Genomic DNA, 42,836 nt, shown 5'->3' on the forward strand with positions numbered 1-42,836 from the left:
AACGCCAGGCCGTGCAGCAGATCGGGCGGCAGCGCCGCGGCGTGCGGGAGGTGGCTCATGCCGCGGCCCCGCCCTGCCCGCCATGCGGCCCGGCGAACGATGCCGCTTCGGCGGCCTTCAGTTCCACGGCCCGCAATGCGGCCTGCATGATTTCCACATGCGTGCCGCAACGGCACAGGTTGTGATGCAGCTCGCTGCGCAATTCCTGTTCTGTCGGGCTGGGATTGCGGCGCAACAGGGCTTCCACCGTCATGATCATGCCGTTCAGGCAATAGCCGCACTGCGCCGCCTGGCACTCGATGAAGGCCTGCTGCGTGGGGCCGGGCCGCTGGCGCGTGCCCAGGCCTTCAAGCGTCGTCACGCGCCGCCCTTGCGCCGCCCGGACCGGAATGACACAGGAACGCGCCGCCACGCCATCGATCAGCACCGTGCACGCGCCGCACTCGCCCAGCCCGCAGCCATACTTCGGGCCGTTCAATTCCAGATCGTTGCGCAGCACGTGCAGCAACGCCGTCCCGGGCGCCGCCTGCACCTCGCAGGCGTGGCCGTTGACCCGCAAGCGGATCGGCGGCGGGACGGCGGGGTCGGAATTGGCGGAAGTTCCCATGGCGTGGCAAGTGTTCCAGAGGTCGGCAGGCGGCGGCTGCGGGCCGCGGGAAAGGACCATCCTGTTCCCGAGCCCATAAAAGTATCAGGCCACGGCCTTGGCCGCCGGGTCAATCAGCGGAACCGAGAACACGTCGTAGCCAAAGCACCACGACGGATCCTCATTGGTCCGCAGCCACGTATTGTCGTGCGAGATCCGCTGCACCTTGCTGGCACGCTCGGCGCGGTTGGCCTCGTACAGCGCGAACGCCAGCTCATGGTTGTGCACACCCACTTCCTTGAAGCAACGCGCCAGCATCGCCCCATCTTCGATGGCCATCGCGGCGCCCTGCGCCATGTGCGGCTTCATCGGATGGCAGGCATCGCCCAGCAGCACCAGCCGGCCCCGGCTCCAGAGCGGCAGCGGATCGCGCTCCAGCAGCGACCACTTGGTCACTTCGACCGTCGCGTCGATCAGCGCCTGGACGGTCGGATGCCACCCCTGGAAGGCCTCGCGCATTTCTTCCTTGCTGCTGGCCAGCCAGCGGTCGTTCAGGTCCCAGTGCTCGACCGGCACGCCGGTCACGTAATAGAGCTCGTCGCGCTTGCTGGTCACAAAGTACGTCATCATGTGGCGATCGTCGCTCCACCACTTCACGCAGTCGTCAAACGGCAGCATGCCGGCCTTGACCTGCGGCGTGGGAAATACCGCGCGATGCGCCAGGTAGCCGGCGTACTTGGGCAGTTCAGGGCCGAGCAATTCCTCGCGGATGCAGGAATTGACGCCATCGGCGCCGATCACGATGTCGGCCTCTTCCGTCGTGCCGTCGGCAAAGTGCAGCACCACCAGATCACCGCGGTCCTCGACCCGGGTCAACTGCTTGCCGTAGGCCATCGCGCTGGACGGCAGCGCATCGATCAGCAAGGCGTGAAAATCGCCGCGATGCACCGTCAGGTAGGAGGCGCCATAGTGCTTGACGGCGTAGTCGCCCAAGGGAATCTGCGCCAGCACGTCGCCCGTTTCCCAATGGCGGCTGTACCAGTAATCCGGATGAGAGCCCTGGGCGTTGAGCGCATCCTCGACGCCGATGCGGCGCAGGATCTTCATGACATTGGGGCCCACGTGAATGCCGGCGCCCAGGCGCGAAAAGCCGGGCGCCTGTTCATAGACGCGCACGTTCAGGCCTTGCTGGAGCAGCAGCGACGCGGTCGCGGCGCCGCCCAGGCCTGCGCCGACGACGGCGATTCGGGGGGATTTGGACACGGATATCTCCTTGTAGCGTTTTGAAAATTAGCCCGTACACACTTTAATTTCTGCATTTCGCAGAGAACCTGCCCAGCCATGACTACATAGCGTTTACCCTTTATTTTCTGCACCAATACAGGGCAAATTAGGTGAAAACCATGATAAATATCATGTTGGCGATTCAACTCGATGCCTGCAAGAATAGAGCGTATACGCTGTTTTTCAATTAATCGAAAACCCTAGCCCGCTTACCGAGGCCCCATGAATCCGCCCACCAGCACCTATCTCTACGGCGCCCACGTCCACGCCAACGGCATCCGCCAGCACTACCTGCGCTATGGCGGCGAACGCGCCGGCCGCGACGCGGTCATCGTCATCCCCGGCATCACCAGCCCGGCCGCCACCTGGGGCTTCGTGGCCGAACGCCTGGGCCGCCAGTTCGACACCTATGTGCTGGACGTGCGCGGACGCGGCCTGTCCGCATCCGGCCCCGGCCTGGATTACGGTCTGGACGCGCAGGCCGCCGACGTCACCGCCCTGGCCCAGGCCCTGGGGCTGACGCGCTACGCGCTGCTTGGCCATTCCATGGGCGGCCGCATCGCCGTGCGCGCCGCGCGCAGCGGGCCGTCCGGGCTGACCCGCCTGGTCATCGTCGACCCGCCGGTGTCCGGCCCCGGCCGCCGGCCCTATCCGGCCAACTTGGCTTGGTACGTGGACTCCATCCGCCAGGCCACCCATGGCATGAGCGCCGAGGACATGCGGGCGTTCTGCCCCACCTGGACCGACGAACAGCGCACGCTGCGGGCCCAGTGGCTGCACACCTGCTTTGAACCGGCCATCGTCCAGAGCTTCGAGGACTTCGGCCGCGACGACATCCATGCCGACCTGCCCCGCGTCACCACGCCGCTGCTGCTCATGACCGCCGAACGCGGCGGCGTCGTCGGCGACGACGACGTGACCGAATGGCACAAGCTGGCGCCGCAGACGCAGCACGTGCGCGTCCCCGACGCCGGCCACATGATTCCCTGGGACAACGAAGCAGGCTTTCATGCCGCCCTGGGCGACTTCCTGGGTGCCAAGGTGGCCTGATGCCACGCCCCCCCTACCTTCGCGACCCTAGGAGCAAGCCATGTCCGTCAGCGATACCGACCTGATCCATGCCTGGAAGCAGGTGCTGTCACTCTCCCGGCTCGAACCCGGCCAGATCGTCACCGTGCTCACCGGCGCCGATACGCACCCGCAGACCCTGCGCTGCGCCATCGCCGCCGCCAGCGACATGCAGGCCCGCGTCAACCGGCTGGACCTGCCGCCGGTCAACGCCGAGAAGTCCCTCAGCCGCGATTCCCTGGCCTATCTGGGCACCACGCCGCTCACCGGCAATCCGGCCGCCATCGCCGCGCTCAAGGCCAGCGATCTGGTGCTGGACCTGATGACGCTGCTGTTCTCGCCCGAGCAGCACGAGATCCTGCAAACCGGCACCAAGATCCTGCTGGCCATCGAACCGCCCGAAGTGCTGTGCCGCCTGGTTCCCACGGATGCCGATCGCATCCGCGTGCAGGCGGCCGCCAGGCAGATCGAGGCTGCCGGCCAGATGCACATCACGTCCAGGGCGGGCACGGACCTGCGCTGCCAGCTGGGCAGCTTTCCGGCGATCAGCGAGTACGGCTTCGTCGACCAGCCGGGGCGCTGGGACCACTGGCCCAGCGGCTTCGTGCTGACCTGGCCCGACGAAGGCGAAAGCCACGGCCGCGTAGTGCTTGACCGCGGCGACATCCTGCTGCCCATGAAGGACTACGTCACCGACCCCATCACGCTCACCATCGAAAGCGGCTACGTGGTGCGCATCGACGGCGGCCTGCAGGCCGACCTGCTCAAGGAATACATGGCGTCGTACGAAGACCCCGAGGCCTATGCCGTCTCGCATATCGGCTGGGGCCTGCAACCCCGCGCCCACTGGTCCATGCTGGCGCACTACAACAAGGAAACCCACATCGGCATGGACGCGCGCGCCTTCGAGGGCAACTTCCTCTGGTCGATGGGGCCGAACAACGAAGCCGGCGGCAACCGCACGACCGCCTGCCATATCGACATCCCGATGCGCCGTTGCAGCGTGGCATTGGACGGCCAGCCGGTCGTCATCGACGGCGTGGTCCAGGACGAGGAAGGCCTGGCCCGCGCCAGCCGCCGCAAGGAAACCCTATGACGCCCCCATCCCAGACGATTCCCGCCGGCGTGGCCGGCGACATCTCGGCCTATGCCCGCCAGGGCTTCGGCACGCCGTTGCCGCTGAAAGCGCCCTTCGGCCTGTTGATCATCGACTTCGTCAACGGCTTTGCCGACCCGGCGGTGTTCGGCGGCGGCAACATCGCGCCGGCCATCGCTCAGACCCGTCATCTGCTGGCCCATGCGCGTCAGCAGGGCTGGCCCGTCGCGCACAGCCGCATCGTGTTCTCGGACGACGACGCCGACAGCAACATCTTCTGCCTGAAGGTGCCGGGCATGCTTACGCTGAAAGAGGACAGCCCCAACAGCGCCATCGTGCCTGAACTCGCGCCCGCCGCCGGCGAATACGTGGTGCGCAAGAGCACGCCGTCCGCGTTCTTCGGCACCATGCTCGCGCCCTGGCTGGCCCAGCGCGGCGTGCAGACGCTGCTGGTCGCCGGCTGCGTCACCAGCGGCTGCGTGCGCGCAAGCGTCGTCGACGCCATGCAGTCGGGCTTTCGTCCGCTGGTCGTATCCGACTGCTGCGGCGACCGCGCCCTGGGGCCGCACGAAAGCAACCTGTTCGACATGGCGCAGAAATACGCCGCTGTCATGCCGCTGGCGCAGGCCCTGGCCGACACCCGGGCCATGGCGGGTTGACCCGGATTCTGGCGCCGTGAATTGTCGGCATAATCAGCCCCTGGCCCGGATTGTCGCCATCCCATGAACCTGCCCCAGCCCCATGCGCAGTACGACGCGCTGCTCGCTCACCCCGACGCATTGCTGGTCGTGCGCAAGCCGTCCGCCCCGCCCCGGCCCTCGCCGGGGCAACCGGGGACGGCCTCTGATTACGTCCAGGCGACGCCGGAAATCTTCGTCGCCCTCTGCGCCCAGCCAGACGCACCCGGCTGGCGGGCGGTCGCCTTCAATGGCCACGTCGATCTGGGGACAGGCATTCGCACCTCGCTGGCGCAGATCGTCGCCGAAGAGCTCGACGTTCCACTGGCGCAGCTGGACATGGTGCTGGGACACACCAATGCGGCGCCCAACCAGGGACCGACGATCGCCAGCGCCAGCATCCAGATATCAGCGGTGCCCTTGCGCCGCGCTGCGGCCCAGGCGCGCGAGCATCTGCTGATGCTCGCGGCCGCGCACTGGAACGTTGCGCGCGACGCGCTGCGCGTGCGCGATGGCGTGATCGGTTTCATACAGGACGCCGACCCGCGCACGCTGCACTACGGCGACTTGCTGCGGGGCCGGCACGCACGCCTGGACCTGGCCGCCCCCGACCAGGACGTCAGGCTCAAACCCGCCCAGGACTACCGCATCGTCGGCCAAGGCGTGGCGCGCGTGGACATTCCCGCCAAGGCCACCGGCGAACTGAGCTTCGTGCACGACGTGCGGATGCCAGGCATGCGCCATGGCCGCGTCATCCGCCCGCCGCACCCGGGGCGCGACGCCGGCGATTTCATCGGCCAGTGCCTGATCGATGTGGACCGCGACTCGGTCGCCCACCTGCCCGGCCAGGTCCAGGTCGTGGTGCAGGGCGACTTCGTCGGCGTGGTGGCCGATCGCGAAGAACAAGCCATCGCCGCGATGCGTGCGCTGAAAGTCCGCTGGAAACCCGTGCCGCCCGCGCCCGACCTGCGCGACCTGGCCCGCGCCATCCGCACCCAACCGGCGCGAGCCCGTACCCTGATCGACGACGACGGCTTCGAAGCGGCCTGTGCGGGCGCGGCGCAGCGGCTTGAGCGCACCTACGTCTGGCCGTACCAGATGCACGCGTCCATCGGCCCGTCGTGCGCGGTCGCCGATTTCCGCGACGGCCGGCTGACGGTCTGGGCCGGCACCCAGAACCCCCACATGCTGCGCACCGACCTGGACCGGCTGGTGAAGCTGGGTGAAGACCGCATCGATATCGTGCGGCTCGAGGCCGCCGGCTGCTACGGCCGCAACTGCGCCGACGACGTCTGCGCGGACGCCGCCTTGCTGTCCATGGCGGTGGCCGCGCCGGTTCGCGTCCAGCTGACGCGCGAACAGGAACATCAATGGGAGCCCAAGGGGACGGGCCAGTTGATGGACGTCACCGCCGCCCTCGATGCGCAAGGCGGGCTGCTGGCCTACGACTTCGGCGTGCGCTATCCGTCCAACGACGCACCGTTGCTGGCGCTTTTGCTGACCGGCGGCGTGTCCGGCGAACCCCGCACCCTGGAAATGGGCGACCGCACCGCCGCGCCGCCCTATCGTTATCCGCACCGGCGCATCGTCTGCCACGACATGCCGCCCATCATGCGGGCATCCTGGCTGCGCGGCGTCTCGGCCCTGCCCAACTCGTTCGCGCACGACTGCATGATCGACGAGCTGGCCCACGCCGCGGGCGCGGACCCCGTCGACTACCGCACCCGGCACCTGGACGACCGCCGTGCCATCGAGCTGATCGAAGCCACCGCCGCGCGCGCCGGCTGGCGCCGGTCGACCCCCGGCACGCGTGGCCAGCCCGCCGCCGACGGTCTGCTGCATGGCCGCGGCGTCGCCTATGCCCGCTACGTGCACAGCAAGTTCCCGGGCTTTGGCGCCGCCTGGGCGGCCTGGGTCATCGACCTGTGCGTGCATCCGGACAGCGGCCGCATCCGTATCGATCGCGTCGTCGTGGGCCAGGACACCGGCATGGTGGTCAACCCCGCCGGCGTGCGCCACCAGATCCACGGCAACGTCAACCAGACGCTCAGCCGCAGCCTGCTCGAAAAAGTCAGCTTCAATGACGCGGGCGTGGCCAGCCGCGAATGGGGCGGCTACCCCATCATCGGTTTCAAGGACCTGCCGCCCATCGACGTGCTGCTGATCCCACGCCAGGACGAACCGCCCATGGGCGCCGGCGAATCCGCCTCCGTGCCGGGGCCCGCCGCCATCGCCAATGCGCTCTTCGACGCCACCGGCCGGCGCTTCTACGAAGCGCCCTTCACGCCCGACGCCGTGCGCGCGGTGCTCAACGCATGAGACCCCCATGACCGACATCAACACCCTGGTGCTCGAAAGCGCCGTCGCCTGGCACGATGCCGGGCTGCCTGTCTGGCTGGTCACCGTAGCGCGGACCTGGGGCTCGTCTCCGCGGCCGCCCGGTTCGATCATGGCCATCAACGGCCTGGGCCAGGTGGCCGGCTCCGTATCCGGCGGCTGCATCGAAGACGATCTGCTGGACCGCGTCCGTGCCGGCCGGCTGCAAGCGCGGCCCGGCGGCGCGCCCACCGAAGTGCTGCGCTATGGCGTGCTGGCCGACGACGCGCACCGCTTCGGCCTGCCCTGCGGCGGCACCATCGAACTGGTGCTGGAATCCGTCGGCCCCCACAGCCAATTGCCCGCGCTGCTGGACGGCTGCCGCCGGCGGCGCTGCCTGGAACGTTCGCTGGACCTGGAAACCGGGCAGGCCACCCTGACCGACGGACCGCCCGACCGCATGCCCCAGCTGACCCGGTCCACGCTAACCGCCTGCTTCGGCCCCACCGCCCGCCTCATCGTGATCGGCGCGGGTGACACGACGCGCTTCCTGTGCCAGATCGCGCTGACGATGGGCTTCGAGATCATCGTCTGCGACCCGCGCGACGCGCACGACGACGCCTGGCGCCCCGACGGCGTCGCCTTCACACGGGAAATGCCCGACGACCTGATCCTGCGGCTGCAGCCCGACCGGCGTACCGCCGTCGTGGCCCTGACGCATGACCCCAAGCTCGATGACCTGGCGCTGATCGACGCCGTCCAGTCCGACGCGTTCTACATCGGCGCCATCGGCTCGCGCAGGAACAGCCAGCAGCGCCGCGCGCGCCTGCGCGAACACTTCGGCATGACCGACGGCGACCTCGCCCGGCTGCGCGGCCCGGCCGGCATTTTCATCGGCAGCAAGACGCCCGCCGAGATCGCGCTGTCCATCATGGCCGAAGTGGTGGCCGCCAAGAACGGCGCCCACCATGGCGGCCTGGAAAGCGTGGCCGACGGCAAGGCGCGCACCTCGCGCAGCGCCGAGGCGCCGCACAGCAGCGTCTGCGGGCTATAGGCCGCCGCTCATGCATCCCCCCATCGCCGCCATCATCCTGGCCGCGGGCCAGGGCTCCCGGATGGGCGGCCGCCCCAAGGCGGCGCTGCACGTGGATGGCGTCAGCCTGCTGGAACGCCTGGCGGCGGCCTTGCGCGCCAACGGCGTGGACGCCATCAGCGCCGTCATCGGGCCGTATGCCGCCACCCTGCTGCCGCTGGCCGCGCGCGGCGCCATCCAGCCGCTGCGACCTCCGCAGGAAGCCGGCAGCTTGATCGACTCGCAACGCCTGGGCCTGGCCGCGCACGCCGCCGGCCGCCCCGGCCATGACCTGATGCTGGTGCTGGGCGACCTGCCACTGCTGGATGACGATGCCGTTGGGACCTTGATCCGCCACTGGCAAGCCCGCCCGCCTGACGCCGGCATCATGCAGCCCATCGTCGACGGCGTGCGCGGGCACCCAGTAATTCTCTCGGCCCGCAGCGCCGCGGCGGCCAACGACTTGCCGCCCGGCCTGGGCATACGGGACTGGATGACGCAACAGCCCGGCAGCGTCGCGCCGTTTTACAGCGAACAGCGGGCGTACGTGACGGACCTTGATACGCCTGAAGACATAGAAGCCCTGCGCAAGACATGGCGCGGGTCGAGCGTGCAATGGCCGACGTCATCCGCCTCGATCTAGCCCACCACCGTCGAAGTCATCGGCCCGGCAGCCCTGGCGCGCGGACGCCGTCAACGTCAATGCCCGGTCGCCGCATCAATGAACGCGGCCAGATCACGGTTGAAGCGTTGCGCTTCTTCCACGAAAGGCGCATGACCCGAATCGGTATACACCTTGCTGCGAACGCGCGGATTCAAGCGTTTGGCGCGGTCCATGGACGGCTCCGCCTGCACCAGCGCATCGTGTGCGCCGTAGATCAGCAGCAACGGCTTGCGCACCCCGCCCAGGCCAGCCGGGGCCGCGATCGTCATTGACGGCACAGCGGCCTGCATCTGCGGCGCGGCCAGGGCCGCGTTGGCGAGCAGGCGTTGGAACATGACCGGATCGGGCTGCGTCTGAAAGCACAGCGCCAGGAAGGCGCGTTCGGCATCCAGACGCGTCTTCAGATCGGCCGACACCAAGTCGCGATAGACATCGGGATGGGCCGTGATCTGTGCCGCATTCAACTCGATCACGCCGCCGACATAGACAGCGCCCGCGATGCGGCCGTCGCCGTAACCGGCCAGGTAATTCGTCGCGACCGCCGCGCCCAACGACCAGCCCACCAGCACCGGATCGCGCGCGCCGGAAGCGGCGATCACCGCCGCCAGGTCGTCCGCCCAGCGGCGGCCGTCGGTATAAGCCTGCGGCGCCGCCGGCTTGTCCGACAAGCCGTGGCCACGCAGGTCATAGGTAATCAGGCGGTAGCGCTGCAGCAACGGGCTGGACACCTGGGCGTCCCAACTCAGGTGGCTGCCCAGCAAGCCATGGACGAAAACGACCGCCGGGCCTGCCGGGTCGCCCGACTCCTGAACCGCCAGCGTGACGCCGTCGGGCGCGGTCACGCGGTACTGCCTGGTCTCTGCAAACGCATTGGCCATCGCAGCCACCAGGGCAACGGCGGCCAGCACTAGGCGAAAACGGCAAAAAAGGGTGGGGTGCAGCATCACGGCTGGCTCCTGGATTCCATAGGGATTTCCAGTCTCGACCCTCACACTGATGGTAGAGTCAAGCACTCCGCGACACCTCAGGCGCCACCCGCCTGCCCCAGACATGAAGATCTCGCCCTCCGCCGGTCCGGCGGCAAGCACCATGCCAGCCCCCATGCCGATCGGCGCGCTCGCGCGGGCAACCGGCGCAAGCATCCGGTCGATCCGTCACTACGATGAACATGGCCTGCTCGCTTCGGCGCGCGCCGACAACGGCTACCGCCTGTTTTCGGCCCAGGCGATCGTGCAGGTGCGCCAGATCCAGCGCCTGATCGCGACCGGCTTCAGCCTGGCCGAGATCCGCGGATTTCCCGACTGCATGCGCATGATCGAAGGCGCGACGGCCTGCTCGGAGACGTCCTTGGTCCAGCGACAGCGGCTGGCTTCGGTCGAGCGGCAGATCGCCGATCTCGAACGCCGCCGTACGCGCCTGCGCCAGATGCTGGCCGAAGGCGCTGCCGCGTCACCGAAGTAGACGCCAGGCCCGCCGGCTATCGGCTGCGCCTTTTCAAGGCTGCAGGTGAGGCTCCTGCCGCACGCACGCCACCAGGAAATCCATGGCGGCCTTGACCGACGGCGACCGGCGCAAATCCGGATAGACCGTCAGCCAGATGTCCCGCACCGGCGCGGCGCTGTCCACCGGCAGGCGTTGCAACGCGCTGTCGTTGTCGCCCACCAGCGTCGGCAATACCACCGCCCCCACCCCGGCGCGCGCCGCCATCTGCTGCGCGGTCAGGTCGCTGGCGCAGAACACCACGGGCCGGTGCCGCCGGATCTGATGCAGCCAGGCCTGCTGCGGCAGATGATCGGCGCTGTCGTCGTAGGCGATGAAGCGCCATTGCTCGGCGGGCGTCTCGCAGAACACCGGACTCGCATAAAGCGCGAAGCGCACCATGCCGATCCGCCTGCGCATCAAGGCCTCTTCTTCGGGCCGCACCGTACGCAGCGCGATATCGGCCTGGCCCCGGTCCAGCGCCACCAGCGACAGCGACGGCAGCAGCACCACGTTGAGCTTCGGATATTGCTCGCGCAGCGCGGCCATGCCCGGCGCGATGCAATGGCTGGCCAATGACGGCGGCGCGCTGACCTTGACCGTGCCCGCCACCTCGATGGAGGCGATGCGCGACAGCTGCGCCACGGCCGTGCTGACGTCCTGCATGCCGGCGGCCAGCCGGGCCAACGCCAGACCGTCTTCGGTCAAGGGGCGGCTGCGCGGCAGGCGATCCACCAGCCGTAAACCGAGTGATTTTTCCAGCGCATCGATCCGCCGCCCCACGGTGGCGTGCTCGACCTGCAACTCGCGCGCCGCCGCTGACAGCGAGCCGGTGCGCGCCAGGACGGTGAAGCAATACAGGTCTTGCCAATCGAACATCGGGTTATTTCCTCACGGATAGGGTGAATTATTGGGGAATTTTCTATCCATTCTGCTGCTTTTACCATGGGGCAAGCCCATCACCGCAGGAACTCCCTCGCCATGAAAGCCATTCTCATCGAAAGCTACGGCGGCCCCGGCGTGCTGCAAATCCGCACGGATCACCCCAAGCCCGTCGCCCCGCCCGGCCACGTCCTGGTCAAGGTCGCCTACGCCGGCATCAACTTCATGGACGTGCACACCCGCCAGGGCAAATACGCCACGTCCAGCACCTATCCCGTCCGGCTGCCCTGCACCCTGGGCATGGAAGGCGCCGGAGAAATCGTGGAGGTGGGCGCAGGCGTCGCGCACCTCGCCCCCGGCGACCGCGTGGCCTGGTGCATCGCGTGGGGCAGCTACGCCGAATACGCCAGTATCCCGGCCGCCAGGATTGCCAAGATCCCGGACCCGATCCCGTTCGACCTGGCCGCCGCGGCAATCTTCCAGGGTGCCACTGCCCACTACCTGGTCGAAGACATCGCCCGCCTGCAACCCGGCAGCACCTGCCTGGTCCACGCCGCCTCGGGCAGCATTGGCCAATTGCTGGTGCAGATGGCCAAGCGCCGCGGCGCCACGGTCTTCGCCACAGCCAGCACCGCCCAGAAGTGCGACATCGCCGTGCAGCGCGGCGCGGACCACGCGCTGCCCTACGACGACGGCGGCTTTGCCGACCGCATCCGGCAAGCCACCCAGGGCCAGGGCGTCGACGTGGTGTTCGACTCGGTCGGCAAGACCACCCTGCGCCACAGCTTCCGGGCCTGCCGCACACGCGGCCTGGTCATCAACTATGGCAATGTGTCGGGCTCGGTCACCGACCTGGACCCCATCGAGCTTGGCGAAGCCGGTTCGCTGTTCCTGACCCGCCCGCGGCTGGCCGACCACATGCAGGACGGCGCCACCGTCCAGCGCCGCGCCGACGCCGTCTTCGGCGCCATTCTCGAAGGCTCGCTGCGCATCGACATCGAAGGCCGCTACGCGATGGATGACGTGCAACAGGTGCATGCGCGGATCGAGGCGCGGGAACAGATCGGCAAGTCGGTCATGCGGATCGGCGGGGATTAGGCTACAACTGGGCGAGCAAAGCGCCGGGACCCATTCAGACGCCGTAACCCTGTTCACAGTGAATCATGCAGTTCTCACGCCACCTTCTCGCCGTCGCCCTCGGCGTCATGGCTGCTTCAGCCACGGCCGAATCCCCCACTCCTGGCAGTGCGCAAGCGCCCATCCGGATTCTTGCCCCTTCCCCGCTCTGCCACGTCACCACGGACAGGCCCGGCGGCAAGGTCGAGGAAATCTACTGGACCAACGGCCCCGACCACGCACGCGTCACGACCGACGAGGTCGATCACTACGTCAACTTGAACCTGGTCATCAAAACCTCCGGCTACCACGCCGGCGACTGCATCGAAGCCACCATCCAGGCCGACGACGGCGCTGACGTCGCAATGGGCGCCCGAGAGATCGTGCTGGGCGGCCGGGTCAACGAAATCGGCTATGTCTTTTTCGAGGCACCGATGCGCCGCTACACGGTGATCTTGAGATAGCGCGCGCATCCCGGGCCCGGTGACCCTCCCCGTGCGATTCAGGCTTCTGGCTACGTTGTGCTTTCGTACACCAGCGCCGCCGCGGCCAGATCCTCCAGCGCGGTACCGACCGCCTTGAAGACCGTGCGGCCCGCTGAATCCCCGCGGCCGGGAACTCTCCCGTTCACCAGGTCCGCCAGGTCTGCGGCAACATCGCCCGCAGCAAACACGCCACGCGACATCGGGCCAAGCAACTCACCACTCTTTTGCAAGGCCTCTTGCGTATCGATAAACAGGCGGGCATTGCTGAAGCACGCGTCATCGGCTTCGCGCATTTGCGGCGTGAAGCTGCCGATCAGGTCAAGATGGCTGCATGCACGCAGCGCGGAACCCGGGATGAGCGGTTCGGTGGCAAGCGTCGCGCAACTGACAATATCAGCCTCGCTGACCGCGCCGACCAGGTCTGCCGCTACGCCGGCGTCAAATCCTTGCGTGCGCAGCGTCTCGGCCAGGGACGTCGACGCCCGGGCATCCCGATCCCACACGATGACCCTTTCGATCGACCGGACCGTCCGATACGCTTCGGGGATAAGGCTGCCCACGCGTCCGCAGCCCACCACCAGCAAACTGCGCGCGGCCGCAGGGGCCAGGTACGAGGCCGCGAGCGCGGAAGCCGCGGCGGTGCGGCGCGATGTGATTTCGTTGCCGTCGATCAGGGCCAGCGGCTCTCCCGTCTTGGCGTCGTAGAGAAGATAGGTGGAGTACAGGCCAGGCAGGCCACGGGCGGCATTGCCGGGATAGATGTTGACGGTCTTGATGCCCAAATACCGGTCACGCTGCCACGCCGGCATGATAAGCACGGTCATGGGCGACTCCTGCGGCGTCTCGTGCAGGGCGTGCGTATGCCGCAACGGCACCTCGCAGCCGGAAATGAACATCTGCTCTAGCGCCGGAATCAGGCGATCGAACGGCAACGCCCGCCGCGTATCCGCGGTATTGATGATTTTCATGGTTTGTCCTTTTTAGCCAGGAAGGAAACTTGCGTCTGCTCATGCATCAAGCACGACGTCCTCGATCGGAATGGCCTGACAGGCCAAGCACACGCTGGGATCGTCGGGCTCGCTGCCATGCAGATGGCGCACCTTGCCGGACACCAGCCGCACCGCGCAGCTCTCGCATTGCCCGACCCGGCAGCCGCTGGCCATCTGCAAGCCCAGGGATTCAGCAAACGTCAGCAACGTGCCTTGCTGGGAGGTCCATTTCACTGACTCCCGCCCTGAACGGGAGAAGGTCACGTTGAACTGCTCATTGCCCGAAGGTGGCGTGGACGGAGAGCGGAATAGCTCACTGAAAATGTCGAAGCGCGGCACGCCACGCGCCACGAGTCCGGCGGTCACGGCATCCATCATCGCGGGCGGGCCGCACAGGTAAACGCGTACACGTTGTTCGATCAACGTATCGTCCACGACACTGGCATCGATGTAACCCTTCGCCGAGAAATCAACGCCCTCCCGGTCGCCTTGAAGGGGCGCTGCGTAATAGTCGTAAACGTGCAGTCGAGGCAATCGCGCGCGGTGGTAGGCGATACGCTCGCGGAACGCGTGTGTACCGCTGTTCTGATTCGCGTAGTAAAGCCAGATTTCCGGCCCGTCCGCGCCATCCGGCAGCGACTCGAGCAGGCAGATGAACGGCGTGATGCCAATACCGCCCGCGATCAGGCAAATCGGTTGCGGCGATTGACGCGGAAGGACCCAGCCGCCACTGGGAGAACGTAGCGACACGACATCGCCCATGCGCAGCCTGCGGTGCAGGAAGCCGGACATCCGCCCTTCAAATGGCGTGCCATCGGACGACTGACCTTTCTGGTGGCGCACAGCGATGCGATAGCTGCGCCGATGTGGCACGTCGGCGGGCCCGGTAAGTGAATAGGCACGCGAGATCTCGACGCCCTCGCCACCATCCAGCTTTATCTCGATATGCTGCCCCGGACGGTAGTCCGGCAATTCAATGCCGTCCACGGGTTCAAAATGAATCCCCAGCACGCCCTCGGCCTCCCGGCGCAGTTCGCTGACCCGGAAGTCGCGATAGCCGGGCCACTTGCGCTGGCGCGCCTCGACGGACGGGTCCAACTCGACATCACAGAGAAACGAGCGTAGCGGCGAGGAGCCACTCACGGGGTCGTGGTGGTCCGCCGAAATCAAGTTATTGAAATTGCTGTTGACCGCGCCCTCTATGGGCAGGCCATCGCGATCGAGTTCCGGGCAACCTTGCCACCATCCGAACTCCGCCACGACGACGCCGTCGGCCAGTTGCGGGGTAATCCGGGCGACGAACCGGGCCTGGCCCACGCGTGTGCGTATGCGTATCCAATCCCCATCCAGGATGCCTTTTGCGTTGGCCAGCGCGGGGCAGAGCTCCGCTATCGGCTCCGGCGCCCTCTTGCGCAGCGATACCAGGCTGCGATGCTGGCTGTGGCAATAGAAGCCGTTCTTGGCGGAGCTCAGCACGTACGGAAAGCGGCCTTGCCGCGTCGCGTTCGCTTCACGCGGCGTGTCGGCAGGCTCGACAAATGCGGCCAATGGCGGCTGGCGATGTCGAAGCAGGTTTTCCGAATACAGCTCGACACGCCGCGTCGGCGTTGCAAAGCCGTGCACGCCCGCCGCAGCCGGGCGCGCATACTTTCTTTCGCCGGCATCGACCGGGCAGGCGATGCCCTCTGGGCGTTTTCGCAACTGCTCCACCGAGATCCCCAGCGGTTCCAGAATGTGATTCCACCCGGCCTCCAGACTGCCGCCGAAGAAGTCGCCGCCCAGGCCGAGCCGGCACGCGAGCTCGAACACGATATCGTTGTCAGAGCGCGACTCTCCACGCGGCGACACCATCCGCTGGCGCAGCTGGCCCCATCCGGCGGCACGGTCGCTGATCTCGAAGCCGACGCGCAACCCCTCGCGCTCCCAGGGCGTGTTCACGGGCAAGAAAATATCCGCGTACTTGGCCGCCGGCGTCTCGAACAGATCGCAGTGCACATGGAACTCAAGCTCGGAAAGCGCCCGGCTCGCCTGCGCCGTATCCGCCTGAGAAACCGGCAAGTTGGTGCCGAACGCCATCATGGCGCGCACCTTGTACGGCTGTCCTTCCAGAATCGCCCGGTAGGTGTCGCGTGCCGTCACCCAGCCATGAGCGGGCGGGCCGATAGGCCGTTCATCAATACCGAGCGCCTTCATCCGCTGGGCCTCATCCAGCAGGGACAGCGCGTTTACGGCGTTGACCGGCGGCCCGATGCGCACCCGGTTGCCGCCAATGCGATCAAAGCTCCCAGTCAACGCGTACAACGTGGCGACCGCGCGCTCCGATTGGGTGGCATTGGCGTGTTGGCCGATGCCTGTCCAGGCGTGGTAGGCAATGCGGCCCAGCGAACCAAAAAGCGCCGCCGCGGCCTGAAGCGAAGCCACCGGCACGCCGGTAATGCGTTCGACTTCCCGCGGCTCGTAGTGGGCGCTGGCCTGGGCGAGCAATTCAAACGCAGGATGGCAAACCAGCCCTGCCGTTCCCGGCACATCGACAAGCACAGCGCCACGCAAGCGAAAATCCGCGCTGTGCTGTCCCTGCGCCGCCTGTTCGGTGTCATAGGGACAGGCGCCTTGATGTTCATCGTTCCACACCATGTAGCGGTTATGCACCGCCTCGGGCCGGACATCCTGCTCGCGCAGAAATTGCCCGTTGTCGCCTCGCACCAGCAGTGGGCCATTCGTCCAATCTCGCACAAACGCCTTGTCGAACCGCTCCTGCGAAATCAGCAGGTGGATCAATCCCAATGCCACGGCCGCATCCGTGCCCGGACGTACCGGCAGCCAGACGTCGGCCTGGCGGGCGAGCGCCGTCGGTCGCGGATCGACCACGATCATCCTTGCACCGCGCATGCGGCCCTTGCCTATGGCGGATGCCTGCGCCAGCCAGGTATTCGCGGGGTTATGCCCCCACAGGACAATCAAGTCGGCCTCGGCGTAATCGGCTGGCGGCATGCCGCAGCCGAAGGTGAACGCATGCGCGTAGTCCTTGTGCCAGTTGCAGACCTCGGTGGCGTAACAGATATTGGGACTGCCGAACAGGCGCACGAACCGCTCGATCCAGTCAATGCTGTCGCTCAGCGGCGTGCCGCTAGGCGTCGTGACGGAGAACACGACGGACTCCGCGCCGCTTTCAGCCCGAATGGCACCAAGCCGCTGCGCTGTCTCCGCCAGGGCCTCCTCCCAACTGATACGCACCCAGCCCGGGTCCGGACTGCCTTTCGGCGTGGTGCGTCGCAAAGGGTATTGCAGGCGGTTGGGGCTGTGCACCAGCTCGGGCGCTGATTTGCCCTTCATGCACATCGCTTCGCCGGTCGGATGCGACGGATCCGGGCGGACAGCAATCAGCATGTCGCCGCGCACCTCGTTGACCGTGCCGCATCGCGAGCGGCAAAGCGTGCAATATCCCTGCTTGAATTCTGTCGACATCACGATGGCGCGTGCTCGTCGCACATCAGGGCATGACGGGAGGGGCGTAATCCAGCGTGCGTCCCAGGAACCAGAGCATGAAGAGCACCAGCGGCGCATGCACCAGCAGTTGCAGGAAGGTAAAGCCCACGATGTCGCGCGCCTTCAGCGCAAGGACGCCAAGCAGCGGCAGCATCCAGAAAGGATTGATCAGGTTGGGCAGCGCTTCCGCGGCGTTGTAGACCTGGACAGCCCAACCCAAGTGCACCTTCAGCTCGTTGGCCGCCTGCATGACGTACGGCGCCTCGATGATCCACTTGCCGCCGCCAGACGGAATGAAGAAGCCCAGGACAGCGGAATACGCGCCCATCATCACCGCGAAGGTATCCGTGTTGGAGATGCTGACGAACAGGTGCGCGATGCGGTCCGACAACGCGACGCCATCGTGGCCCTTCGCAGCCGTCAGCATTGCCGCGATAGCACCGTACAAGGGGAATTGAATGATGACGCCCGCGGTGGACGGGACCGCGCGCGTGACGGCGTCCAGGAAATTCCGAGGACGCCAATGCAGCAACAGGCCGAGCAGCAGAAACAGCAGGTTGTACGTATTGAGTCCGGAAATGGCCACCAGCGGACTCTTTGCAATGAACTCCTGCGCGAGCCAGCCAAATCCAAGCGCACAGAGCAGAATCGTCAACAAGGGGCTACGCTCGAACCATTCACCGGGGCGGCGCTTGGCCGGATCCGGAGCCGCCGGCTTGAACTCGGCAAGATCCACCCCAAGATCCTGGGCCGTCACGGCATTTGCACCCGTAGGCGCCGAGAAAAAAGAGATCGCCACCGACACGGCGATCAGCACGGCGGCCATGACCATGGACTGCCAAAGAAAGATGGTCTGGCTAAACGGGATCACCCCGGTGATATCCAGAATGCTCTTGGGCAGACTGCCCGGGTTGGCCTGCAACTGGGCCGCTGACGAACTCAACCCCAACGCCCAAGTTGCGCCCAGCCCCAGGTACGCCGCGGCGCCCGCGGCCCGGTAGTCCACACGCAGGTCCGTACGGCGAGCCAGGGCGCGCGCATACAGCGCGCTGAAGATCAGCGAGACGCCCCAGTTAAAGAGCGACAGGCTCATGCTGATCAGCGCCACATAGGCAATCCCCTGCCTGCCCGACCGTGGCACCGCCGCCAGCCGTTCGATAAGGCGAGCGGCTGGCGCAGACGTCGCCACCACGTAGCCGCCAATGGCGACGACCGCCATTTGCATCGTAAAGACAATCAAGCTCCAGAATCCATCGCCAAAGGCCTTGACCACGGCTTGGGGCGTTGAACCGTTGGCCAATGCTGCGCCGGCGACGACGATCACGGCGATCGCCGCGAACACAAAGGCATCGGGAAACCAGCGTTCCGCCCACGCCGTGAAACGCAGGCCGAGTCGGCTGAGCAGGCCCGTGCCCTGTTCGATGTCAGGCGGCGTGTCGGGAGGAACGTCGCCTTGCGCCGGATGATGGGCAGGAATGCTCGATGACGATTGCATGGGAGTCTCCATTTCTCGGAAATGTTGGCGTTCCTCGAGACACATCCGACGACGCGCGAATGTGCATGCTATTGATCGTCACGCAATATTCATAATTCTTTTATTGAATGCAGCAATATATAATTTATCTATGAAGGTCACGATCAAACAGTTGGAGCATTTCGTGGCGGTCGCCATGACCGGCCAGGTGTCCCGTGCTGCCCAGCGCTGCTACGTCAGCCAGCCGTCGCTGACGACCTCATTGAAGAATCTCGAGGCGCTCCTGGGCGTTCAACTCTTTGTCCGGCACGCCGCAGGCTTGCGACTGACGCTGCAGGGAGAAGGCTTTCTGCGCCACGCCGAACATGTGCTGGCGTCGTTGGAAACCGCCATCGCCGAGACCAAGGATTCCATTTCCTCGCTCGAAGGCCGCGTGAAACTGGCCATCACGGACACGGTGTCGGAGTACGTGCTGCCCAAGATCATCGGGGCGATGCGCCGGCAACTTCCTCTGGTCTCGTTCGAACCCGTCGAACGCAACCGCGTTCAGATTGAAAACGGCATTCGCAACGGCTCGTTCGATCTGGCCGTCGTCCTCGTTTCAAACCTGACCCCCACGGCGGATTTTCACCAGGAGAAGCTGCTGAAATCCGAGCGCCGGCTCTGGACGTCGCTGGATCATCCCCTTGCCAGCCGCGCCTCGGTGCCGTTGTCCGAACTGGCGGACCAGCCGTTCATACTGCTGGACATGGATGAGCACGTGGCCACCGTCAATCGCTACTGGGGCGCCATGAAGCTCAAGCCGAACGTCATTTTCCGCACCAAATCGATCGAAGCGGTGCGCAGCCTGGTCGCGCAGAACGTCGGCGTCACGATTCTTTCCGACCTTGTCTTCAGGCCCTGGTCACACGACGGGGGAAGAATACGCAGGACGGTGATGGCAGGGTCCGTGCCGTCCATGGATCTGGGACTCGTCCATCTGCGCGAGTCCGAAATGTCCAAAGCCGCCAGCGCCTGCGCGCGCGTCTTGCGCTTGCTGGCAAAGAGCCTGCTGCGCGAATCGCATCTGCAGGTCGACGGCCTGGCCGACGCAGCGGCGGATTGATCAGGCAGGTCACGGCAACCGAAGCGACCGCGCCGGCCCTTCTCCTGCCCTGCGCCAGGGCCTGTCGTCAGGGCTTGCCGAGCCTGGGCGCCTCTTCCATCATCGAATCAACCAGCAGCCGTTGCACGAAGTTCGCATGCATCATGGCGCCGATCTCGCGCCAGTCGGAGGTCTTCGTAATGACCGCCATCGAATAACCGATGACCGTTTCCGGCTTGCCGTGCAGCGCCACCAGGTGCGATTGCGTGGCAAGATCAGGCTCCAGCGGGTTATCCGACGAGACATCGTCGACAAACAGAGCATCCAGTCCGGCGACCTTCTCGAACCCGATCACATGCGTCGCCGATACCCTCTGGCGATGGGAGTAGCCGTTGTTTCGGCGAGTGCGATCCAGCAACAGCTTCGACACCTTGTCAGCGCCGTCGCGCAACAGCTCCGGCGTCATCGGCGCGCCCGGCTCGATGCTTATGCCAAAGACAGAGACATACGGAGGCCTGCCGATACTGGCCTGGTCCTGGAACATCTGCGAAGCAAACACCCCCTGTTCGTCGAAGGCCCCGATCGACAGCCAGTTCGGCGGCAACAGAAAATGCATGTCCTTGCCCGACGGCAGCCGCACGGTGTGCTTGACCATGCCTGCCATCAACGGATCCGACGCCATCGGACGCTGAAAGGTCAGCGACCGCATCATCTGCCGCAGCTGGGGTATGCGCGCATCCGCCTCGGCCGGACTCACGTCGGCGCGCACGACCAGCAGCTTCAGGCCCCGCCGCCACACGCTGATCAGGCTGCGGGACGGCGCGGCCGGCTTGAGATGCTCGTCGCGGGAAAGCACCGTCGTGACATTGGCGCTGATGACATTGCCGGCGCCGTCCTCGATGGCCTCTTCCTCGTCCTCCCCATTGCCAAATCCCTTGGCCATCAAGCGGGCGTAATCCATTGGCAGCGCAGCGCGTGTGGGCACCACATCGGCGACGTATAGGGTGATGCGCAGGCCGCCGGGCTGCTGCGCGCCCTGCCCGATCATCAAGCGCGTGAAATCGGCGACCAGGCCCGATTCCTCCAGGCCCCTCATCACCGAGCCGTCCTTCGTCCACGACAGCCCCTCGGGCGTTTCCAGACGGAAGGCCAGGTCGGGCAGCTGCGCAATATCAACAGTCAGCTCACGCGTTGCCGCATCGGCCGTCTGGCCTGCCCCTTGTTCCCGGGACGCGGCGTATGCCACCTGCACGCACAATAAAAAGCCCGCCATTGCGACGGGCAACAGGCTTGTGCAGGTTCGCTGGACCAGTGTCATCATGGATCTGGAAGGCAGGCAGATGAGAAGGCTTGAATTTTATCCAGCCCCCTTCGGCCACACCCTGCCGAACGTAACGGGTCGAAACCAGAGTCAGCCCTGCCCGCCGCCCTGGCCGCAAACTCCCGGCGCACAAGCCCCGCAAACGCAAAAAAGCCGGCCCGCTTTCGCGATACCGGCTTTCAGCTAAAAGTGTCGGGAAACACTTTCAAGAATTCGACCACATCAAGTGGTCGGGGCGAGAGGATTCGAACCTCCGACTCCTGCGTCCCGAACGCAGTACTCTACCAGGCTGAGCTACGCCCCGAGTCTTACTACTTTTAGTCTTACTACTCTTAGTCCTCCGACTCTCAGTCTTTCGACATCCAGTCTTCCGACTACTGACTTCGTCGCGCTCAGTGCAACCAAATCATCTTCTTTTCGCTTCAGCTACCTAGGGGTGTTATCCCCTTCGGTTTTGGTGAACTGCCTTGGCTTCCCTTTTTGTTGCCCTTTTCTGAGCAACTTCAGGTCAGCGATCTCTATTCACCGCGAAAGCGCAGAATTCTAACAGAGAATTTAGAAAAGGGGAAACGGGGTAATTCGACAGGGCTTCGCGGGCCCGGTCCGCTTCGGCCACGGCGGCCTGGCGCGCGTGCTCCAGCGCGTCCGTTGCCTGGATGGCGGCGGCCACGGCGGCGAAGTCGGCATCGCCCGTCTTGATGGCGTCGCGGATCAATTGCTGTTGCTGCGGCGTACCCACTTCCATCACGCGGATCAGCGGCAGCGTCGGCTTGCCTTCGCGCAGGTCGTCGCCTACGTTCTTGCCCAAGGCAGTTGCATCGCCGCTGTAATCCAGCACGTCGTCCACCAACTGGAACGCAGTGCCCACATGGCGGCCATAGGCGGCCGCGGCGGCTTCCTGCTCGGGCGTGGCGCCCGCCAGCACGGCGCCCACCTGGGCGGCGGCTTCGAACAGCTTGGCGGTCTTGTAGCGCACCACCTGCAGGTAGCGTTCCTGCGACACGTCCGGGTCATGCACGTTCAAGAGCTGCAGCACCTCGCCTTCGGCGATCACCGTGGTGGCCTCGGACAGGATGCCCATGATGCGCATCGAGTCGGCCTCGACCATCATTTCGAACGAACGCGAATAGAGATAGTCGCCCACCAGCACGCTGGCGGCGTTGCCGAACACCGCGTTGGCGGTCTCGCGGCCGCGGCGCAGGTCGGATTCATCGACCACGTCGTCGTGCAGCAAGGTGGCCGTGTGGATGAATTCGACCACGGCGGCCAGCAACTGGTGATGCGTCCCCTCATAACCCAGGGCGCGCGCCACCATCAGCACCATCGCCGGGCGCATGCGCTTGCCGCCCGCCCCAATGATGTAATCGCCGATCGTACGGATCAACACCACATCGGAATTCAGCCGCTCGCGGATAACCGCATCGACGGCTTTCATATCGTCAGCTATGGGGGCAACAAGCGCGGGGAGATTCAAGACGTATCCGGAGTGTGAAACGAGCCGTGCGTGACGGCTCTTACCGCTGGGCCCGCCGGAATGGCGGGGGATTCGACCAGCGATTATACGGGGTGTCACGAACCGTAGCCGGACCTGGCAACGCCCGCCCCCCGGGGGCCGGACACTGCCACGGCCCCGGCCTCGATCAGGCCCCGTTTTTCCCCGCCCGGCCTGCGCCACGCGGCGGCCGCGCCACACCTAAGCCCTTACCCCGCAAGCGCTTTTTGACTTTTCCCCAGCCCCACGCTAATATCCCTGATTCGGTCAGTGATGGCCGAATTACGTCGGTGAATTACGCAACATGCCCAACGCGTCTATGCACTGCCAGCCAGAACACCCAGGCCGGCAAGAATAGATAACCGCTTGAGGCAAGTACCGCCAGCCCAGCAGGGATGGCTGCGAATAAGCCCATTTACCTATTTAAGGAATACCCCATGTACGCGGTCGTAAAAACCGGTGGCAAGCAGTACCGTGTTGCCATTGGCGAAAAACTCAAGATAGAACAGATACCGGCAGACATTGGGCAAGAAATCACCCTGGATCAAGTGCTGTCCGTGGGCGAAGGCGACCAACTGAAAGTTGGCACGCCCCTCGTCTCGGGCGCCGTGATCAAGGCAACGGTTCTTGCGCAAGGCCGCCACGACAAGGTCAAGATCTTCAAGATGCGCCGTCGCAAGCACTATCAGAAGCGTCAGGGCCACCGTCAGAACTACACCGAAATCCGCATCGAAGCCATCACGGCTTAAGAAGCGACTCGGCACCACATTAGCAGGAGCTAAAAATGGCACAGAAAAAGGGCGGCGGCTCTACGCGAAACGGACGCGACTCAGAATCGAAGCGTCTGGGCGTCAAGGCTTTCGGCGGTGAACTGATTCCCGCTGGTTCGATCATCGTGCGTCAGCGCGGTACCCGTTTCCACGCTGGCGTGAACGTCGGCATGGGCAAGGACCACACCCTGTTCGCGCTGATCGACGGCAAGGTTCAATTCGGCTTCAAGGGCGCGTTGAACAAGCAAACCGTTTCGATCGTCGCCGCCGAGTAATCGGCCCGAGCGTCCGCGGCCAACGCGGCGGACGCAGCACGATCCGGCAAACGGCACGGTCGCTTCCTGGCGATCTGCCGCCAGCCAGAACGGCAAAAGCCCTGTCGCACGCGGCAGGGCTTTTTTCCTTCCGGGCCACCGCAACCGCGGCGCGGCCCCTTAATCATTACACGCGCAGACATCATGAAATTCGTAGACGAAGCCACCATCGAAGTCGTCGCCGGCAAAGGCGGCAATGGCGTGGCGAGCTTTCGCCGCGAAAAATTCATCCCCAAAGGCGGCCCGGACGGCGGCGACGGCGGACGAGGCGGCACCATCTACGCGGTGGCCGATCGCAACATCAACACGCTGATCGACTTCCGCTACGCACGCCTGCATCGCGCCAAGGGCGGCGAAAACGGCCGCGGCTCCGACCAATACGGCGCGGCCGCCCCGGACATCACGCTGCGCGTGCCTGTCGGCACCATCATCCATGACGCCGAAACCGGCGAAGTCCTGTTCGACCTGAACACGCATGAGCAGAAAGTCGTGCTCGCGGCAGGCGGCCAAGGCGGCATGGGCAACATCCACTTCAAGTCCAGCCTGAACCGCGCGCCCCGCCAATGGACGCCCGGCAAGGAAGGCGAGCACCGCTACCTGCGCATGGAACTGAAGGTGCTGGCGGACGTGGGCCTGCTGGGCCTGCCGAACGCCGGCAAGTCCACGCTGATCACCCGCATCTCGAACGCGAAGCCGAAGATCGCGGACTACCCCTTCACCACCCTGCACCCCAACCTGGGCGTGGTACGCACGTCGCCGTCGCGCAGCTTCGTCGTGGCCGACATTCCTGGCCTGATCGAAGGCGCCTCCGAAGGCGCGGGCCTGGGCCACTTGTTCCTGCGCCACCTGGCGCGCACCCGCGTGCTGCTGCACCTGGTGGACGTGTCCACCCCGGATCCCGACGCGGATCCGGTCGAGCAAGCCGTGAAAGACGCGCGCGCCATCGTCGAAGAACTGCGCCGCTACGACCCTGAACTGGCCGAGAAGCCCCGCTGGCTGGTCCTGAACAAGCTGGACATGGTGCCGGACCCCGAAGACACCAAGCGCCGCTTCCTCGAGCTGTACGACTGGAAGGGCCCCGTGTTCGCCATTTCCGGCCTGACCGGCGAAGGCACGCAAGACCTGCTCTACGCCCTGCAAGACTACCTGGACGCCGAACGCGACAAGGAACATGTGTCGCAAGACCAGGCCGACGGCAGCTACGTGGCGCCGGACCCGCGCTTTGACGACAAGCGCTCGGACGCAGACAAGCCCGCCGCGCCGCGTGGCGGTGACGAATAAGCCATAATCGCAGTCCTTACGATTACGTCTTTTCTCGCCGCAGCCGGGCCCCATCATGTCTGCTGAATCACCCGCCGTTTCCGTCGTCACCCACGCCCAGCGCCTGGTCGCCAAAGTCGGCTCGTCGCTGGTCACCAACGAAGGCCGCGGCCTGGACCGCGCCGCCGTCGCGCACTGGGCCGCGCAGATCGCTGCCTTGCACAAGCAAGGCAAGCAGATCGTGCTGGTGTCCAGCGGCGCCATCGCCGAGGGCATGGCCCGCTTGGGCTGGCGCAAGCGCCCGTCGGTCATGCACGAACTGCAGGCCGCCGCCGCCGTGGGCCAGATGGGCCTGTGCCAGGCCTATGAAGCGGCATTCGCCGAATACGGCCTGCGCACCGCGCAGATCCTGCTGACGCACGAAGACCTGGCCGACCGCCACCGCTACCTGAACGCCCGCAGCACGATATTCGCGCTGCTGCGCCTGGGCGTGGTGCCCATCGTGAACGAAAACGACACGGTGGTCACCGACGAAATCCGCCTGGGTGACAACGATACGCTGGGCGCGCTGGTCACCAACCTGATCGAAGCCGACACGCTGATCATCCTGACGGATCAGCGCGGCTTGTACGACTCGGACCCCCGCAAGAATCCCGACGCCAAGTTCATGGCGCACGCCCAGGCCGGCGACCCGGCGCTGGAAGCCATGGCCGGCGGCGCCGGCAGCGGCATCGGCACCGGCGGCATGTTGACCAAGGTGCTGGCCGCCAAGCGCGCCGCGCATAGCGGCGCCCACACCGTCATCGCATCGGGCCACGAACGCAACGTGCTGACGCGCCTGGCGCAAGGCGAATGCATCGGCAGCGAACTGCGCGCCGTGCTGCCGGTGTGGTCCGCCCGCAAGCAATGGCTGGCCGATCACCTGCGCCTGCGCGGCCGCGTGGTGCTGGACGACGGCGCCGTGCAGGCATTGCTGCGCGAGGGCAAGAGCCTGCTGCCGATCGGCGTGATCGAGGTCGAGGGCGAATTCGGCCGTGGCGACGTGGTGGCCTGCGTCGACAGCCAAGGCCGCGAATGTGCACGCGGCCTGATCAATTATTCGTCGGCCGACACCCGCCGCATCCTGCGTCAACCGTCGTCGCAGATTGCCCGCATCCTGGGCAGCATGACCGACCCCGAACTGATGCATCGCGATAACCTGGTCGTGCTCTGACACGACCCGCCACGCAGGCCGGCACGCACCGGCCTGCCGGCAGCGGCCAGGCTAGCGCTGTTCTGCCGCCCTGCCCTGCGGCAGCAGCATGTACCCCCATCCCCGCACCGCCAGCACCGGCAATTCGAAGTTGAGCCGCCGCGCCTTGGAGCGCAGGCGCGACACCAGCACGTCCACCCGCCGCGCGCCATCCTGGGGATCGCGCTCGGTGCAGGGAAAGAAGCCTTCGCGATGCAGGCACTGTCCGGGCGCATTCAACAGGCTGACAAAAAAAGCGCGCTCGGTGTGGGTCAAGGGCAAGCGTTCGCCTGCAGGCCCGGATAGCGTCCGGCCGCGCGCGTCGACGCGCCATTGCGGCGCTTCGCCCGGCGCCTGACGGCCGCCGCGGACCAGGTTGCGCAACACCGCATCCCATTCGGCCTCGGTGGCATACGGGGGCACGCAAGCATGCGCGCCGGCATCCAGCGCGGCGATACGCGCTTGCGGGCAATTGGGCGAGGACTGCCAGACCACCGCCGCGCCCGGCGCGCCCAGGCGCAACGCGGCGATGAGTTCCGGCAGACCTGGCGCCGCGCCCAGCAGCGCGATGGCGTCCGCGGATTCGTGGTGCAAACGTGCCAACAGATCGTCCGGCGAGCCGCAGGGGCTGACCCGCCAACGGAACTGGCGTAAGGTATGCACAAAGTTATTGCACGCCATTCCATCAAGTTGCACAACGAGGACGTGACCTATTTCCTGCATGCGATCGTCTCCCCGAACTTATCACGTAAGTAATATTTATAGCTACCAAAGTGCCTAAGGCGCAAGCTTCAATCGACGCGTGAAAACATTTTCAGACCGACTGAAGCACGCCCGTCTTTTGCGTGGCCACACGCAGAAGACCGTTGCACGCCTGGCTCGCCTATCGCAAAGCGCGATCGGTAGCTATGAGAGCGGGCTGCGGCACTCCAGCCGTTCGCTGCGCAAGCTGGCGCAAGTCCTGAAAGTCGAGCTGGAATGGCTGGAGACCGGCAAGGGCCCCATGGAGCTTCCCATGGAAGGCTACGACCTAAGCGATACGCTGCCGTCCACCGGCGTGTCCGAATCGCTAGCGCGGCCGGCCGCACGCCGTCCACGCCCGCAAGCGCCCTGGCCTTTCCCCAATATCGCGCCCGCCCTGTTCGACACGCTGACCCCGGACGACCGGGCCATGCTCGAAGCCCTGGCGCAAACTTTCATTGAAACGACGCAGGCGCGCCGCGGCATCAAGCCGCGCGGCCGCAAGGTCGGTTGACACCCGCGTACGCATTCGCTGCAGGATAAAAAAAGCCCGGCATGACCGGGCTTTTTTTATCCTGCAGAAAAATCAGGGCTTGGCGGGCGCCGGCGCGGCGCCGGCGGGCGGGGCGGCTTCGCCACGGATCTTGGCGGCGATGTCGGAGGCGGCCTGGGCCGACGGCACGCCAAAGGCGAGCACGCCACGATTCAGCGGTTCGGCGATGCGCGGGGCGGCGATCAGTTCGCGGTCGATGACCAGTGCCAGCATGTTGCCGATGTTCTGGCTGCTGACTTCGGTCAACTTGCGGGTGCCGGTTTCAGAGAAGCGCAGGCCAACGAAATTGTTGCCCTGGCGGTCGACCAGCGCCGCGGCTTCGGTCAGATCAGCGCGGGTCAGCACCGGCTGCTGCTGCAGGTAGATCTTGCCGTCGGGCAGGCTCAGTTCAACCATGCCAGCGCCCGGCTGGGCTTGGGCCACGTAGAACTCGACAATCGAAGCGGAGGCGGGTTGTTGCGTGGAGGGTTGCTGTTGGCCTGCCGTGTCCGGCGTGCCGGCAGCGCCGGATTTGGTCGGGGCGGTCTTGCAACCAGCAAGCGCAAGGGTCATGACGACCAGGGCCGGCGCCAATTTGCGTAGGGTCAGTTGCATGCTCGATTCCTTCTTAAGTGGACTGGAGCCGAAGGACTGACCCCCGGCTGACGGGAAAAAGTGTACAGAACATGTATGGCAGTGTCTCCGCAGTCTGATTCCAAATGTAAATCGGTACTACCACCGCGGGCGGGGTCCCATCCATGGTCGATGCATCGCGTCCCGCACCGAGCGGTACCGCGCCGCAGCATCCCCGGCATTCGCCCGCAGGCCGGCCAGGCTCTATACTTCGCTTTCGCGCAGGGGTACTCGTCGCGCCATAAAGGCCCGACGTGTTGAGAGAGTCCCTTCGTACCAGTACGGATAATGCCGATGCTGGGAGCCGTATTCCCGCCATGCCCCGCGTGGCGGGAGTCCATTCCCGATCGGCTCCAAACCATTTCGCTTGGAGCTTTCCATGAACGCCAATCCCAAATTCCTGGCCGCCACCGCCGAAGTCGACGCGGCCGCGGTCGCCCCGTTGCCCAAATCCCGCCGGGTCTACGAAGTCGGCTCCCGTCCCGACATCCGCGTGCCCTTCCGCGAGATCGAGCAAGACGACACCCCGACGATGTTCGGCGGCGAAAAGAACCCGCCCCTGACCGTCTACGATTGCAGCGGCCCCTACACCGACCCCGACGCCAAGATCGACATCCGCCGCGGCCTGCCCGAACTGCGCCGCGCCTGGATCGAAGAGCGCGGCGACACGGAAGTGCTGTCGGGCCCGACCAGCGACTACGGCAAGGAACGCCTGACCGATCCCAAGCTGACGGCCATGCGCTTCGACCTGCAACGCCCGCCCCGCCGCGCGGTGGCTGGCGCCAACGTATCGCAGATGCACTATGCGCGCCGCGGCATCATCACGCCTGAAATGGAATACGTGGCGATCCGCGAAAGCCTGCGTCGCGAACACTATCTGCAAACGCTGCGCGACAGCGGCCCCGACGGCGAAAAGATGGTCAAGCGCCTCTTGCGCCAGCACCCGGGCCAATCATTCGGCGCCGCCATCCCGGCCGCCATCACGCCGCAATTCGTGCGCGACGAAATCGCCCGCGGCCGCGCCATCATCCCGGCGAACATCAATCACCCCGAAGTCGAACCGATGGCAATCGGTCGCAATTTCCTGGTGAAGATCAACGCCAACATCGGCAATTCCGCGGTCAGCTCCGGCATCGGCGAAGAAGTCGAAAAGATGACCTGGGCGATCCGCTGGGGCGGCGACACGGTGATGGACTTGTCCACCGGCAAGCACATCCACGAAACCCGCGAGTGGATCATCCGCAATTCGCCGGTGCCGATCGGCACGGTGCCGATCTACCAGGCGCTGGAAAAGGTCGACGGCAAGGCCGAAGAACTGACCTGGGAAATCTTCCGCGACACGCTGATCGAGCAAGCCGAGCAAGGCGTGGACTACTTCACGATCCATGCCGGCGTGCGCCTGCCGTTCATCCCGATGACGGCCGACCGCATGACGGGCATCGTGTCGCGCGGCGGCTCGATCATGGCCAAGTGGTGCCTGGCGCACCACAAAGAAAGCTTCCTCTACGAGCGCTTCGAGGAAATCTGCGAAATCATGAAGGCCTACGACGTCAGCTTCTCGCTGGGTGACGGCCTGCGTCCGGGCTCGGGCTACGACGCGAACGATGAAGCACAATTCGCTGAGCTCAAGACGCTGGGCGAGCTGACTCAAGTGGCCTGGAAGCACGACGTGCAGGTGATGATCGAAGGCCCCGGCCACGTGCCGATGCAGATGATCAAGGAAAACATGGAGCTGCAGCTGGAACACTGCCACGAGGCGCCGTTCTACACGCTGGGCCCCCTGACGACCGACATCGCCCCTGGCTACGACCACATCACCTCGGGCATCGGCGCCGCCCTGATCGGGTGGTACGGCACGGCAATGCTCTGTTATGTGACGCCGAAGGAACACTTGGGCCTGCCGAACAAGAAGGACGTGAAGGACGGGATTATCACGTACAAGATCGCAGCCCACGCAGCAGACCTGGCCAAGGGCCACCCGGGCGCGGCGATCCGCGACAACGCGCTGTCCAAGGCCCGCTTCGAGTTCCGCTGGGACGACCAGTTCAATCTGGGCCTGGATCCGGACACGGCCAAGGAGTTCCACGACGAGACCCTGCCCAAGGACTCGATGAAGGTGGCGCACTTCTGCTCGATGTGCGGCCCGCATTTCTGCAGCATGAAGATCACCCAGGACGTCCGCGATTATGCGGCTGCCCAGGGAGTCAGTGAGAAGGATGCGCTGCAGAAGGGGATGCAGGAGAAGTCGATTGAGTTCGTGAAGAAAGGGGCCGAGGTTTATCATCGGCAGTGATTGCTGAGTCGGTTTCTTTTCTGGACTGATTGGTCATTGAAGTGCGTGCGGTTGAGTTCTTGAGCCGCGCGTGACGGGGCAGGCGGGATGTTCCACGCTAGCGCGCAGCGCCGGATGGGCGGCGCGCGAGACGGTCTGCATGCGCAAGCCGGTGCCAGCCGCGCCGCCCATCACCGCCCCTCCCCCTGACTGCGGACCCACTAGAAAACCGCTCCCCACCAGCGCGAAGCGCACCCCCAACATAGTCAGCAACATGAATGCCAAACGTGGCCGCCCGCGCGGCCGCGGCTTGGCGCCCCCGTAGATTCCATTCCCTGCACACAGGTCCAGCAGCGCGACAAACCTAGAAACCCGTAGCCCGTCGCGGGGGTGGCTTGCGGAGTGGGCAACCTCGATGCGCCCGAGGGAATCTGAAGGCAGGCGCCGAAGGCGACAACGAAGATGACGAAGGGGGGGCCCGCCTAGGGAAGTCCGGCGCCCGCGCGCCGGACCGCAATCGTGGGCGCCCACTCCGCAAGCCACCCCCGCGACGGGCGACCTACGAAGATCTATCTGTTAAGCCCCCAGCGACCTAAAGCAGCTTCCCAGGATTCATGATCCCCTTAGGATCCAACACCCGCTTGATCTCCCGCATCAACCGCAACTCCATCGCATCCTTGCTATGCAAGAAGTGATCCCGCTTCAACTGCCCGATCCCATGTTCCGCACTGATGCTCCCTCCGTACCGGTTCACCTCGTCCAGCACCGCATCCGTAATCGCCGCCCCATGTTCCGCCACCCATCCGCGGTCCGCGCCAGCAGGCCTGGACAAGTTGTAGTGCAGATTGCCATCGCCGAAGTGGCCAAATATGAAGGGGCGCAGGTCGGGGTAGAGTGCGCGGATGCGGGCTTCGGCCGAGGCCATGAAGTCAGGGATGCATTCGATCGGCAGCGACACGTCGTGCTTCAGGTGCGGGCCGTCCGCGCGTTGGGCTTCCGAGATTTCTTCGCGCAGTTTCCATAGTGCCTGCAACTGCGCCAGCGACGCTGAGACGGCCGCGTCCAGGCACAGGCCGCGTTCCAGCGCCGTGCCGATCACGTTTTCCAGCAGCGCCGTCAGCGCTGCCTCGTCCGCCGTGTCCGCCAGTTCCACCAGCACGTATCCCGGGTAGCGCTGATCGAACGGTTCCTGCACGCCTGCGGCGTGCGTCAGCACCAGATCCAGGCAGTCGCCTGAAAAATACTCGAACGCTTGCAGGCGGGCGCCGCATTGCTCGAACAGGATCTCGAACAGTTGCAGCGCCTGTGCGGGCGACTCGACCGCAGCCAGCACCACCGAGCGCACATCCGTGCGCGGGAACAAGCGCAGCGCCACCGCCGTGATCACGCCCAGCGTGCCTTCGGAGCCGATCAGCAATTGCTTCAGGTCGTAGCCCGTGTTGTCCTTGCGCAGCGTGCGCAGGCCGTTGAAGATCTCGCCGTTCGGCAGCACCGCTTCCAGGCCCAGTACCAGCTCGCGCGCCATGCCATAGCGCACCACATTCACGCCGCCGGCATTGGTCGCGACATTGCCGCCGATCTGGCTTGAGTCTTCCGCGGCCAGGCTCAGGGGCAGCAGGCGGCCGGCGTCCTGCGCCGCGCGGCGCAGATTGCCCAGGATGCAGCCGGCTTCCGCCACCAGCGTATTGGCGACCGTATCGATTGACCGCACCGCGTTCATGCGATCCAGGCTGAGCACCACGTTGGCAGGCGCCGTATCGGGCGTGGCGCCACCGCACAGGCCGGTGTTGCCGCCGCGCGGCACAACCGGCACGCCGGCCTCGTTGCACAACGCCAAGCACGTCGCGACCTCGGCGGTCGTGCGCGGACGGACCACCGCCTGCGCGTGGCCGTTGTACAGGCCGCGCCAATCGGACAGCCACGGCGCGATGTCCTGCTCGGCGGTGTAGACGGTGTCGGAACCCAAGGCCTGGACCAGGCGCTGTGCAATGTCGGTGGAGCTCATGATGTCTGTGGGAAAGCGGGAAAAAGGGAATCCAATTGCAGCCGGTCGGCCGCCTGGCGCAGATGGCGCACCGCCATCTGGCGGGCACGTTCGGGGTCGCCGGCGCGGATCGCTTCGAACACGGCGACGTGTTCCTGATGCACGGCGTGGGTCATGCCTTCCTGCCGGCGGGTGTTGGAGCGCGCCGTGCTGACGGCCAGGCGCAGTTGCAGGTTCAGGTACTGCAGCAGGTCCTGGTAGAACGGGTTGTGCGTGGCGGTGGCGATGGCCAGGTGGAACGCGATGTCGTGTTCCACCCCATGCTCGGGATGGTCCAGGTGGCGTTCCAAGTCGGCCAACGCGCGCGCCATGGCGCCGAGGTCCGCCGCGGTGCGCCGCTGCGCCGCGAAGGCCGCCGCGCCGCCTTCCAGCTCCATGCGCAGTTCGTAGACATTGGCCAGTTGCTCGCGGCTGACGGCGATATCGACCGGCACTTGGAAGCCCTGTGCGCCAGTGCGCGACAGCACTACGCTGCCCGAACCCTGGCGGCTCTGGATCAGGCCCTGCGCGCGCAGGCGTTCGGTGACCTCGCGGATGACCGCGGCGCTGACGCCGTATTGCTCGGCCAAGACCCGCCCAGGCGGCAGCTTGGCGCCTACCGGGTAGGCGCCTTGCGCGATATCGCCGGCGATCTGGCTGGCGACTTGTTCGGTCAGGGTGAGGCTTTTGGGCAGCATGATGCGGCTAGTATAGCCCTTACTTTTCAGGTTATCTGATAACTTTTGAGAAAAGGGGGTGAAATCTCCATAGCCAGCGGTGCGTAGAGGCGTGGCGCTGGGCGCAGTGCCGCCCCCCCCGCGTCTGACTTGCCCCTCAGGCAGCGGCGGCGGTGCCGCTGGCTTCGGCGTCTTCCAGTTCCGGTGCGCCCGCGACGGCACAGCGGCGTCCGCCTCGCGCCTTGGCGCGGTACAGCGCCGCGTCGGCGGAATCCAGCACGGCCTGGGCCTTGCGGTTGGTGCCCGAGATGATCGAAATGCCGATCGACAGGCCGACGCTGACGCGCGTGCCGTCGGCCAGCGCGATCGGCTGCGTGGCGTCGCGCAGCAGGTGGTTGCCCAGGCGCAGGGCAGCCGTGGCGTCGATGCCAGTGGCCAGCACGATGAATTCATCGCCGCCGATGCGGGCGGCCACATCGTCCACCCGCAGCATGGCCCGCATGCGCTGGGCAATGGTTTTCAGCACCTGGTCACCGGCGGCGTGGCCGTGGGTGTCGTTGATGATCTTGAAATCATCCATGTCCATGTAGAACAGCGCGGCTGCGCTGTCGTGCTCGCGAGCGCTGGTACAGATGCGTTCCAGGGCCGCTTCCAGCCCGCTGCGGTTGGCCAGGCCGGTCAGCGCGTCCAGGCTGGCGCGGCGCTCGTTCTCGCGTTCGGCCAGCATGGTCGACACCAGGATGCGCCGCAGCCGTTGCGAGGCGATGCTCATGCTGACCAGGTAGAACGGGATCTGGATGAAAACAATAGCAGTGACGACCTCGCCTGCGAACAAGGCGCCCAGGCACATGGGGCCCAGGCTCAGGAAGATCATGGCGGCCACCAGCCGCGGCGCGCCGTAGTTGCGAAAGCAGATGCCGCCGGCCATTGCGCCGCAGGACACCCCGGCCAGGGTCGCGGCCAGCCAGTCATGGTTGAGAAAGGTGACGAAGACGCCATAGCCCACGCTGAACGCCCAGAAAAGGGCCAGCACGATGTAGATGTCGGTATGGGTGTTGCCGCCGCGGGCCGCATTGCGCAGGGCCGACCGCAGGATAGTCACGCGCACCAGCGCCAGCACGATTTCCAGGACCAGCCACGAGACATAGAGCGGCTCGGGGCGCCGCCAGGCCACGACGCCCGAGATCATCAGGGTATTGATGACGCCACCGGCGAAGATGGGCAAGGTGCCGAACAGGCTGGCGATCAACGCGGCGCGGATATCCGCGGGGGTATCTTGCCCGGAATCCGTCAGCCAACGGGTCAGCCGCCACTTGGGCAGGCTGAAACTCAATCCTGTTTCCACACCGTCACGTCCAAAGCTGCCTGTCCTTATGCGATAGGCTGGCTGGCGTTATAGCAGGTATTTCAAGCCTTTAATATTGGCCGCAAGGGCAATACTGTCGTGATTTTAGGGGGACAAATAGCGCTCCTCCCGCTTGCGGTATCAATGGCCGCGATGGCCGCAGACCGCGCATTCGGGATCGCGCTGCACATTGACGCTGCGCCACTGCATCGTGCGCACGTCCAGCCACAACAGGCGGCCCGACAGGCTTTCGCCCACGCCGGACAACAGCTTCAGGGCCTCGGCGGCCTGCATGCTGCCGATGATGCCCACCACCGGCGCGAACACGCCCATGGTGGCGCAGTTGGCTTCTTCGACGTCGTCGGCTTCGGGAAACAGGCAGTGATAGCACGGCGCGTTGTCATCACGCAGGTCGTACACGCTGACCTGGCCGTCAAAGCGGATGGCGGCGCCCGACACCAGCGGCTTGCGATGGTGCACACAGGCGCGGTTGATTGCGTGGCGGGTGGTGAAGTTGTCGGTGCAGTCCACTACCAGATCGGCCTGCGCGACGGCGTCGGACAAGGCCTGGCCCTGCAACCGCTCGATGCGGGCGTGCACGCGGGTCTGGGGATTGAACGCCGCCAGCATATCGCGGCCGGACTCGGCCTTGGCGCGGCCGACGCTGGCGGTGGTGTGGAGAATCTGGCGTTGCAGATTGCTGAGTTCGACAATGTCGTCATCAGCCAGCGTGATATCGCCCACGCCCGCGGTAGCCAGGTAGAGCGCGGCAGGCGAACCCAGTCCGCCCGCCCCGACGATAAGCACACGCGCCGCCAGCAGCTTTTCCTGCCCTTCTATGCCTAGCTCATCGAGCAGGATATGGCGGGCGTAGCGCAGCAGTTGCTCGTCGTTCATTTGTCCTTGCTGGGCTCGACTCCGGTCGGCGTGATCTTCATGCGCTGAGCGCCGCCAGTGCTGGGCTTGGCGTCGGCCTTGGCTTGCGCGCGGGCCGAACCCTTCTGCACCGGCTTGCCGGCCAGCAGATTCAGCGCCTGCTGCAGTTGGAAGTCGTCTTTGCTGCCGAACTCGAACACCTTGGTCGGCACATCAACGTTGTCCTGGTCCGAGTTGGACTTCACTTCGTTGGATGTGCCCGGGTTCGACAGGTGGCGTTGCAGGTCGGCTTCGCGTGGCAGGCGGAACAGATCGCCGTCGGCGGTGTCGGCCACGACGTAGTCGGGTTCGATGCCGGTTGCCTGGATCGAACGGCCGCTGGGCGTGAAGTAACGCGACGTGGTGAGCTTGACCGCGGTGGTTTCCGACAGCGGCAGGATCACCTGCACCGAGCCCTTGCCGAAGGTGCGGTTGCCCAGCACCTTGGCGCGCTTATGGTCCTGCAGCGCGCCGGCGACGATTTCAGAGGCCGAAGCCGAACCGACGTTGACCAGCACCACCATGGGCACGGTCTTGGTCCAGGCGGGCAGGCCCGACAGGTAGTTGCTTTCGCCGCGAGCGTATTCCGACGGGGTCGCCAGGTACTTGTGGCGGGCGTCGGGGGTACGGCCGTCGGTCGAAACCACCAGGGCGTCGGACGGCAGGAACGCGCCGGACACGCCGATGGCGCTGGTCAAGAGACCGCCCGGGTCGTTGCGCAGGTCCAGCACCAGGCCCTTGGGGGCTTCCTTGGCGCTCAGGTCCTTGAGTTGCTTGGCCAGATCGACGCCGGTCTTTTCCTGGAACTGGGCGATGCGCACGTAGGCCACGCCGTTGTCCAGCATCTTGCTGCGCACGCTACGCACCTTGATGATGTCGCGCACGATCTTGAGCACGATCGGCTGGGGCCGGTCGGCGCGCATGATGGTCAGCGTGATGGGCGACTTGGGCGCGCCGCGCATGAGCTTGACGGCGTCGTTCAGCGTCATGCCCTTGGTGGGCGTGTCGTCGATCTTGATGATGAGATCGCCAGCCATGACACCGGCGCGCGCGGCGGGCGTGTCTTCGATGGGCGAGATAACCTTGACGAAGCCGTCTTCAGCGCCGACCTCGATGCCCAGGCCGCCAAATTCGCCCTGGGTGGCCGTCTGCATTTCGCGGAACGCATCGGCGTCCAGGTAGGCAGAGTGCGGATCCAGGTTCGAGACCATGCCGGAGATGGCATTGTCGATCAGCGTCTTGTCGTCGACGGATTCGACGTAGTTGTTCTTGATGGCGGCAAAGACGTTGCTCAGTTGCCTGAGCTCGTCCAGCGGCAATGGGCTGCCGCGCTGGGCGACAGCCGTCACGCCCACGCTGAGCAAGACACCTGCCACCGCACCGATGGCAATCAGACCGAAACCGCGAAACTTACGAGTGCTCATGCACACTTCCCGAATTTGTTTTCGCCGATGAGGGTTGGGCTTTACTGCGCCAGCCACTGGGCCGGATCCACAGGAGCGCCACGATGGCGAATTTCAAAGTATAGGCCGGATTCCACTTGGCCGCCGGTAGCCCCTACCGTAGCAATAGTATCCCCCGCCGCGACGGAATCGCCCACCCGTTTGAGCAGACTTTGGTTGTAAGCATAGACGGTTAGATATTGCTGCCCATGATCCACAATGATGAGGTTGCCGAAACCCCGCAGCCAATCGGCGTAAACCACCGTGCCGGGGGCCACCACCTTGACGGGCGTGCCTTCGGCCGCGCGGAGCACCACGCCACGCCAGACACCGCCATCCGGGCGATCGACCCCGAAACGGCCCTGCACCTGCCCCCGCACCGGCGCGGCCAGGCCGTGGCGCAAGCCATTGCCGCCGCCCACGGGCGCGGCGCGCTGGGTTGATGCCGTACGGGTTGGAGCGGCTTCTTCTTCAACGGGTTCCGCCTTTTTAGGGGGATCCGCGGGTTTTTCCGGGGGCGGCGCTTCGGCCGGGCCGGTCAGGCGCGGGTGGCGTTGTTCAGCTGGCCGCAAGCCGGCGGCGTCGAGGTCGGCCACGGCGACCGGGCCGCGGGCCTGGCGCGATGCGGCCTCGACCTGTTCGCGCGCCTCGGCGGCTTCGCGGGCCTCGCGCGCGTCGCGGTCGCGGCGGGCATTGTCCGCAGTGGCTTTATCGGCGGCGGCCTTGCGGGCGGCTTCCGCTTTCTTGCGGGCTTCTTCCGCACGGCGGTCGGCTTCGGCTTTTTTGCGGGCCTCTTCGGCGCGCCGGGCTTCCTCGGCGCGGCGGGCCTCTTCGGCGCGGCGCCGCGCTTCTTCGGCCTTGCGGGCCTCTTCGGCCTGCTTGACGATGGCCGCGTCCAGATCGGTGATCAGGCGCGACAGGCGCTGGTCGTCCCGCCCCAGCTTGTTGGCTTCGGAGCGTTGGGCGGCAATCTGCCCTTCCAGCTGCGCCAGCAGCGTGGCGCGGGATTTTTGCTGAACGACCAGCGCGGCCTTTTGTTCGGTGGTCTCGGCCACGCCCTTTTCGATCTCGGCGCGGCGGGCGTCAGCGCGGCCCTGCAGGGCCGCCAGGCGGTCGATGTCGGCCCGCAGCGCCTCGACGGCGCGGGCGCGGGCCTGCGACACGTAGTCGAGGTAGCCGAGATTGCGGCCCAGCACCTGGGGATCGTCGCCAGATAGCAGCGCCGTCCAGGGCGACAGACCGCTGGTGTACTGGGTGCGCAGTTGATCGGCCAGCTCGACGCGGCGCTTGGCCAGCACGATCTGCTGCGCGGCAATCTGCTTTTCCAGGCCGGACAGGTCCGCCGTGGCCTGGCGGTTGGCGTCAGCCAGTTCCTTCAGGCGCAGATTGATCTTGGAAATGGCGGATTCGGACTGTTTCAGCGCGTCGGCCGCTTCCTTGCGAGCCGCCTCGCGCGTGTCGATATCCTTTTGCAGGTTCTCGATGCGGTCGCGCAGCTGGGCCTGCTGCTTTTCAGCCTCGGACTGGCGACCGGCGAGGTCATTGGGCGCGGCGCGCGCCGACAGCGCTCCGCCGGCCAGCATGACCGCCAACAACAACCCCGCCATGCGCAACATGGATATCAGTCCTTCTTAGCCTTGCCTTGGGCCGCGACCGCGGCCATGGCCGCCTCGATCTCGGCGGCGTCGCCCAGATAATAGTGGCGGATGGGACGCAGGTCATCATCCAGTTCATACACCAGCGGCTGGCCGGTGGGGATGTTCAGGTTGACGATGTCGTCGTCCGAGACGTTGTCCAAATGCTTGATCAGGGCGCGCAGGCTGTTGCCGTGGGCGGCGATCAGCACCTTGCGGCCGGCGCGGATGGCCGGGGCAATGGAGTCGTTCCAGAACGGCAGCACCCGTTCCACGGTGTCTTTCAGGCACTCGGTGGCCGGCAGCTGGTCGGCCGGGATCTTGGCGTAGCGGCTGTCGAAACGGGGGTGGCGCTCATCGTCCAGCGACAGCGGGTTGGGCGCGATGGCATAGGCGCGGCGCCAGATCAGCACCTGCTCGTCGCCGTACTTGGCGGCCGTCTCGGCCTTGTTCAGGCCTTGCAGGGCGCCGTAGTGACGCTCGTTCAGACGCCAGTTCACGCCCACCGGGGTGTACATGGCATCCATGGCGTCCAGGGCGATCCACAGGGTGCGGATGGCGCGCTTGAGCACGGACGAATAGGCCAGGTCGAAGGTGTAGCCTTCTTTCTTGAGCAATTCGCCCGCCTTGCGGGCCTGTTCGCGGCCCGTGTCGGTCAGGTCGACGTCGGTCCAGCCGGTGAAACGGTTTTCCAGATTCCACTGGCTTTCGCCGTGGCGCATCAGAACGAGTTTATGCATGGTTTGGCACGCTTGTAACGCGGGTTAAAGTGAGGAACTGCGCTCATTTTATAATTGAGCGATTTTGCCCTTGATTTTGCCCCGGCGCACCCGTCGATTTCCCGGCGCGGCGCTTCAGGGTTCGCCTTTACCAGGCTAGACGCCGCACTTCAGGATGCCCCGTGGACCTTCTGCAATTCTTGCTCGATAAAAACAACATCTTCATTGTCGCCGTAACGGTCGTTTCCGGCGTGATGCTGGCCATTCCTGCCCTGCGCAAGGGCCGCACCGGCTCGGCCGTGAGCACCACGGAAGCCATCCAGATGGTCAACCAGCGCCAGGCCGTGTGGGTCGACGTGCGCCCTGCCGAACAGTTCCAGGCCGGCCACATCGCCCAGGCGCGCAGCCTGCCGGCCGCCGATCTGGAGCAAAAGGCCGCCTCGCTGCCCAAGAACAAGCCGCTGGTCGTGGTTTGCGACAATGGCCGCGATTCGGCCCGCGCCGCCGCCAAGCTGCGCACCCAAGGTTTCGCCGACGTGGTGCCCCTCGAAGGCGGCATGCGCGCCTGGCTGGCAGCCAACCTGCCGGTCACCCAGAAGGGTTGAACCGGCGCGCCGCGCCCCCACCTAACCGATAAAATCCGCCTGGAGCGCCTATGAACAAAGTTGTCATGTACAGCAAGGACTATTGTCCTTATTGCGCCCGCGCCAAGGCGTTGCTGGAGCAACGCGGCGTGACCGACCTGGAAATCATCCAGATCGACCGCGAACCCGGTCAGCGCGACCTCATGATCGAACGCACCGGCCGCCGCACCGTACCGCAGATCTTCATTGGCGATACGCATGTCGGCGGTTGCGACGACCTGATGGCCCTGGATCGCTCGGGCGGCCTGGCCCCCTTGCTCAACGGCTAAGCGCTCCCTTCGGCTAATCGCCCCTTTTTGCCCCTCCCACCAACGGAAACACTCATGGCTGATCAAGACCAAAACACCCAGCAAGAAGGCGGCAACGACGCGCCCTCGTTCAATCTGCAACGCGTCTACCTGAAAGACCTTTCGCTGGAAATGCCGAATGCGCCCCACGTCTTCCTGGAGCAAGAAGCGCCCCAGGTTGAAGTGAGCATCACCGTGGGCGGCCAGCGCCTGGCCGAAACCGTGTTCGAGACCACGGTCACGGTTACCGTCACCACCCGCGTCAACGACAAGGTCGTGTACCTGGTCGAAGGCACCCAGGCCGGCATCTTCGAAGCGTCCAACATCCCCGAAGAGCAGCTCGATCCGCTGCTGGGCATCGTCTGCCCGACGATGCTGTACCCGTACCTGCGCGCCAACATCGCCGACGCGATCACCCGCACCTCGATGCCGCCGCTGCACCTGACCGAAGTCAACTTCCAGGCCCTGTACGAACAGCGCCTGGCCGAGCTGCAGCAGCAGCAAAGCAGCGCCAACGGCAATGGCAGCGACTCGGGCATCATCCTGCCCGCCAGCGCCACGCGCCAATAAGGCACGCCGCGGCGCCCCATGAGCCAGCCCAATGCGCCCAGCCTGCGCGTCGCCGTCCTGGGCGCGGGCAGTTGGGGCACCGCGCTGGCGGCGGCCGCAAGCCGCCGCCACCCCACCATACTATGGGCACGCGACCCGGCCCAGGCCGCCGACATGGCTGCCCGCCGTGAAAACGCGCGCTATCTACCCAACATCGCCCTGCCGCAGGCGCTCGAGATCTCTTCCGATCTGGACGCCACGCTGCGCAGCCTGAAGCAAGACGGCAAGACGCCGCTGATCGTGCTGAGCGTGCCGATGGCCGGCCTGGCCACCACCTGCGCCGAACTCGCACGCCGGCTGCCCGCCCTGGGCCTGCAAGACACCCCTATCGTCTGGACGTGCAAAGGCTTTGAAGCCGATACGGCCAGGCTGCCCCACGAAATCGTCCGCGAAGCCCTGCCCGGGGCCATCGGCGGCGCCCTGTCCGGCCCGTCCTTTGCCCGCGAGGTCGCCCAAGGGCTGCCCGTCGCCCTGACCGTGGCCAGTGACAACGCCGGCTTGCGCGCCGCCACCACGCAAGCCTTCCATGGCGCCGCGCTGCGCGTCTACGCCAGCAGCGACCTGGTCGGCGTGGAAGTGGGCGGCGCCCTCAAGAACGTCATCGCCGTAGCCTGCGGCATCGGCGACGGCCTGGCCCTGGGCACCAATGCCCGCGCCGCGCTCATCACGCGCGGCCTGGCTGAAATGACCCGCTTCGGTGTCGCGCTCGGCGCACAGGCCGAAACCTTCGCCGGCTTGACCGGCCTGGGCGACCTGGTCCTGACCGCCACCGGCGACCTGTCGCGCAACCGCCGTGTCGGTCTGGAAATCGGCGCCGGCCGCAAAGTGGCCGACATCCTGGCCAGCGGCATCACCGCCGAAGGCGTGCGCTGTGCCCGCGCTGCGCTGGAGCGCGCCCGTGCCGTCAATGTCGAATTGCCGATCACCGAGGCCGTCTGCGCCGTGCTGTTCGACGGCGTCGCCCCCATGACGGCGGTATCGGCCCTGCTGGCCCGTGATGCCCGCGACGAACAAAGCGACGGCGGCGGCTGAACGCCAGCGCGCCGCCAGGCTCCCATCCCTGCCCCAAGAACAACACGACGCACGACACCCCAGGAGACACCTTTCATGACGCGAACCCGCAAATTCCGGGTCGGCCCCCTGCTGCGCGGCCTTTGCCTGAGCCTGGCGGCCATTCTGCCCGCCGCCGCCCACGCCGACTGGCCCGAGCGCCCCATTCACCTGGTGGTGCCGTTCCCGCCGGGCTCGTCGCCCGACATCCTGGCGCGCACCATCTCCGAGCCGCTGGCGCAGGCGCTGGGACAACCCATCGTCATCGACAACAAGCCCGGCGCCGGCGGCAACATCGGCACCCGCATCGTCGCGCAAGCCAAGCCTGACGGCTACACGCTGCTCTACACCATCAACGGCCCGCTGGTCACCGCCCCCACGCTCTACAAGAAGACGTTGGGCTACGACCCGCTGAACGACCTGGCGCCCGTGACGCTGGTAGGCACCAGCCCCAACGTGCTGGCCGTGCCCGGCAACCTGAAGAACGTCAACAACCTCCAGGACTTCGTCAGGATGGTCAAGGAGCACGGCAGCTCGCTGAACTACGGCTCCGTCGGCCCCGGCAGCTCGGCCCACCTCGCCATGGAAATGTTCAAGGAACGCGCCGGCATCGACATGGCGCACATCCCCTACGCCGGTTTCCCGCAGGTCATCAGCGCCATCATCGGCGGCGACATCCAGGCCGGCTTCATGGTCCCCGCCATCGCCATCCCCCAGACCCGCGACGGCAAAGTCAAAGTCCTGGCCGTCACCAGCCTGCAGCCCAGCGACACCCTGCCCGGCATCCCCACCATGGCCTCGCAGGGCTACCCCGACTTCGAAGCCATCTCCTGGAACGCCGTCCTGGCCCCCGCCGAAACCCCGATGCCGATCATCGAACGCCTGAACAGCGAACTGACCCGCATCATCAACAGCGACGCGGTCCGCAAGCAGATGGCCCTGCAATACTTCACCCCCGCCCCCTCCACCCCCGAAGCCCTGACCGTCCGCATCCAGGACGAAAAGGCCCGCTGGGACCAGGTCATCCAAAAACTGAATCTGTCTCTGGACTAAAGCCCAGGCCAAACCCAAACCCGGCCCAAGCCGGTCACTGCGCGCAACCACGCCACCACGCGCCCACCAGCGCGCAGCGTCATCACAGCCCGCAAGACACCCCAACGCCAAAAA

At 65.9% G+C, this 42,836-nt stretch carries 40 protein-coding genes and 1 tRNA gene (1 of these 41 cut by a window edge); 21 read left to right on the top strand and 20 right to left on the bottom strand.

The genetic code is table 11. From position 1 onward, the window contains the following. The 3 genes from A9974_RS01155 to A9974_RS01165 all read right to left on the bottom strand — a co-directional run. Positions 1-59, bottom strand: partial view of a c-type cytochrome gene (locus A9974_RS01155; RefSeq protein WP_183002364.1) — the 5' portion only. The gene continues 2,884 nt to the left of window position 1, outside the view; the window shows 59 of its 2,943 coding nt (coding positions 1-59); it begins with the start codon at positions 57-59; its stop codon lies off the left edge, out of view. Next, the gene (locus A9974_RS01160) at positions 56-607 is read right to left on the bottom strand and encodes a (2Fe-2S)-binding protein (RefSeq protein ID WP_183002365.1); all 552 of its coding nucleotides are present in this window, start codon (positions 605-607) and stop codon (positions 56-58) included. The genes A9974_RS01155 and A9974_RS01160 overlap by 4 nt, the downstream gene beginning before the upstream one ends. An 84-nt stretch (positions 608-691) precedes the next feature. Beyond that, positions 692-1,849 (bottom strand): FAD-dependent monooxygenase, encoded by a 1,158-nt coding sequence (locus tag A9974_RS01165; protein ID WP_183002366.1) that lies wholly within the window; start codon positions 1,847-1,849, stop codon positions 692-694. A gap of 243 nt (positions 1,850-2,092) precedes the next feature. Between A9974_RS01165 and A9974_RS01170 the strand changes: the two genes are divergently transcribed. The 6 genes from A9974_RS01170 (at position 2,093) to A9974_RS01195 (ending at position 8,742) form a co-directional block, all read left to right on the top strand. Continuing rightward, positions 2,093-2,920, top strand: coding sequence for an alpha/beta fold hydrolase (locus tag A9974_RS01170; protein ID WP_183002367.1), 828 nt, complete (start codon positions 2,093-2,095; stop codon positions 2,918-2,920). 40 nt (positions 2,921-2,960) lie between these two features. Continuing rightward, positions 2,961-4,034: a 2,5-dihydroxypyridine 5,6-dioxygenase gene (locus tag A9974_RS01175; protein ID WP_183002368.1), complete on the top strand. Its 1,074-nt coding sequence runs from the start codon at positions 2,961-2,963 to the stop codon at positions 4,032-4,034. Beyond that, the gene (locus A9974_RS01180; protein WP_183002369.1) at positions 4,031-4,693 is read left to right on the top strand and encodes an N-carbamoylsarcosine amidohydrolase; all 663 of its coding nucleotides are present in this window, start codon (positions 4,031-4,033) and stop codon (positions 4,691-4,693) included. Before A9974_RS01175 ends, A9974_RS01180 begins: the two co-directional genes overlap by 4 nt. 63 nt (positions 4,694-4,756) lie before the next feature. Beyond that, positions 4,757-7,030 carry a molybdopterin cofactor-binding domain-containing protein gene (locus A9974_RS01185; RefSeq protein ID WP_183002370.1) on the top strand — a complete coding sequence of 758 codons (2,274 nt, stop codon included), beginning with the start codon at positions 4,757-4,759 and terminating at the stop codon, positions 7,028-7,030. 7 nt (positions 7,031-7,037) lie between these two features. Further along, on the top strand, positions 7,038-8,081 hold the full coding sequence (locus A9974_RS01190) for an XdhC family protein (protein WP_183002371.1): 1,044 nt from the start codon (positions 7,038-7,040) through the stop codon (positions 8,079-8,081). Positions 8,082-8,091: 10 nt separating this feature from the next. After that, positions 8,092-8,742 (top strand): NTP transferase domain-containing protein, encoded by a 651-nt coding sequence (locus A9974_RS01195; protein ID WP_183002372.1) that lies wholly within the window; start codon positions 8,092-8,094, stop codon positions 8,740-8,742. Between the two features lie 56 nt (positions 8,743-8,798). Here the strand turns inward: A9974_RS01195 and A9974_RS01200 are convergent, their stop codons facing one another. After that, positions 8,799-9,707 (bottom strand): alpha/beta fold hydrolase, encoded by a 909-nt coding sequence (locus A9974_RS01200; RefSeq protein WP_183002373.1) that lies wholly within the window; start codon positions 9,705-9,707, stop codon positions 8,799-8,801. A gap of 106 nt (positions 9,708-9,813) precedes the next feature. Between A9974_RS01200 and A9974_RS01205 the strand changes: the two genes are divergently transcribed. Next, positions 9,814-10,224, top strand: coding sequence for a MerR family transcriptional regulator (locus tag A9974_RS01205; RefSeq protein WP_255467950.1), 411 nt, complete (start codon positions 9,814-9,816; stop codon positions 10,222-10,224). A gap of 33 nt (positions 10,225-10,257) precedes the next feature. On the opposite strand, the gene A9974_RS01210 is transcribed toward A9974_RS01205, so the two are convergent. Continuing rightward, the gene (locus A9974_RS01210; protein WP_183002374.1) at positions 10,258-11,121 is read right to left on the bottom strand and encodes a LysR family transcriptional regulator; all 864 of its coding nucleotides are present in this window, start codon (positions 11,119-11,121) and stop codon (positions 10,258-10,260) included. 102 nt (positions 11,122-11,223) lie between these two features. On the opposite strand from A9974_RS01210, the gene A9974_RS01215 reads away from it, so the two are divergent. Both A9974_RS01215 and A9974_RS01220 read left to right on the top strand, forming a co-directional pair. Beyond that, the gene (locus A9974_RS01215; protein ID WP_183002375.1) at positions 11,224-12,222 is read left to right on the top strand and encodes a quinone oxidoreductase; all 999 of its coding nucleotides are present in this window, start codon (positions 11,224-11,226) and stop codon (positions 12,220-12,222) included. Positions 12,223-12,329: 107 nt separating this feature from the next. After that, on the top strand, positions 12,330-12,704 hold the full coding sequence (locus A9974_RS01220; protein ID WP_183002376.1) for a hypothetical protein: 375 nt from the start codon (positions 12,330-12,332) through the stop codon (positions 12,702-12,704). A gap of 50 nt (positions 12,705-12,754) precedes the next feature. Here the strand turns inward: A9974_RS01220 and A9974_RS01225 are convergent, their stop codons facing one another. The 3 genes from A9974_RS01225 to A9974_RS01235 are packed head-to-tail and all read right to left on the bottom strand — an operon-like array spanning position 12,755 to position 18,695. Beyond that, on the bottom strand, positions 12,755-13,693 hold the full coding sequence (locus A9974_RS01225; protein WP_183002377.1) for an ornithine cyclodeaminase family protein: 939 nt from the start codon (positions 13,691-13,693) through the stop codon (positions 12,755-12,757). Between the two features lie 39 nt (positions 13,694-13,732). Continuing rightward, complete coding sequence (locus A9974_RS01230; RefSeq protein ID WP_183002378.1) at positions 13,733-17,179, bottom strand: molybdopterin-dependent oxidoreductase; 3,447 nt, start codon at positions 17,177-17,179, stop codon at positions 13,733-13,735. A 25-nt stretch (positions 17,180-17,204) separates the two neighbouring features. After that, the gene (locus A9974_RS01235) at positions 17,205-18,695 is read right to left on the bottom strand and encodes a short-chain fatty acid transporter (RefSeq protein ID WP_183002379.1); all 1,491 of its coding nucleotides are present in this window, start codon (positions 18,693-18,695) and stop codon (positions 17,205-17,207) included. Positions 18,696-18,825: 130 nt separating this feature from the next. On the opposite strand from A9974_RS01235, the gene A9974_RS01240 reads away from it, so the two are divergent. After that, positions 18,826-19,779 (top strand): LysR family transcriptional regulator, encoded by a 954-nt coding sequence (locus tag A9974_RS01240; protein ID WP_183002380.1) that lies wholly within the window; start codon positions 18,826-18,828, stop codon positions 19,777-19,779. 67 nt (positions 19,780-19,846) lie between these two features. Here the strand turns inward: A9974_RS01240 and A9974_RS01245 are convergent, their stop codons facing one another. The 3 genes from A9974_RS01245 to ispB all read right to left on the bottom strand — a co-directional run bounded on the left by A9974_RS01245 (position 19,847) and on the right by ispB (position 22,553). Then, a complete protein-coding gene (locus tag A9974_RS01245; RefSeq protein WP_183002381.1) occupies positions 19,847-21,079 on the bottom strand; it encodes a hypothetical protein in 1,233 nt (410 codons plus the stop codon). A 227-nt stretch (positions 21,080-21,306) separates the two neighbouring features. After that, positions 21,307-21,383 (bottom strand) — tRNA-Pro (locus A9974_RS01250). A 204-nt stretch (positions 21,384-21,587) separates the two neighbouring features. Beyond that, the gene (gene ispB, locus A9974_RS01255) at positions 21,588-22,553 is read right to left on the bottom strand and encodes an octaprenyl diphosphate synthase (RefSeq protein WP_183002382.1); all 966 of its coding nucleotides are present in this window, start codon (positions 22,551-22,553) and stop codon (positions 21,588-21,590) included. Between the two features lie 455 nt (positions 22,554-23,008). Here ispB and rplU point away from each other — a divergent pair, with 455 nt between their 5' ends. From rplU to proB, 4 genes are all read left to right on the top strand, one after another. After that, a complete protein-coding gene (gene rplU / locus A9974_RS01260; RefSeq protein WP_025138401.1) occupies positions 23,009-23,320 on the top strand; it encodes a 50S ribosomal protein L21 in 312 nt (103 codons plus the stop codon). A gap of 35 nt (positions 23,321-23,355) precedes the next feature. Next, complete coding sequence (gene rpmA / locus A9974_RS01265) at positions 23,356-23,616, top strand: 50S ribosomal protein L27 (protein ID WP_006216229.1); 261 nt, start codon at positions 23,356-23,358, stop codon at positions 23,614-23,616. Positions 23,617-23,799: 183 nt separating this feature from the next. Continuing rightward, the gene (gene obgE / locus A9974_RS01270; protein WP_183002383.1) at positions 23,800-24,936 is read left to right on the top strand and encodes a GTPase ObgE; all 1,137 of its coding nucleotides are present in this window, start codon (positions 23,800-23,802) and stop codon (positions 24,934-24,936) included. A gap of 55 nt (positions 24,937-24,991) precedes the next feature. After that, positions 24,992-26,128, top strand: a complete 1,137-nt coding sequence (gene proB, locus A9974_RS01275; protein ID WP_183002384.1) for a glutamate 5-kinase — start codon at positions 24,992-24,994, stop codon at positions 26,126-26,128. Positions 26,129-26,179: 51 nt separating this feature from the next. Here the strand turns inward: proB and A9974_RS01280 are convergent, their stop codons facing one another. Next, positions 26,180-26,809, bottom strand: coding sequence for a response regulator transcription factor (locus A9974_RS01280; protein WP_370539559.1), 630 nt, complete (start codon positions 26,807-26,809; stop codon positions 26,180-26,182). A 139-nt stretch (positions 26,810-26,948) separates the two neighbouring features. On the opposite strand from A9974_RS01280, the gene A9974_RS01285 reads away from it, so the two are divergent. After that, positions 26,949-27,401 carry a helix-turn-helix transcriptional regulator gene (locus tag A9974_RS01285; RefSeq protein WP_183002386.1) on the top strand — a complete coding sequence of 151 codons (453 nt, stop codon included), beginning with the start codon at positions 26,949-26,951 and terminating at the stop codon, positions 27,399-27,401. Positions 27,402-27,473: 72 nt separating this feature from the next. On the opposite strand, the gene A9974_RS01290 is transcribed toward A9974_RS01285, so the two are convergent. Further along, a complete protein-coding gene (locus A9974_RS01290) occupies positions 27,474-28,034 on the bottom strand; it encodes a preprotein translocase subunit SecD (protein ID WP_183002387.1) in 561 nt (186 codons plus the stop codon). Between the two features lie 397 nt (positions 28,035-28,431). Between A9974_RS01290 and thiC the strand changes: the two genes are divergently transcribed. Continuing rightward, the gene (thiC, locus tag A9974_RS01295; RefSeq protein WP_183002388.1) at positions 28,432-30,345 is read left to right on the top strand and encodes a phosphomethylpyrimidine synthase ThiC; all 1,914 of its coding nucleotides are present in this window, start codon (positions 28,432-28,434) and stop codon (positions 30,343-30,345) included. 571 nt (positions 30,346-30,916) lie between these two features. Here the strand turns inward: thiC and A9974_RS01300 are convergent. The 7 genes from A9974_RS01300 to gpmA form a co-directional block, all read right to left on the bottom strand. Continuing rightward, on the bottom strand, positions 30,917-32,329 hold the full coding sequence (locus A9974_RS01300; RefSeq protein ID WP_183002389.1) for an FAD-binding oxidoreductase: 1,413 nt from the start codon (positions 32,327-32,329) through the stop codon (positions 30,917-30,919). Beyond that, complete coding sequence (locus A9974_RS01305) at positions 32,326-33,045, bottom strand: FadR/GntR family transcriptional regulator (RefSeq protein WP_183002390.1); 720 nt, start codon at positions 33,043-33,045, stop codon at positions 32,326-32,328. Before A9974_RS01305 ends, A9974_RS01300 begins: the two co-directional genes overlap by 4 nt. Before the next feature lie 136 nt (positions 33,046-33,181). Continuing rightward, positions 33,182-34,357 carry a GGDEF domain-containing protein gene (locus tag A9974_RS01310; protein ID WP_220805801.1) on the bottom strand — a complete coding sequence of 392 codons (1,176 nt, stop codon included), beginning with the start codon at positions 34,355-34,357 and terminating at the stop codon, positions 33,182-33,184. Between the two features lie 153 nt (positions 34,358-34,510). Continuing rightward, a complete protein-coding gene (locus A9974_RS01315; protein WP_183002392.1) occupies positions 34,511-35,266 on the bottom strand; it encodes a molybdopterin-synthase adenylyltransferase MoeB in 756 nt (251 codons plus the stop codon). Beyond that, entirely contained in the window at positions 35,263-36,708 is a 1,446-nt protein-coding gene (locus tag A9974_RS01320; RefSeq protein WP_183002393.1) for a S41 family peptidase, read from the bottom strand. Before A9974_RS01320 ends, A9974_RS01315 begins: the two co-directional genes overlap by 4 nt. 41 nt (positions 36,709-36,749) lie before the next feature. Continuing rightward, positions 36,750-38,342, bottom strand: a complete 1,593-nt coding sequence (locus A9974_RS01325) for a peptidoglycan DD-metalloendopeptidase family protein (RefSeq protein ID WP_183002394.1) — start codon at positions 38,340-38,342, stop codon at positions 36,750-36,752. A 5-nt stretch (positions 38,343-38,347) separates the two neighbouring features. Next, positions 38,348-39,100 (bottom strand): 2,3-diphosphoglycerate-dependent phosphoglycerate mutase, encoded by a 753-nt coding sequence (gene gpmA, locus A9974_RS01330; protein WP_025138388.1) that lies wholly within the window; start codon positions 39,098-39,100, stop codon positions 38,348-38,350. A 161-nt stretch (positions 39,101-39,261) separates the two neighbouring features. Here gpmA and A9974_RS01335 point away from each other — a divergent pair, with 161 nt between their 5' ends. The 5 genes from A9974_RS01335 (at position 39,262) to A9974_RS01355 (ending at position 42,722) form a co-directional block, all read left to right on the top strand. After that, on the top strand, positions 39,262-39,684 hold the full coding sequence (locus tag A9974_RS01335; protein WP_183002395.1) for a rhodanese-like domain-containing protein: 423 nt from the start codon (positions 39,262-39,264) through the stop codon (positions 39,682-39,684). 50 nt (positions 39,685-39,734) lie between these two features. Continuing rightward, positions 39,735-39,992, top strand: a complete 258-nt coding sequence (grxC, locus tag A9974_RS01340) for a glutaredoxin 3 (protein ID WP_025138386.1) — start codon at positions 39,735-39,737, stop codon at positions 39,990-39,992. Positions 39,993-40,046: 54 nt separating this feature from the next. Continuing rightward, positions 40,047-40,580 carry a protein-export chaperone SecB gene (secB, locus tag A9974_RS01345; RefSeq protein ID WP_183002396.1) on the top strand — a complete coding sequence of 178 codons (534 nt, stop codon included), beginning with the start codon at positions 40,047-40,049 and terminating at the stop codon, positions 40,578-40,580. 18 nt (positions 40,581-40,598) lie between these two features. Continuing rightward, positions 40,599-41,651 carry an NAD(P)H-dependent glycerol-3-phosphate dehydrogenase gene (locus tag A9974_RS01350; protein WP_183002397.1) on the top strand — a complete coding sequence of 351 codons (1,053 nt, stop codon included), beginning with the start codon at positions 40,599-40,601 and terminating at the stop codon, positions 41,649-41,651. A gap of 75 nt (positions 41,652-41,726) precedes the next feature. Continuing rightward, entirely contained in the window at positions 41,727-42,722 is a 996-nt protein-coding gene (locus A9974_RS01355) for a tripartite tricarboxylate transporter substrate binding protein (RefSeq protein WP_183002398.1), read from the top strand. The last annotated feature ends 114 nt before the right edge of the window (positions 42,723-42,836 follow it).

This window comes from Achromobacter sp. UMC71 (assembly GCF_014170305.1).
Taxonomy (GTDB): Bacteria; Pseudomonadota; Gammaproteobacteria; order Burkholderiales; family Burkholderiaceae_B; genus Achromobacter.

What these genes read in the sequence shown, in the direction of transcription:
- A9974_RS01290 (WP_183002387.1), bottom strand. Translation starts at nt 28,034, where the DNA reads ATGCAACTGACCCTACGCAAATTGGCGCCGGCCCTGGTCGTCATGACC.
- A9974_RS01235 (WP_183002379.1), bottom strand. Translation starts at nt 18,695, where the DNA reads ATGCAATCGTCATCGAGCATTCCTGCCCATCATCCGGCGCAAGGCGAC.
- A9974_RS01180 (WP_183002369.1), top strand. Translation starts at nt 4,031, where the DNA reads ATGACGCCCCCATCCCAGACGATTCCCGCCGGCGTGGCCGGCGACATC.
- A9974_RS01240 (WP_183002380.1), top strand. Translation starts at nt 18,826, where the DNA reads ATGAAGGTCACGATCAAACAGTTGGAGCATTTCGTGGCGGTCGCCATG.
- A9974_RS01200 (WP_183002373.1), bottom strand. Translation starts at nt 9,707, where the DNA reads ATGCTGCACCCCACCCTTTTTTGCCGTTTTCGCCTAGTGCTGGCCGCC.
- rpmA (WP_006216229.1), top strand. Translation starts at nt 23,356, where the DNA reads ATGGCACAGAAAAAGGGCGGCGGCTCTACGCGAAACGGACGCGACTCA.
- A9974_RS01325 (WP_183002394.1), bottom strand. Translation starts at nt 38,342, where the DNA reads ATGTTGCGCATGGCGGGGTTGTTGTTGGCGGTCATGCTGGCCGGCGGA.
- A9974_RS01225 (WP_183002377.1), bottom strand. Translation starts at nt 13,693, where the DNA reads ATGAAAATCATCAATACCGCGGATACGCGGCGGGCGTTGCCGTTCGAT.
- A9974_RS01215 (WP_183002375.1), top strand. Translation starts at nt 11,224, where the DNA reads ATGAAAGCCATTCTCATCGAAAGCTACGGCGGCCCCGGCGTGCTGCAA.
- A9974_RS01355 (WP_183002398.1), top strand. Translation starts at nt 41,727, where the DNA reads ATGACGCGAACCCGCAAATTCCGGGTCGGCCCCCTGCTGCGCGGCCTT.
- rplU (WP_025138401.1), top strand. Translation starts at nt 23,009, where the DNA reads ATGTACGCGGTCGTAAAAACCGGTGGCAAGCAGTACCGTGTTGCCATT.
- A9974_RS01190 (WP_183002371.1), top strand. Translation starts at nt 7,038, where the DNA reads ATGACCGACATCAACACCCTGGTGCTCGAAAGCGCCGTCGCCTGGCAC.
- A9974_RS01175 (WP_183002368.1), top strand. Translation starts at nt 2,961, where the DNA reads ATGTCCGTCAGCGATACCGACCTGATCCATGCCTGGAAGCAGGTGCTG.
- A9974_RS01350 (WP_183002397.1), top strand. Translation starts at nt 40,599, where the DNA reads ATGAGCCAGCCCAATGCGCCCAGCCTGCGCGTCGCCGTCCTGGGCGCG.
- A9974_RS01305 (WP_183002390.1), bottom strand. Translation starts at nt 33,045, where the DNA reads ATGCTGCCCAAAAGCCTCACCCTGACCGAACAAGTCGCCAGCCAGATC.
- obgE (WP_183002383.1), top strand. Translation starts at nt 23,800, where the DNA reads ATGAAATTCGTAGACGAAGCCACCATCGAAGTCGTCGCCGGCAAAGGC.
- A9974_RS01230 (WP_183002378.1), bottom strand. Translation starts at nt 17,179, where the DNA reads ATGTCGACAGAATTCAAGCAGGGATATTGCACGCTTTGCCGCTCGCGA.
- A9974_RS01205 (WP_255467950.1), top strand. Translation starts at nt 9,814, where the DNA reads ATGAAGATCTCGCCCTCCGCCGGTCCGGCGGCAAGCACCATGCCAGCC.
- A9974_RS01245 (WP_183002381.1), bottom strand. Translation starts at nt 21,079, where the DNA reads ATGATGACACTGGTCCAGCGAACCTGCACAAGCCTGTTGCCCGTCGCA.
- A9974_RS01160 (WP_183002365.1), bottom strand. Translation starts at nt 607, where the DNA reads ATGGGAACTTCCGCCAATTCCGACCCCGCCGTCCCGCCGCCGATCCGC.
- A9974_RS01210 (WP_183002374.1), bottom strand. Translation starts at nt 11,121, where the DNA reads ATGTTCGATTGGCAAGACCTGTATTGCTTCACCGTCCTGGCGCGCACC.
- gpmA (WP_025138388.1), bottom strand. Translation starts at nt 39,100, where the DNA reads ATGCATAAACTCGTTCTGATGCGCCACGGCGAAAGCCAGTGGAATCTG.
- A9974_RS01195 (WP_183002372.1), top strand. Translation starts at nt 8,092, where the DNA reads ATGCATCCCCCCATCGCCGCCATCATCCTGGCCGCGGGCCAGGGCTCC.
- proB (WP_183002384.1), top strand. Translation starts at nt 24,992, where the DNA reads ATGTCTGCTGAATCACCCGCCGTTTCCGTCGTCACCCACGCCCAGCGC.
- A9974_RS01320 (WP_183002393.1), bottom strand. Translation starts at nt 36,708, where the DNA reads ATGAGCACTCGTAAGTTTCGCGGTTTCGGTCTGATTGCCATCGGTGCG.
- A9974_RS01220 (WP_183002376.1), top strand. Translation starts at nt 12,330, where the DNA reads ATGGCTGCTTCAGCCACGGCCGAATCCCCCACTCCTGGCAGTGCGCAA.
- thiC (WP_183002388.1), top strand. Translation starts at nt 28,432, where the DNA reads ATGAACGCCAATCCCAAATTCCTGGCCGCCACCGCCGAAGTCGACGCG.
- A9974_RS01170 (WP_183002367.1), top strand. Translation starts at nt 2,093, where the DNA reads ATGAATCCGCCCACCAGCACCTATCTCTACGGCGCCCACGTCCACGCC.
- A9974_RS01185 (WP_183002370.1), top strand. Translation starts at nt 4,757, where the DNA reads ATGAACCTGCCCCAGCCCCATGCGCAGTACGACGCGCTGCTCGCTCAC.
- secB (WP_183002396.1), top strand. Translation starts at nt 40,047, where the DNA reads ATGGCTGATCAAGACCAAAACACCCAGCAAGAAGGCGGCAACGACGCG.
- A9974_RS01300 (WP_183002389.1), bottom strand. Translation starts at nt 32,329, where the DNA reads ATGAGCTCCACCGACATTGCACAGCGCCTGGTCCAGGCCTTGGGTTCC.
- A9974_RS01315 (WP_183002392.1), bottom strand. Translation starts at nt 35,266, where the DNA reads ATGAACGACGAGCAACTGCTGCGCTACGCCCGCCATATCCTGCTCGAT.
- grxC (WP_025138386.1), top strand. Translation starts at nt 39,735, where the DNA reads ATGAACAAAGTTGTCATGTACAGCAAGGACTATTGTCCTTATTGCGCC.